Annotated in this window: 49 protein-coding genes, 4 tRNA genes and 1 pseudogene (2 of these 54 only partly in view); 33 read left to right on the top strand and 21 right to left on the bottom strand. The window is 70.5% G+C overall.

Annotation, left to right across the window (positions count from 1 at the left end; translation table 11 throughout):
• Window positions 1-395 (bottom strand): annotated as a pseudogene (locus tag ACFWBQ_RS16955) (helicase HerA-like domain-containing protein) (its annotated part extends 87 nt beyond the left edge of the window); the annotation flags it as partial.
• 107 nt (window positions 396-502) lie between these two features.
• Here ACFWBQ_RS16955 and ACFWBQ_RS16950 point away from each other — a divergent pair.
• The gene (locus ACFWBQ_RS16950) at window positions 503-799 is read left to right on the top strand and encodes a type II toxin-antitoxin system VapB family antitoxin (protein ID WP_385488945.1); all 297 of its coding nucleotides are present in this window, start codon (window positions 503-505) and stop codon (window positions 797-799) included.
• A gap of 141 nt (window positions 800-940) precedes the next feature.
• Complete coding sequence (locus tag ACFWBQ_RS16945) at window positions 941-1,537, top strand: LytR C-terminal domain-containing protein (RefSeq protein ID WP_385489173.1); 597 nt, start codon at window positions 941-943, stop codon at window positions 1,535-1,537.
• 16 nt (window positions 1,538-1,553) lie between these two features.
• On the opposite strand, the gene upp is transcribed toward ACFWBQ_RS16945, so the two are convergent.
• Window positions 1,554-2,189, bottom strand: a complete 636-nt coding sequence (upp, locus tag ACFWBQ_RS16940) for a uracil phosphoribosyltransferase (protein ID WP_385488943.1) — start codon at window positions 2,187-2,189, stop codon at window positions 1,554-1,556.
• Between the two features lie 116 nt (window positions 2,190-2,305).
• Here upp and ACFWBQ_RS16935 point away from each other — a divergent pair, with 116 nt between their 5' ends.
• From ACFWBQ_RS16935 to ACFWBQ_RS16890, 10 genes are all read left to right on the top strand, one after another.
• Window positions 2,306-2,542, top strand: coding sequence for a hypothetical protein (locus ACFWBQ_RS16935; protein ID WP_385488940.1), 237 nt, complete (start codon window positions 2,306-2,308; stop codon window positions 2,540-2,542).
• Window positions 2,543-2,760: 218 nt separating this feature from the next.
• On the top strand, window positions 2,761-3,336 hold the full coding sequence (locus ACFWBQ_RS16930) for a hypothetical protein (protein ID WP_385489171.1): 576 nt from the start codon (window positions 2,761-2,763) through the stop codon (window positions 3,334-3,336).
• Window positions 3,337-3,417: 81 nt separating this feature from the next.
• Window positions 3,418-3,846 carry a tRNA adenosine(34) deaminase TadA gene (tadA, locus tag ACFWBQ_RS16925; RefSeq protein WP_385489168.1) on the top strand — a complete coding sequence of 143 codons (429 nt, stop codon included), beginning with the start codon at window positions 3,418-3,420 and terminating at the stop codon, window positions 3,844-3,846.
• A gap of 78 nt (window positions 3,847-3,924) precedes the next feature.
• A tRNA-Ser gene (locus ACFWBQ_RS16920) sits at window positions 3,925-4,009 on the top strand.
• 432 nt (window positions 4,010-4,441) lie between these two features.
• Window positions 4,442-5,725 carry an LAETG motif-containing sortase-dependent surface protein gene (locus ACFWBQ_RS16915; RefSeq protein ID WP_385488937.1) on the top strand — a complete coding sequence of 428 codons (1,284 nt, stop codon included), beginning with the start codon at window positions 4,442-4,444 and terminating at the stop codon, window positions 5,723-5,725.
• Between the two features lie 194 nt (window positions 5,726-5,919).
• Complete coding sequence (locus tag ACFWBQ_RS16910; protein ID WP_385488934.1) at window positions 5,920-6,297, top strand: VOC family protein; 378 nt, start codon at window positions 5,920-5,922, stop codon at window positions 6,295-6,297.
• A gap of 494 nt (window positions 6,298-6,791) precedes the next feature.
• Entirely contained in the window at window positions 6,792-6,956 is a 165-nt protein-coding gene (locus tag ACFWBQ_RS16905) for a hypothetical protein (RefSeq protein ID WP_164494166.1), read from the top strand.
• A 9-nt stretch (window positions 6,957-6,965) separates the two neighbouring features.
• Window positions 6,966-7,259, top strand: coding sequence for a Dabb family protein (locus ACFWBQ_RS16900; RefSeq protein ID WP_385488930.1), 294 nt, complete (start codon window positions 6,966-6,968; stop codon window positions 7,257-7,259).
• Between the two features lie 188 nt (window positions 7,260-7,447).
• Entirely contained in the window at window positions 7,448-8,305 is an 858-nt protein-coding gene (locus ACFWBQ_RS16895) for an RNA polymerase sigma factor SigF (protein ID WP_385488927.1), read from the top strand.
• Window positions 8,306-8,539: 234 nt separating this feature from the next.
• Window positions 8,540-9,406 (top strand): RNA polymerase sigma factor SigF, encoded by an 867-nt coding sequence (locus ACFWBQ_RS16890; RefSeq protein WP_385488925.1) that lies wholly within the window; start codon window positions 8,540-8,542, stop codon window positions 9,404-9,406.
• A 361-nt stretch (window positions 9,407-9,767) separates the two neighbouring features.
• Here the strand turns inward: ACFWBQ_RS16890 and ACFWBQ_RS16885 are convergent, their stop codons facing one another.
• Complete coding sequence (locus ACFWBQ_RS16885; RefSeq protein ID WP_385488922.1) at window positions 9,768-9,983, bottom strand: hypothetical protein; 216 nt, start codon at window positions 9,981-9,983, stop codon at window positions 9,768-9,770.
• Window positions 9,984-10,329: 346 nt separating this feature from the next.
• On the opposite strand from ACFWBQ_RS16885, the gene ACFWBQ_RS16880 reads away from it, so the two are divergent.
• The 5 genes from ACFWBQ_RS16880 (at window position 10,330) to ACFWBQ_RS16860 (ending at window position 15,810) form a co-directional block, all read left to right on the top strand.
• The gene (locus ACFWBQ_RS16880; protein ID WP_385488919.1) at window positions 10,330-10,842 is read left to right on the top strand and encodes a MarR family winged helix-turn-helix transcriptional regulator; all 513 of its coding nucleotides are present in this window, start codon (window positions 10,330-10,332) and stop codon (window positions 10,840-10,842) included.
• A 23-nt stretch (window positions 10,843-10,865) separates the two neighbouring features.
• Window positions 10,866-13,352 carry an MFS transporter gene (locus ACFWBQ_RS16875; protein ID WP_385488916.1) on the top strand — a complete coding sequence of 829 codons (2,487 nt, stop codon included), beginning with the start codon at window positions 10,866-10,868 and terminating at the stop codon, window positions 13,350-13,352.
• A 190-nt stretch (window positions 13,353-13,542) separates the two neighbouring features.
• The gene (locus ACFWBQ_RS16870; RefSeq protein ID WP_385488913.1) at window positions 13,543-14,358 is read left to right on the top strand and encodes a YceI family protein; all 816 of its coding nucleotides are present in this window, start codon (window positions 13,543-13,545) and stop codon (window positions 14,356-14,358) included.
• Between the two features lie 10 nt (window positions 14,359-14,368).
• On the top strand, window positions 14,369-14,839 hold the full coding sequence (locus ACFWBQ_RS16865; protein ID WP_385488910.1) for a PPOX class F420-dependent oxidoreductase: 471 nt from the start codon (window positions 14,369-14,371) through the stop codon (window positions 14,837-14,839).
• 14 nt (window positions 14,840-14,853) lie between these two features.
• On the top strand, window positions 14,854-15,810 hold the full coding sequence (locus ACFWBQ_RS16860; RefSeq protein ID WP_385489165.1) for an NAD(P)-dependent oxidoreductase: 957 nt from the start codon (window positions 14,854-14,856) through the stop codon (window positions 15,808-15,810).
• Window positions 15,811-15,820: 10 nt separating this feature from the next.
• Here ACFWBQ_RS16860 and ACFWBQ_RS16855 read toward each other — a convergent pair whose 3' ends face one another.
• Complete coding sequence (locus ACFWBQ_RS16855) at window positions 15,821-16,591, bottom strand: TetR/AcrR family transcriptional regulator (protein WP_385488907.1); 771 nt, start codon at window positions 16,589-16,591, stop codon at window positions 15,821-15,823.
• Window positions 16,592-16,712: 121 nt separating this feature from the next.
• Window positions 16,713-18,257, bottom strand: coding sequence for an MFS transporter (locus tag ACFWBQ_RS16850; protein ID WP_385488904.1), 1,545 nt, complete (start codon window positions 18,255-18,257; stop codon window positions 16,713-16,715).
• Between the two features lie 166 nt (window positions 18,258-18,423).
• Here ACFWBQ_RS16850 and ACFWBQ_RS16845 point away from each other — a divergent pair, with 166 nt between their 5' ends.
• Window positions 18,424-19,293, top strand: coding sequence for an endonuclease/exonuclease/phosphatase family protein (locus ACFWBQ_RS16845; RefSeq protein WP_385488901.1), 870 nt, complete (start codon window positions 18,424-18,426; stop codon window positions 19,291-19,293).
• Here ACFWBQ_RS16845 and ACFWBQ_RS16840 read toward each other — a convergent pair.
• The 6 genes from ACFWBQ_RS16840 to ACFWBQ_RS16815 form a co-directional block, all read right to left on the bottom strand.
• A complete protein-coding gene (locus ACFWBQ_RS16840) occupies window positions 19,272-21,473 on the bottom strand; it encodes an ArnT family glycosyltransferase (RefSeq protein ID WP_385488898.1) in 2,202 nt (733 codons plus the stop codon). The genes ACFWBQ_RS16845 and ACFWBQ_RS16840 overlap by 22 nt on opposite strands.
• Window positions 21,470-22,774, bottom strand: coding sequence for a glycosyltransferase (locus ACFWBQ_RS16835; RefSeq protein ID WP_385488896.1), 1,305 nt, complete (start codon window positions 22,772-22,774; stop codon window positions 21,470-21,472). Before ACFWBQ_RS16835 ends, ACFWBQ_RS16840 begins: the two co-directional genes overlap by 4 nt.
• Window positions 22,775-22,800: 26 nt before the next feature.
• Window positions 22,801-24,414, bottom strand: coding sequence for an ATP-binding protein (locus ACFWBQ_RS16830; RefSeq protein WP_385488893.1), 1,614 nt, complete (start codon window positions 24,412-24,414; stop codon window positions 22,801-22,803).
• 4 nt (window positions 24,415-24,418) lie between these two features.
• A complete protein-coding gene (locus ACFWBQ_RS16825; protein ID WP_385488891.1) occupies window positions 24,419-25,159 on the bottom strand; it encodes a response regulator transcription factor in 741 nt (246 codons plus the stop codon).
• A gap of 71 nt (window positions 25,160-25,230) precedes the next feature.
• A complete protein-coding gene (locus ACFWBQ_RS16820) occupies window positions 25,231-26,112 on the bottom strand; it encodes an amidohydrolase family protein (RefSeq protein WP_385488888.1) in 882 nt (293 codons plus the stop codon).
• A gap of 36 nt (window positions 26,113-26,148) precedes the next feature.
• Window positions 26,149-27,033: a DUF2797 domain-containing protein gene (locus ACFWBQ_RS16815; RefSeq protein WP_385488885.1), complete on the bottom strand. Its 885-nt coding sequence runs from the start codon at window positions 27,031-27,033 to the stop codon at window positions 26,149-26,151.
• Between the two features lie 362 nt (window positions 27,034-27,395).
• Here ACFWBQ_RS16815 and ACFWBQ_RS16810 point away from each other — a divergent pair, with 362 nt between their 5' ends.
• The 3 genes from ACFWBQ_RS16810 to ACFWBQ_RS16800 all read left to right on the top strand — a co-directional run bounded on the left by ACFWBQ_RS16810 (window position 27,396) and on the right by ACFWBQ_RS16800 (window position 31,074).
• Window positions 27,396-28,340, top strand: a complete 945-nt coding sequence (locus ACFWBQ_RS16810) for an RNA polymerase sigma-70 factor (protein WP_385488883.1) — start codon at window positions 27,396-27,398, stop codon at window positions 28,338-28,340.
• 93 nt (window positions 28,341-28,433) lie between these two features.
• The gene (locus ACFWBQ_RS16805; RefSeq protein WP_385488880.1) at window positions 28,434-29,630 is read left to right on the top strand and encodes an NAD(P)/FAD-dependent oxidoreductase; all 1,197 of its coding nucleotides are present in this window, start codon (window positions 28,434-28,436) and stop codon (window positions 29,628-29,630) included.
• 1,021 nt (window positions 29,631-30,651) lie between these two features.
• On the top strand, window positions 30,652-31,074 hold the full coding sequence (locus ACFWBQ_RS16800) for a tyrosine-type recombinase/integrase (RefSeq protein ID WP_385488877.1): 423 nt from the start codon (window positions 30,652-30,654) through the stop codon (window positions 31,072-31,074).
• 533 nt (window positions 31,075-31,607) lie between these two features.
• Here the strand turns inward: ACFWBQ_RS16800 and ACFWBQ_RS16795 are convergent.
• Together ACFWBQ_RS16795 and ACFWBQ_RS16790 are read right to left on the bottom strand one after the other, a co-directional pair.
• Window positions 31,608-31,680, bottom strand: a tRNA-Arg gene (locus tag ACFWBQ_RS16795).
• A gap of 205 nt (window positions 31,681-31,885) precedes the next feature.
• Window positions 31,886-31,976: transfer RNA gene (locus ACFWBQ_RS16790), tRNA-Ser, on the bottom strand.
• A gap of 294 nt (window positions 31,977-32,270) precedes the next feature.
• Here ACFWBQ_RS16790 and ACFWBQ_RS16785 point away from each other — a divergent pair.
• Window positions 32,271-32,741, top strand: coding sequence for an SSI family serine proteinase inhibitor (locus tag ACFWBQ_RS16785; protein WP_385488874.1), 471 nt, complete (start codon window positions 32,271-32,273; stop codon window positions 32,739-32,741).
• Between the two features lie 321 nt (window positions 32,742-33,062).
• Complete coding sequence (locus tag ACFWBQ_RS16780) at window positions 33,063-37,163, top strand: PAS domain-containing protein (protein ID WP_385488871.1); 4,101 nt, start codon at window positions 33,063-33,065, stop codon at window positions 37,161-37,163.
• A 120-nt stretch (window positions 37,164-37,283) separates the two neighbouring features.
• On the opposite strand, the gene ACFWBQ_RS16775 is transcribed toward ACFWBQ_RS16780, so the two are convergent.
• The 3 genes from ACFWBQ_RS16775 to ACFWBQ_RS16765 form a co-directional block, all read right to left on the bottom strand.
• Entirely contained in the window at window positions 37,284-38,930 is a 1,647-nt protein-coding gene (locus ACFWBQ_RS16775; protein WP_385488868.1) for a long-chain fatty acid--CoA ligase, read from the bottom strand.
• A 183-nt stretch (window positions 38,931-39,113) separates the two neighbouring features.
• Complete coding sequence (locus ACFWBQ_RS16770; protein ID WP_385488865.1) at window positions 39,114-39,668, bottom strand: SigE family RNA polymerase sigma factor; 555 nt, start codon at window positions 39,666-39,668, stop codon at window positions 39,114-39,116.
• A 262-nt stretch (window positions 39,669-39,930) separates the two neighbouring features.
• A complete protein-coding gene (locus ACFWBQ_RS16765; RefSeq protein ID WP_385488863.1) occupies window positions 39,931-40,242 on the bottom strand; it encodes a hypothetical protein in 312 nt (103 codons plus the stop codon).
• 298 nt (window positions 40,243-40,540) lie between these two features.
• Here ACFWBQ_RS16765 and ACFWBQ_RS16760 point away from each other — a divergent pair, with 298 nt between their 5' ends.
• Complete coding sequence (locus ACFWBQ_RS16760; RefSeq protein ID WP_385488861.1) at window positions 40,541-41,425, top strand: bifunctional DNA primase/polymerase; 885 nt, start codon at window positions 40,541-40,543, stop codon at window positions 41,423-41,425.
• Between the two features lie 407 nt (window positions 41,426-41,832).
• Here the strand turns inward: ACFWBQ_RS16760 and ACFWBQ_RS16755 are convergent.
• A tRNA-Ser gene (locus ACFWBQ_RS16755) sits at window positions 41,833-41,919 on the bottom strand.
• A 277-nt stretch (window positions 41,920-42,196) separates the two neighbouring features.
• On the bottom strand, window positions 42,197-42,871 hold the full coding sequence (locus ACFWBQ_RS16750; RefSeq protein WP_385488859.1) for a DNA-binding response regulator: 675 nt from the start codon (window positions 42,869-42,871) through the stop codon (window positions 42,197-42,199).
• A 66-nt stretch (window positions 42,872-42,937) separates the two neighbouring features.
• Here ACFWBQ_RS16750 and ACFWBQ_RS16745 point away from each other — a divergent pair, with 66 nt between their 5' ends.
• Window positions 42,938-43,780: an aldo/keto reductase gene (locus ACFWBQ_RS16745; protein WP_385488857.1), complete on the top strand. Its 843-nt coding sequence runs from the start codon at window positions 42,938-42,940 to the stop codon at window positions 43,778-43,780.
• Window positions 43,781-43,940: 160 nt separating this feature from the next.
• Window positions 43,941-44,510: a dienelactone hydrolase family protein gene (locus tag ACFWBQ_RS16740; RefSeq protein ID WP_385488855.1), complete on the top strand. Its 570-nt coding sequence runs from the start codon at window positions 43,941-43,943 to the stop codon at window positions 44,508-44,510.
• A 244-nt stretch (window positions 44,511-44,754) separates the two neighbouring features.
• Here the strand turns inward: ACFWBQ_RS16740 and ACFWBQ_RS16735 are convergent, their stop codons facing one another.
• Entirely contained in the window at window positions 44,755-46,245 is a 1,491-nt protein-coding gene (locus ACFWBQ_RS16735; RefSeq protein WP_385488853.1) for a S1C family serine protease, read from the bottom strand.
• Between the two features lie 197 nt (window positions 46,246-46,442).
• Between ACFWBQ_RS16735 and ACFWBQ_RS16730 the strand changes: the two genes are divergently transcribed.
• The 3 genes from ACFWBQ_RS16730 to ACFWBQ_RS16720 all read left to right on the top strand — a co-directional run bounded on the left by ACFWBQ_RS16730 (window position 46,443) and on the right by ACFWBQ_RS16720 (window position 49,044).
• On the top strand, window positions 46,443-47,270 hold the full coding sequence (locus ACFWBQ_RS16730) for a glycerophosphodiester phosphodiesterase (RefSeq protein WP_385488851.1): 828 nt from the start codon (window positions 46,443-46,445) through the stop codon (window positions 47,268-47,270).
• 53 nt (window positions 47,271-47,323) lie between these two features.
• On the top strand, window positions 47,324-47,917 hold the full coding sequence (locus ACFWBQ_RS16725) for an ATP-binding protein (protein ID WP_385488848.1): 594 nt from the start codon (window positions 47,324-47,326) through the stop codon (window positions 47,915-47,917).
• Between the two features lie 161 nt (window positions 47,918-48,078).
• Window positions 48,079-49,044, top strand: coding sequence for a DUF5926 family protein (locus ACFWBQ_RS16720; RefSeq protein ID WP_385488846.1), 966 nt, complete (start codon window positions 48,079-48,081; stop codon window positions 49,042-49,044).
• Window positions 49,045-49,751: 707 nt separating this feature from the next.
• On the opposite strand, the gene ACFWBQ_RS16715 is transcribed toward ACFWBQ_RS16720, so the two are convergent.
• Window positions 49,752-50,435, bottom strand: coding sequence for a bifunctional DNA primase/polymerase (locus ACFWBQ_RS16715; protein WP_385488843.1), 684 nt, complete (start codon window positions 50,433-50,435; stop codon window positions 49,752-49,754).
• 521 nt (window positions 50,436-50,956) lie between these two features.
• Here ACFWBQ_RS16715 and ACFWBQ_RS16710 point away from each other — a divergent pair.
• Together ACFWBQ_RS16710 and ACFWBQ_RS16705 are read left to right on the top strand one after the other, a co-directional pair.
• Entirely contained in the window at window positions 50,957-52,444 is a 1,488-nt protein-coding gene (locus tag ACFWBQ_RS16710) for a PP2C family protein-serine/threonine phosphatase (protein WP_385488840.1), read from the top strand.
• Window positions 52,445-52,543: 99 nt separating this feature from the next.
• Entirely contained in the window at window positions 52,544-54,019 is a 1,476-nt protein-coding gene (locus tag ACFWBQ_RS16705; RefSeq protein WP_385488837.1) for an aminopeptidase P family protein, read from the top strand.
• A gap of 49 nt (window positions 54,020-54,068) precedes the next feature.
• On the opposite strand, the gene ACFWBQ_RS16700 is transcribed toward ACFWBQ_RS16705, so the two are convergent.
• Window positions 54,069-54,671 carry an ATP-binding protein gene (locus ACFWBQ_RS16700; RefSeq protein WP_385488834.1) on the bottom strand — a complete coding sequence of 201 codons (603 nt, stop codon included), beginning with the start codon at window positions 54,669-54,671 and terminating at the stop codon, window positions 54,069-54,071.
• A 258-nt stretch (window positions 54,672-54,929) separates the two neighbouring features.
• Here ACFWBQ_RS16700 and ACFWBQ_RS16695 point away from each other — a divergent pair, with 258 nt between their 5' ends.
• Window positions 54,930-55,757 carry a hypothetical protein gene (locus ACFWBQ_RS16695; RefSeq protein ID WP_385488832.1) on the top strand — a complete coding sequence of 276 codons (828 nt, stop codon included), beginning with the start codon at window positions 54,930-54,932 and terminating at the stop codon, window positions 55,755-55,757.
• Between the two features lie 102 nt (window positions 55,758-55,859).
• Window positions 55,860-56,579: the 5' portion of a YcnI family protein gene (locus ACFWBQ_RS16690; RefSeq protein WP_385488829.1), read on the top strand. The gene runs 21 nt beyond the window's last position; 720 of the gene's 741 nt are visible here — the first part of the coding sequence; its start codon is at window positions 55,860-55,862; the stop codon falls past the right edge of the window.

The following is a 56,579-nucleotide window of genomic DNA, read 5'->3' as shown; positions in this document are numbered from 1 at the left end:
CATGCTGCTCCCCACCACGTGCCGGACCAGCGGGCCCTCGACTTCTGCTCCGTGGGCGCCCCGACTCCACGGCCGCGCGGTCCGCCCCGTCCCGGTCGGCCCGGACTCCTCCTGGCCCACCGCGAGCTTCTCGTACGCGGACTCACGGGCCACGGCCCCGGCGTAACGCCCGCACAACGAGGCCCCCTTCACCGGGTCAGCAGTTCCTCCAGGTCGTACGGGGAGTCGGGGAAGGTCTTCACTGTCGCCCTCAGCGACTTCGCGTCGTCCGGGGTGGATGCGCGCAGCGCGTGCTGCACCCGGTTGCCGAGCCGGCCCAGCCCCTCTGCGGGGACATTCATCGGTGTCTGCGTGACGAAGACGATGCCCACCCCTTTCGAGCGAATCAGCCGCACGGCCTACTGCCGTTGTTCCGATTTCACCCGATTGATGGCGTTTTGCCAAGCATCGCAGTACCCTCCCATGGCTGCGCCCGGAGGCCCTTGCCCGGTAGGCTTTCCGTGTGATCTTCAAGCGCATCGGAAATGGGCGGCCATATCCCGACCACGGCCGGGAAAGCACCCGACAGTGGGCGGATGTCGCGCCGCGCCCGGTCCGCCTCGACCAGCTCGTGACCACCAAGGGACAGCTGGACCTCGAGACCCTGCTCGCCGAGGACTCCACGTTCTACGGCGACCTGTTCGCCCACGTCGTGAAGTGGCACGGCGACCTCTACCTCGAGGACGGGCTGCACCGCGCCGTGCGCGCCGCCCTGCAGCAGCGCCAGGTCCTGCACGCGCGCGTTCTCGACCTCGGCTGACCGCGCCACTCCCACCCGTGGCTCATTTCGGGCCTTTCGAGTGCTTTTATGCACATACGGGTGCCATCTGTTGATCGTTTAGTAGGCATCATCACCAGGTCGCACTACGCTGCGCCCATGAGCATGCTGACCCCTCCGGGCATGGGCGGAAAGTACCGCATCACGGGCAACACCTATCCCCGTATGCGCCGCCCCCGTCATCGCCGCAGGCTGGTCCTGTCGGCTGTCGCTGGCGTGGCGGCCCTCGGGCTGGCCGGATGGGGCACGCTGCAGCTCATCGACGTCTTCACCGGTGGCGACGGACGGGCGAACGCGGCCGAGCGCACGAAGGCCTGCCCCTCACCGACGGCTTCGGTACCCACCAGGACGCTCCCGAAGCCGGCCACCATCAAGGTCAACATCTACAACGCGACGCCGCGCGGCGGGCTGGCCAAGGCCGCCGCCGACGAACTGAAGAAGCGCGGCTTCACCATCGGCAAGGTGGGCAACGCCACGGCCGCATACGACAAGAAGGTGCCGGGCACCGCACTGCTGCTCGGCGCCCCGGCGGCGGCGAACGGCTCCTTCCCGGTGCTCGGTACGCAGCTGCCCGGGGCCGTACGGAAGACCGACGCCCGCCGGACGGCGGACGTCGATCTGATCATCGGTTCGAAGTTCACGGCGTTCAGCCCGCCTGCGGCGGCTTCCTCGGCACTCGCCGCTCTGACGAAGCCCGCCCCGGCTCCGTCCTCCTGCTGACAAGCGGGCGGCCGCGTCAGTCGACGGTGCCGTACATCCGGTCACCGGCGTCGCCGAGCCCCGGCACGATGTAGCCGCTCTCGTTGAGCCGCTCGTCGACCGAGGCGGTGACCACCGTGACCGGCGCGCCGGCCAGCTCACGCTCCATCACCTCGACGCCCTCGGGCGCCGCGAGCAGCACGACCGCGGTGACATCGTCCGCGCCGCGCTTGATCAGTTCCCTGATGGCCGCGACCAGCGTGCCGCCGGTGGCCAGCATCGGGTCCAGGACGTAGACCTGACGCCCCGAGAGGTCCTCGGGCATCCGTGTCGCATACGTCTCCGCCTGGAGCGTCTCCTCGTTGCGGATCATGCCCAGGAAGCCGACCTCGGCGGTCGGGAGCAGCCGCACCATGCCGTCCAGCATGCCGAGGCCGGCGCGCAGGATCGGCACGACCAGGGGCCGCGGGTACGACAGCTTCACGCCGGTCGTGGAGGTCACCGGGGTCTCGATGTCGACCTGCTCGGTCCGCACATCCCTGGTGGCCTCGTACGCGAGGAGAGTGACCAGTTCGTCGGCGAGCCGCCGGAAGGTCGGGGAGTCGGTGCGCTTGTCGCGCAGCGTGGTGAGTTTGTGCGCCACCAGCGGGTGGTCGACGACGTGGATCCGCATGCCGTCCACAGTAGCCGGGCCCCGGACGAGCTTCCCGCACGTCTGCACTGGCATCAAGCACCTGTTCGGGGGGAAGGTGGGGGCATACGGACCCAGGCTTTGGGGTGGTGTGTCGATTGTCCGATGGGGAGCAGCGGAAACAGCGGCAGGCCGGACGCGACGCGCGCGACCTGCCCGAGACACAGGAGAACGTGCCGGACGCGCAGGAGAGTGACGCGGCGCGCCGGAGGCGCCGGGTCCAGTTCCTCCGTGAGCTCCATGAGGCGAAGCAGCTCCGCGACCGTGTCCAGCCGCGCCGGGCCCGCGCGGCCCGTATGCGCCAACAGATGCGGATGCGCACGTTCCGCTGGTGATCGCCTGCCACCGGGGCCGCCGCGCCCTTCCCGGGACGCCGGCAAGGAGACCGCCTCCGAGCAGGAGCTTGTGGAACTGATGGCCGACGCAACGGTCGAAGACGTCTCGCTTCGCGCTCGTTTCTGCCACGATGCCGATTGGGCGGGGCCCAGAGCAGCCGGAAGACCGTCTGCCCTCCCGTCGGACCGATTCGCCTATGACCAGTGGGAGAGTCACGGTGTACTTCGCCGCACTGCTCGCGCGCACCGAAGACGGGTGGGAAGCGAGCGATACAGAGCTCGACGATGTGGAAACCCTGTCAGACCTGACAGATCTGGCCCGCGAGGCCTCGGTGGACGAGGACACGGTCCTGGTCTACATCGAGCAGGAGGACGCCTGGTTCGGCGTCGTCCGGGTGGACGGTGAGGAGGACCCCCGTATCTACATCTCGGACGCGTCCGCCGCCGCCCGCTCCTCGTACGGGGAGATCCTGCTCACCGATGAACTGCTCGGCCGCGAACCGGGGGCCGAGGACGAGATCGCCGCACTCGAGGAACTCGTGGACCTCGACGGTACGGAGGACGGCGAACCGGACAAAGCCAAGGACAGCGTTGACGGCCCGGCCGGCGCCGCTGTCGCCGAACTCGACCTGGACCCCGACCCCGACGCCGTACCGGCGGGGCCGCTCGGCGAACTCGGGATCCTTGCCGATCTCGGGCTGTCCGAGAAGGAGTTGCTGTCCCTGCGCACAGACGCGCTGGTGGAGATCGCGGACGTGCTCGGCGCGGCCGAGGTCCTGGAGGCCGTCCGTTAGGGTCCGCGGGTGAACGCACCACCACCCCAGCCCTCCTCACCGCCTCCCCCCGATCCCGTACGGGACCCGTGGCAGGCACCCATGCGCCATGCCCTTCACGAGGCCGCGCAGGCGGCGCTGGCCGGCGATGTGCCGGTCGGCGCCGTCGTCCTGGGTCCGGACGGCGCCCTGCTCGCCACCGGCCACAACGAACGCGAGGCGACGGGCGACCCGACCGCGCACGCCGAGGTGCTCGCGCTGCGCCGCGCCGCCGAGGCTCTCGGCGCCTGGCGGCTGACCGGCTGCACGCTGGTGGTCACCCTGGAGCCCTGCACCATGTGCGCGGGCGCCCTCGTGCAGTCCCGGATCGGCCGCGTGGTCTACGGGGCACGGGACGAGAAGGCCGGCGCCGCCGGTTCGCTCTGGGACGTCGTACGGGACCGTCGGCTCAACCACCGCCCCGAGGTGATCCACGGAGTGCTGGAGGACGCCTGCGCGGCCCAGCTGACGGCCTTCTTCCGGGAGCGCTGACCCTGCCGCGCACACACTCCGGCGGGGCGGCGGGAATCTGATTACGACCATGGCCCGGGATGGTCTAAGCTCTCTCTCGGTAGCGTGTCCGAGCGGCCGAAGGAGCTCGCCTCGAAAGCGAGTGTGGGGAAACTCACCGAGGGTTCAAATCCCTCCGCTACCGCAGATGGATGAAGGGGCAGACCCGTTCGGGTCTGCCCCTTCACTGCGTTCCGTCTCGGTTTCCGTCCCAGTCGGCCGGTACGAGAGCCCCGGCGGCGCCGACGTCGTCGTCGGGCCGGACGCCCTCGCGCTCCGGCGACAGGGCGGCCGCACGCCGAGGCACATGCGCTCGCCCGGTGGAGTGTCGCCGGAGGGGCACAGAACGCCGCTCCCATGATCATGTGGCGTTCCTCACAGTGAAAGCGCAGGCAGTGAAAGCAACTGCACCCTTTCGTCATTTCTGTCTGTCCCGGCGTTGTGGTGCCGGCCGGAACAGGTGAAGAAAACGTGACGGTCGACCGTTGCCCCGGCCATACGATCACCTCAAGTCGCGTCCGCGTGTCCCATTCCGCTGCGACCCCTTCTTCTCTTTTTCGGACCCCGAAGGGCTCTTGTGAAGATTCGCCGGATTCTTGCCACAGCTGTTGCCGCCGCAGTGACCACGCCTGCCCTCCTGCTGTCGGTCACCCCCGCGTTCGCCGACGACAAGCCGGCAGCGCAGACGCAGGAGAAGCCGTCCATCGCGGAGCTGGAAAAGGCCGCCGCCGCAGCGAAGGCGGCGTACGACGACGCCGTAGCGGCCGAGAGCGCCGCCTACGCGGCCCTGAGAGCGTTCGATTCCGACACCCATCCGCTGACCGCGGCGGCCAAGGCGGCCGAGACCGCTGCGGCCTTGGCCGATACCGCCAAGACCGAGGCCGACCAGGCGGTCGTCGACGCCCAGGCGGCGGTCGACGCCCTTCCGGAGACGGCCACCGAGGAGGAGAAGAGCGCCGCGGCGACGACTCTCACCGAGGCGGAGAGCGCAGCCGCAACCGCCGCCGGTGCCAAGGCCGCCGCCGACGCCGAGGTCGTGGAAGCCGATGACGCGCGTGACGACGCGCGGGTCGCCGCAGCCCGGGCCATAGGCGAGGCGCAGAAGGCCACCAAGGCAGCGCTCGCCGACAAGACCGCCGCCGACGAGGCGCTGGCCCAGGCGAAGGAGGAGGAGGCCGAGGAGGGTGAGGACGACGAGGCCTGCGTCCCCGAGACCGAGCTCACCACGGTCGTCACGGGTCTGCCGTCCACCGTCGTCGCCGGCACGAAGGTCAGCTTCAATCTCCGGGTGACCAACGGCACCGACAGGACGATGGACGAGGTGCTTCCCTTCGCCTACGTCCACGCGACCGACCGGAGCGGGCTCAACGACATCGACGACCTGGTGCACCTGCAGTGGTCGTCCACCTCGTCCTCGACGTGGGAGACCGTCGACAACGAGCACTACATGGACGCCATCAGCCCGCTGAAGGCCGGCGCCCACACCGACGTCAAGATGCGCCTCACGATCGACGCCTCGGCCCCCGCGGGCAACGGCGTCACCTTCGTCGCCGGTGACTACTTCAACGACAACGGCACCTGCGGCGGGACCCCGGACCTCGAGGGCTACGAGTTCCTGATCGCCGCCGCGGGCACCGAGCCCGGCAAGGTCGACGACGCCAAGCCCAGCACGACCGAGCCGAACACCTCGGCCCTCAAGCCGCTGAGCGGCGCGTCGGCCAGTCCCGTGAGCGGCAGTCTCGCCGCCACGGGCTCGTCCTCCGCGACGTCGCAGCTCGCCCTCGCGAGCGGCGCGGCCCTGGCGATCGGCGCGGGCGCGGTGTTCGTCGTACGCCGTCGCAAGGCCGGCTCCCACGCCTGACGCATGAGGCTGTGTGCCGGCCAATCACCCCGGCCCACGCCCTGACCGCCCAGCGGGCCCGACACCGAACGGTGTCGGGCCCGCTGCGGTGAACCTGCGTCCGGAGCCTGCTGTCGTGCGTCTCCACGCCTGATGTCGCCCTCCAGCACGCGGCCGACGGTCGGCTCCCGGGTTGTCTACGTACACTCCCGGGCATGGCATGCCGCATCAGTGAGCTGGTCATCGACTGCGCCGACCCCGACCGGCTCGCCGCATTCTGGAGCATGGTCCTCGGCTACGCCGAACTCGGCCGGGAGGACGACGGAAGCATCGAGATCGGGCCGCCCGACACCGGCAGCCTGCAGCCCACCCTCGTCCTCAGCCCCAGCAGCGAACCGCGGACCGGGAAACTCCGACTGCACATCGACGTCAGCGCCACCGACCGCGACCAGGACGCCGAGCTGGAGCGGCTGCTCGCTCTCGGCGCCAGGCCCGCCGACGTCGGCCAGACCGGCACCGGGAGCCGGCACGTCCTCACGGACCCGGAAGGCAACGAATTCTGCCTGCTGCACACCCGGCTCCAGCCGCTCTGACCACGTGCGTCCTGGCGCCGAGCCGCTCGGCCGGCCGGCTCGCTCGCACGACCCGCTCGCACCGAAGCGGCGCAGTGCGCATGACCCTTGGGGCGTTTGTCGCTCAGCACATGACTGTGGCCCCGGCTCGGAAGCCGGGGCCACAGTCGCGCATCGCGCCAGGTTCGAGGTCGGGGGAAGCGGCATCGGGGGGACAAGCCGCTTCCCCCGGTGAGAACAGGGACCAGAGGCCCTCGCCGCGGTCAGGGGGAAGTCTCGCGGTGCGGACCCCGGAGAGGTCCTGTCCCTCGGCCCGCGCGTTCCTGCTGGAAACGGCGGGCTCACCTCCCATCCTGCCTCGCGGCAGAAGCCGCAGCCGGGGGCAAAGGACCCGGATCGGAGGGTCCTTGGTCCTTAAAGACCACATCAGTGATCGGAAACAGCCATCGGATACGGCCATACGTGCGGCTAGAATCACCCGACTGCACAGGTGATCGAAAGGGAAAGGCGGGACTGTGGTGCAAGCGAAGAAGATCGCGCTCTACTTGATTGTGGTCTTCGTGCTGTACACGATCATCACGTCTCCCGCCCGGGCCGCCGATCTCGTCCAAGTAGGGTTCGAAGGCGTGTCGAGCGCCGCACAGGGCGTCGGAGACTTCATGTCCGAGCTCGTGAAGTAGGAGAACCCCATGATCCGCCACCTGGTCCTGTTCAAGCTGAACGACGGCGTGGAACGGGACGATCCGCGGGTTGTCGCCGGAGCACAGGCCTTCCGGGAGCTCGAGGGGACGATCCCCGAGCTGGAGTTCTGGGAGTGCGCCTGGAACATCACCGACCGGCCGATCGCCTACGACTTCGCCATCAACTCGGCGGTCGCGGACGAGGACTCCCTGAAGCGCTACATCGAGCACCCCGCGCATCAGGCTGCGGCCGGAAAGTGGCGCGAATTCGCCACTTGGGTGATTGCCGACTACCCGTTCTGACGCGTCGCCGCCCCTCGGCCCCTGCAGCCCCTCACCTTTCAGGAGAGGGGCTTTTCGTTGTGTTTAAACCGAATTGCCCTCAACACGACTCTATACGGTGCTTGCACACAGTGGACCTGTCTTGTGATGCTATGACCGCTTTTGACGGATGAGTTGACCGTAGTTGACCGCAAAGGGGTGGCGACACCGTGCCGGCCAGTACAGCGCCTCAAGTCCCGCCCCAGAACGTCCAGACGGACGACATCCAGACCGAGACGCCCGACCCCTCCACGCCCACCAGGACCCGGGGCGCGGACACCAGAGCGCTCACCCAGGTGCTGTTCGGCCGGCTCAAGGGGCTCGAACCGGGCACCTCGGAACACTGCAGGGTGCGCGCCGCCCTGATCGAGGCGAACCTGCCCCTCGTGCGGTACGCCGCGGCCCGCTTCCGCAGCCGCAACGAGCCGATGGAGGACGTCGTCCAGGTCGGCACCATCGGCCTCATCAACGCCATCGACCGCTTCGACCCGGAACGCGGCGTCCAGTTCCCGACGTTCGCCATGCCCACCGTGGTCGGGGAGATCAAGCGCTACTTCCGCGACAACGTACGGACCGTGCACGTCCCGCGGCGGCTGCACGAGCTCTGGGTCCAGGTCACCGGCGCCACCGAGGACCTGACGACCGCCCATGGGCGCTCACCCACGACCGGCGAGATCGCCGAGCGGCTGAAGATCTCCGAGGACGAGGTACTCGCCTGCATCGAGGCGGGCCGCTCCTACCACGCGACCTCCCTGGAAGCCGCACAGGAGGGCGACGGCCTGCCGGGGCTCCTGGACCGGCTGGGCTACGAGGATCCGGCCCTCGCCGGGGTCGAACACCGCGATCTGGTACGGCATCTGCTCGTCCAGCTTCCCGAACGCGAGCAGCGGATCCTGCTGCTGCGCTACTACAACAATCTGACCCAGTCCCAGATCAGCGCCGAACTCGGTGTCTCCCAGATGCATGTGTCAAGGCTTCTGGCCAGAAGTTTTGCCCGTCTGAGATCCGCAAACAGGATCGAGGCGTAACCAGAACGGGTAGATCGTACAGAGACCGGTTCCAGCAGCACAAAAGCCACATACCCCCTGATTTCCGGTCAGTTTTGCCGCTGACTTGTCGACATGTCACTACAGCGTGTTGCCGACATGTGACATTCTGCTGGAACCGCGTTTGCCGCAGCCCTACCGCCGGTATTCAGGTGGAGGCTGCGTTCCTCCGATGGTCGTGGCCGCCGCGACCGTCCGCGACCTCAAGGGGGTGGCATGTCCGCAGAACAGGGCAGCTCGAAGGTGCTCACGCTCACGAAGAGCGCACCAGCACCTGCCGTGCTCACCAGCTCGTCGGAAGCCATCGACACCCGCACTCTGTCCCGCTCCCTGTTCGTGCGGCTCGCCGCACTGGGTCCCGCATCGGGCCCCGATGGAACAGACAGTCCGGAGCGGACCTATGTGCGGGACACACTCATCGAGCTCAACCTCCCGCTCGTGCGGTATGCGGCGGCGCGGTTCCGGAGCCGTAACGAACCGATGGAGGACATCGTCCAGGTCGGCACGATCGGCCTGATCAAGGCGATCGACCGGTTCGACTGCGAGCGGGGCGTGGAGTTCCCCACGTTCGCGATGCCGACCGTGGTGGGCGAGATCAAGCGCTTCTTCCGCGACACCTCGTGGTCGGTGCGGGTGCCGCGCCGGCTCCAGGAACTGCGGCTCGCCCTCACCAAGACCAGTGACGAGCTCGCCCAGAAGCTCGACCGCTCGCCGACCGTGCCGGAGCTCGCCAAGGCACTCGGGGTCTCCGAGGAGGACGTGGTCGACGGCCTGGCCGTCGGCAACGCCTATACGGCCTCCTCGCTGGACTCCCCGTCACCCGAGGACGACGGCGGCGAGGGCTCGCTGGCGGACCGCCTGGGCTACGAGGACGCGGCGCTGGAGGGCGTCGAGTACCGCGAGTCCCTGAAACCGCTGCTGGCCAAGCTCGCCCCGCGGGAGCGGCAGATCATCATGCTGCGCTTCTTCGCCAACATGACCCAGTCGCAGATCGGCGAGGAGGTCGGCATCTCGCAGATGCATGTCTCACGGCTGCTGACCCGGACGCTCACCCAGCTCAGGGAGGGACTCATCGCCGACTGACCCCGCACGGGTCAGCGATTGACGGCGCATCAGCCGGTCCGGCGCGACGCCGGACACGCGCCTCCACCGGCCGCCGGGGCACCTTGATCACCGCCTCGGCGGCCGCGGCGTGCCCGGCCGGAAACGGCGCCGCAGCAAGGAAGCAGCCACTTGCCCACGGAGTCGACGCAGCCGCTCCTGCACCGGCGGTCGGGCGCGGGCGGCGGTGCTTTGCGGACCCCAGGGGCGGCGTACACCGGGTGCGGGCGCAGCAAGACGTCCCGGGCCTCCGGCAGGCATGCCGGAGGCCCAGGACGTCACGCCGTAGGAAGTGACAGGGACCTGACCTGACGACGAAGGTCCCCGTACACGGGGACCGCGGTCAGCCGAGTGCGAGCCAGGCGACCGCGCCGAGGACGACGACGACCGCGACGACAACCGCGATCACCCCGGTCTTCGGCCCGGACGACGTCGCGGCCGGCTGCTGCCTGCGCTGCGGCTCGCCCTCGTCGACAAAGGCGCGGAACATCTGCGTGCTGCCCGCCGGGTCGTGAGTGCCCTCGGGGCCCGGCTGCGGGGCGTGCGGGTTGTGTGCCATGGCCCAGGACCCTAGCGAACTCAGGGGTACCGCCCAACCCCCGGGTCCACAGCGGGCGATGCCCGTCCAAGCCGTCCACGGCCTCTTCACCCGTCCACCGAAGCAATCCGCACCTCCTCCACGCGCCCGCCGGGACATCCGTCCGGTGGAGCCCCCGGCCGCTTCCTGTGCTGCGGAACACATCCCGCGCAGCTCACCGGCCCTGCGCTGCGGGCTTGACCGGGACCCTACGGAGGCTTTTGCCTTCCTTTACTTCTGCAAGCCCGCTTTCGTTTGCCTGTAGCAACCAACAGCTTCTATCGTTGCCCTAAGCAACAAGATGACCCGTGAAAAACCTGGAGGGCCGGTGGCCGCACGGAGCCAGTACGAGGAACTGGCCCGGCAGCTCAGCGCCGTCGGAGCCGTCAAACGGGGCCTGGCTCGCATCCTGCCCGCCGAGTGCCCCGGTGGCTCGGCCACCGTCCTGACCCTGCTGTCCAAGTACGGCGAGATGCGGATTACCAGGCTCGCCGAGCTTCTCGCCGTGGACATGTCGGTGACCAGTCGGCACGTAGCTCACGCCGTGGAGAACGGCTGGATCGAACGGTTCCCGGACCCTGCGGACAAGCGGTCCCGCATCCTGCGGCCGACCCCCGCGGGCAACGAGCTGCTCGGCGAGCTGTCGCGGCGGACCACGGAAATGTTCGCCCACAACCTCACCGACTGGTCCGACGAGGACGTCGGACAACTCAACACGTTGCTGTCCCGGCTGCGTGACAGCTTCTCCTGCCGCGGCCCCGGTGGCTGCGTCCCCGGAAGGCACAGCGCTGACTGCCGCGCCGGACACTCCGAGGATTCGCACACCCGTACACCTGTGTAACAGAAGCAAAGACAAGGAACTCCATGGCTACGACCACACCGACCGGTGTGCGGGGCGGCCACGCCAAGCACGGGGCATCAGAAGCCCCCGACGGCACGCCGATGACACACCGGCAGATCATGGAAGCGCTCACCGGGCTGCTGCTCGGCATGTTCGTCGCGATCCTGTCGTCGACGGTCGTTTCCAACGCCCTGCCGGAAATCATCTCCGACCTCGGCGGCGGCCAGAGCGCCTACACCTGGGTCGTCACGGCCTCGCTGCTGGCCATGACCGCCACCACCCCCCTGTGGGGCAAGCTCTCCGACCTGTTCAGCAAGAAGCTGCTGGTCCAGATAGCTCTGATCATCTACGTGCTCGGCTCGGTCGTGGCCGGTCTGTCGACCAGCAGCGGCATGCTCATCGCCTGCCGCATCGTGCAGGGCATCGGCGTCGGCGGTCTCTCCGCCCTCGCCCAGATCGTGATGGCCGCGATGATCTCCCCGCGCGAGCGGGGGCGCTACAGCGGCTACCTCGGCGCGGTCTTCGCCGTCGCCACCGTGGGCGGCCCGCTGCTCGGCGGTGTCATCACCGACACCAGCTGGATGGGCTGGCGCTGGTGCTTCTACGTGGGTGTGCCGTTCGCGGTCATCGCCCTGATCGTGCTCCAGAAGACCCTGAAGCTCCCGGTCGTCAAGCGCGAGGTCAAGGTCGACTGGTCGGGCGCGTTCTTCATCAGCGCCGCCGTCTCGCTGCTGCTGCTCTGGGTGACCTTCGCGGGCGACAAGTACGACTGGGTCTCGTGGCAGACGTACACGATGCTCGCGGGCGCGGTCCTGCTCACGCTGGTCTTCGTGTTCATCGAGTCCCGTGCCAGTGAGCCGATCATCCCGCTGCGCCTCTTCCGCAACCGGACCATCACCCTGGCGTCGATCGCCTCGCTGTTCGTCGGCATCGCGATGTTCGCGGGCACCGTCTTCTTCAGCCAGTACTTCCAGCTGGCGCGCGACAAGTCGCCGACCATGTCCGGCGTCATGACCATTCCGATGATCGCCGGGCTCTTCCTCTCGTCGACCGTCTCGGGCCAGGTCATCACCAAGACGGGCCGCTGGAAGGCCTGGCTGGTCGCCGGTGGCTTCCTGGTCACCGCGGGCCTCGGGATGCTGGGCACCATCCGGTACGACACCGAGTACTGGCACATCGCGATCTTCATGTTCGTGATGGGCCTCGGCGTCGGCATGATGATGCAGAACCTGGTTCTCGCCACGCAGAACCAGGTCGCTCCCGCCGACCTCGGCGCGGCCAGTTCCGTCGTCACGTTCTTCCGTTCGCTCGGTGGCGCCATCGGCGTCTCCGCGCTGGGCGCCGTCATGGCCAACCGCGTCACCCACTACGTCAAGGACGGCCTGGCCGACCTCGGCCCCGAGGGCGCCGCACTGGGCCACGGTGGTACCGGCGGCGGGGGCATCCCCGACCTGGACGCGCTCCCCGGTCCGCTCCGTACGGTCATGGAGGTCGCCTACGGCCACGGTGTCGCCGACGTCTTCCTCTACGCCGCCCCGGCCGCGCTCGTCGCCTTCATCGTGACGATCTTCATCAAGGAGGTCGCGCTGAAGACGAACGCCGGCAACGACAAGGCCCCGGCCACCGCAGAGGCACCCGCCACCGAGGCCGCCGAGGCCACCACGGGCACCACCGCGCTCGTCGCCGAAGCAACGGCCGGGGTCACCTCGGTCGACGCCCCGGAGGCAACGGTGACGACCGCACAGGGGACGCCCGTACGCGGAGTCGTGCGCGGTGCCGAAGGCGCACCTGTCGCCCGGGCCGCCGTCACGCTGATCTCCCTGGGCGGCCGGCAGCTGGGGCGCTCCGTCGCCCAGGCCGACGGCGGCTACGTACTTCACGCACCGGGCTCCGGTTCGTACGTCCTGATCGCGTCCGCCGACGGCTTCCAGCCGCAGGCCTCCACCGTGGTCGTCGGCGAGGAGCCGCTCGCCTACGACATCCTGCTCGCCGGTACGAGCGGTCTCGCCGGGACCGTACGGACCGCCGAGGGCGGCACCCCGGTCGAGGGCGCGATGGTCGTCGTGACCGATGTGCGCGGCGATGTGCTGGCCACCGGCACCTCGGGCGAAGCGGGCGACTTCACCTTCGGCGAGCTGATCCCCGGCGCGGTGACCGTCGCCGTGACGGCCGCCGGCTTCCGTCCGCTGGCCCTGCCGGTGGAGATCGGCGGCCAGGGCGTCACCCGGGTCGACGCGGCGCTGCGGTCCGGTGCCCTGGTCCAGGGTGTCGTACGGGCCGGTTCCGGCCGGGCCCCGCTGCCCGACGCCCGGGTCACGCTCATCGACGCGGCGGGCAACGTGGTCGCGGGCTCGACGACCGGTGAGGACGGCGCGTACGCCTTCACCGACCTGGACGCGGGAGAGTACTCGGTCATCGCGACCGGTTACCCGCCGGTGGCCACCGCGCTGACCGTGACGAGTGGCGGAGTCGACGGCCACGACATCGAGCTTGCCCACCCGGGCGAGTAGACACGGAAGATCCACAAAGACCCCTGGCGGAACAGCGCTTCGAGCGGAGAGGCTGTGGCCGCCGGCGGAAATGGGCCCCGTGGTGGGGGACGGCAGGCAGGGGACGGCCTGCTGTCCCCGCCCGGGGCCCGACTCATTGAGTCACTGAGCAACTGAGCAACTGAGTGATGGAGCAAGGAGAGAGCACAGGATGGGACTTCGCGCACAGGTACGGACGCGGGACGGCTGGGCGGTCCAGCACGCGGTCATCACGGTGACCGACATGACGGGCGCCCAGGTGCTCAGGGCCGCCGCCGACGAGAACGGGGCCGTCCGCGCCGACGACCGCCTGCAGGCCGGCGCGTACACGGTGATCGTCACAGCGGTCGGATACGCACCCGCCGCCTCCACCGCGCTCGTCACAGCAAGCGGCCGGGTCGAGGCGGGCACCGTGGTGCTCGCCCGGCAGGGCGGTGTGGAACTGCCGCCGCCGGGCACCTGGTCACTGGACCCGGTGCACTCCTCGGTGGCCGCGGTCGCGCAGCACCTGGGGATCTCCAGCGTGCACGGCCGGTTCACCGAATTCGGCGGCCGGATCGAGATCGCGCAGGACGTCCAGCGCTCCCGGGTGGAGGCCTTCATCACCCCGGCCAGCATCGACACGGGCAACGGCATGCGGGACAAGCACCTGCGCTCGCCCGACTTCCTGGACGTCGAGCGGTTCCCGGAGATCACCTACCGCTCGCGCGCCCTGACCCCGGCCGGACCCGACCGCTGGACGGTCCACGGCGTGCTCACGATGCACGGCGTCGCCCGTGACATCGACCTGGACCTCAGCTACCTCGGCACCGGCCCCGACCCGTGGGGCGGGGTACGGGCGGCCTTCCACGCCACGGCCGAACTGCGCCGTGAGGACTTCGCCATGAACTACAACCAGGTGGTGCAGGCGGGCATCTCCGCGATCGGTACGACCCTGCGTGTGGAGCTGGACATCCAGGCCGTGCAGGGGGATTCGGTCCCGGCATAGGGTTGGCCGCATGGCACCGAACATCGCGACCAACACCGCCGTGGAGCTCGCCGGACTGCTGGACTTCGTACGGCCCAGGCACCGGGCGATCCTGCTGACCACCCGGGCCGACGGCCGCCCCCAGGGCTCCCCGCTCACCTGCGGCGTCGACGACGCGGGCCGGATCGTCGTCTCGACCTACCCCGAACGGGCCAAGACCCGCAACGCCAAGCGGGACGAGCGCGTCAGCGTGATCGTCCTGTCGGACGAGTGGAACGGCCCGTGGGTACAGATCGACGGTTCGGCCGAGGTGATCGACTCGCCGGAGTCGGTCGAGCCGCTCGTCGAGTACTTCCGGAACATCTCCGGTGAGCACCCGGACTGGGACGAGTACCGCGCGGCGATGGTGAAGCAGGGGAAGTCCATCATCCGGATCACCCCGGAGCGCTGGAGTCCCGTCGCCACCGGCGGCTTCCCCGCCCATCTGGCCACCGGCGGCTGACGGTTCCCGTGGTGCTGCCCCGCCCCGATCCGCCCCGCCCCGATCTGCTCGCGCGGGCCGAGCTCCTGGCCGCGCCCGCCGTCGACGCGTCGGTGGTCCGGGCGCTGGAGCGGATCACCGGGCGTCCGGTGGGACGCGCGCACGACACCGTGCCTGAAGGGCCGTTCCTGTATGTGGGTGACACGCTGCCCCGTGCCCTGCGCACCGGACAGCTGGCGTGGTTCCACAGCGTCAACGCGGGTACGGACGCGCTGCTCGCCGCCGGACCGTGGCCCGAAGGGGCGCTGCTGACCCGGACCGTCGGCCGGATGGGTGAGCGGATCGCCCAGTACGTGCTGGCCTGGGTGCTCGCCGAATGCCAGTCCGTCCCGGAGCACACCGCACAGCACGCCGCGTCAGGGTGGCGCCGCATCCCCTCCGAGCTCGCCGCCGGGCAGACCGTCGTCGTCCACGGCACCGGACGCATCGGCTCCGCGGTCGCGGAACTGCTGAAGGCGTGTTCGCTGCGCACGGTGGGCGTCTGCCGCACCCCCCGTGACGTACCGCCGGGCTTCGACCGGGTGGTCGCGGCCGGCGGGGACGAGGAGACCGCAGCGCTGGCCGAAGCCCGGTGGGTGGTGTCCACGCTCCCGCTGACCGGCGCCACGGAGCGGTTCTTCGGCAACGGACGGTTCACCGCGATGAGGGGCGCCTCCTTCGTCAACGTCGGCCGGGGCGCGTGCGTGGACATGGCGGCGCTGGAGGCCGCCCTGCGTTCCGGGACGGTGCGACGGGCCGTCCTCGACGTGCTGCCCGACGAACCCGCCGGTCCCGACGACGCCGCCTGGCAGCTGCCGCGCACCGTGATCACCTCGCACTCCGCGGGCATCACGGCCGACGAGGACGTCGTCACGGACTTCGCAGCCTGCTGGGAGGCGGTGGCCGAGGGGCGCCGTCCCGCGCTCGCCGTGGACACGGGGCGCGGGTACTGACGCCGCGGGGCTACTGGCGGACTGTCCGTTGGCACATCGCTTCGATGCCCGCGATCAGAAGGTCCAGCGCGAACGTGAAGTCCCGCTCGCGCATCTCCTCGACGGTGTCCCCGCCGCGCGCGTCCATGGCTGCTTCCGAGGTCTGCACGATGTGCTGGTGCTCCGGATGGGAGCGGATCGTGCTCATGGCCTGCTGGAAGTACGCGTCCTGGCTCAGCCCGGCCTGCGCCGAACGCTGCAGGAAATGCCCCTCGATGGTGCCGAATCCGTAGACGAACTGGAAGACGGCGGACGTCGCACCCGTCTGGTGCTCCAGGGGCAGTCCGGTGGCCCGGATGACGTCCTGGACCGCGTACGAGAACAGCATCGAGTGCGGCCCGATGTTCAGGAAGTTCCCGGCGAGCGCCGAGGCCCAGGGGTGCCGGACCAGCATCTGCCGGTAGCTGGTGGCCAGTTCGCGCAGCCGCTCGCGCCAGCCCGTGTCCTCCCGCGGCGGCGCGATCTCCCCGAAGACGGTGTCCAGAGCCAGTTCCAGCAGGTCGTCCTTGGTGTCGACGTACCAGTAGAGGGACATCGCCGTGACGTCGAGATCGGCGGCGAGGCGGCGCATGGAGAACTTCGCGAGGCCCTCGGCGTCCAGCAGCCGCACGCTCGCCGCGGTGATCCTGTCCCGGTCGAGGCCGGCCGGCTGATCTGTCCTGCGGCTGCGCGAAGGGTTTCGCCGGTCCAGCCACACACTGATCCGTGCCGGGTTGTTCGCACCGTCCGCCGCGGACCCCATGACGCACTCTCCTCGACTTGCCGACGGTACGGACTGCCCTGGGCATCCGTCTCAACGGGCTGGCGTACGGAGCGGATGACGCCCCTCCGTACGGCACTCCGTCCGATGCTATGCCCGCTGCTCAGGCCGCGTCCGCCCGAGCGGTGTCCGAGCGGTCGGGGGCGGGCCCCGCCGCGTCCGCGCGCTCCGCCCGGCGCAGCAGTACGGCCGCCAGCAGACCGCCCGCCAGTACCGCCGCCGCACCGACCAGCTGACTGGCCTCCAGGCCCGAGGCGAAGGCGTCGGTGATCCGCTGCTGTTCCCTCTCGCCGTCGGCGGCGCCGAGCGCCGCGGGCAGCGAGGCCGCCCCGACGGCGGCCGGTACGAGAGCGGCGAACCGCGAGTTCAGTACGGCTCCGAGCACGGCGACCCCGAGCCCGTTGCCGAATTCGGCGAGTGTGCCGTTGACCCCGGCGCCGACGCCCGCCTTCTCCCGCGGGATGGCGCTCATGATCGCGTTGGCCATGGCGGGCATGGCGAGCGCGATACCCGCGCCCATGACGACCAGCCCGAGCAGCATGCCGCCGTATCCGTGGCGGCCGAGCAGCGCGATGGCCCCGAGCCCGGTGGCCAGCAGGCTCATCCCGGTGGCGATGGTGGCGGGCGACCCCATTTTCGGGACGAGACGGGCGCCGAGCCCGGTGAGGTTGAGGGCCACCACGGTGAGCGCGAGCGGAGCGGTACGCATACCGGCCTCCAGCGGCCCGTACCCGAGCACGAACTGCAGGTGCTGGGTGAGCAGGAAGAGCGATCCGCCCATCCCGAAGGCGACCAGGATCGCGCCCGCGACCGCGCCGATGAACTTCTGGTTCCGGAAGAAGTGCATGTCCAGCATCGGGTACGGGATGTGGAGCTCCCACAGGACGAATCCGGTGAGGACGGCGACTCCGGTGAAGGCGGTCAGCATGACCTGGCCGGAGCCCCAGCCGTGTTCCGGGCCGGAGATGATCGCGTACACGACGGCGGCCATGCCGATGGTGGAGAGCAGTGCGCCGAGCAGGTCCGGGCGGTCGCCCCGGGGGTTCTTGGACTCGGGGACGAGCCGGACGACAGCGATCGCGCCGATGACCGCCACAGGAATGTTGATCAGGAAGATCGCGCCCCACCGGAAGGAGTCGAGCATGACGCCGCCGACGAGCGGACCGACGGCGAAACCGAGGGAGTTGACGGTGGACCAGATGCCGATCGCCTTGACGCGCTCGGTGTCGTCGAAGATCTGCACGACGACGGCCAGAGTGGTGGTGATCAGCAGCGCGCCGCCGATGCCCATCCCTGCGCGCGCGGCGATCAGCTGTCCGGAGGACTGCGCGAGCCCGGCCACCAGGGAGCCGATGCCGAACAGCACGAGGCCCGCGACGAGCATTTTCTTGCGGCCGTAGCGGTCGGATGCGCTCCCCGCCGTGAGCAGCAGGCCCGACTGGACGAGCGAGTAGGCGTTGATCATCCACTGCACATCGGCGGTGGAGGCGTTCAGCTCGGTGGTGAGGGAGGGGATCGCCACGTTCAGGACGGTGTTGTCGAGCAGCACGGTGAGCTGGGCGAGGCAGATGACGCCGAGGATCAGCCAGCGCTGCGGATGGCTTCCCCGGGGGGCGAGGTCGTTCTGCTCGGCGGCGGTCGCCGTCATGCGGGCTCCTGGTTCTCCGATGCACTTGTACGGTGTATAGGGCTACGCGTCGTACACCGTAAAGCACTTCCCGTACGGTGTACAACTCGTTTGCGCGCGGCATCCGGGCGGGTAGTCCTCTCGACGCTGACCTGACAAGCGCCCGAGCGGATACGAGTGGAGTGACATGTACGTGCGTCGTCGTACGGTGGGCATGTTGATCGCTGCGGGTCTGTCGGTGGCCGCACTCGCGCCGCCCGCGGGGGCTGCCGAGGCGGGACACGCCGTACCGCTCCGCGTCGCGACGTACAACATCCATGCCGGTGCGGGCATGGATCAGGTCTTCGACCTGGACCGTCAGACGTCCCAGCTACGCGCGCTGGACGCGGATGTGATCGGCCTTCAGGAAGTCGACGCGCACTGGGGTGCGCGCAGCGAGTGGCGTGATCTGGCGGGTGAGCTCGCCCGGCGACTGCACATGCGGGTGTCGTTCGCGCCGATCTACAGCCTCGATCCCTTGACGCCCGGCGAACCCCGGCGTGAGTACGGGGTGGCGGTGCTGTCCCGGTACCGGATCATCAGCGCCGAGAACCACGACATCACAAGGCTCTCGACCCAGGATCCGAACCCGGTCCCGGCGCCCGCGCCGGGCTTCGCCGAGGTGGTGCTGCGGGTGCAGGGGCTGCCCGTGCATGTGTACGTGACGCATCTGGACTACCGGCCCGATCCGTCCGTGCGCATCGCGCAGATCGCCGACACCCGGCGCATCATGGCCGAGGACCGGGGCGGCCGGCAGATCCTCCTGGGCGATTTCAACGCGGAGCCGGACGCGCCGGAACTCGCTCCGCTCTGGCAGGAGCTGACGGACGCCGATCCGGGCGCGCCGACCTTCCCGGCGCAGGATCCGGTGAAACGAATCGATTTCGTGGCGGTGTCGAAGTCCGGCGCCGGGGCCGTGCGGGTACGCGACGGGGCGGTGGCCGAGACGCTCGCCTCGGACCACCGCCCTGTTGTCGCCGATCTTGAACTGCGGCGTCAGCTGCCGCTCTTCGGCTGAGTGAGGTCGTAGAAGGTCGCGCTGCCCGCCGTGACCTCCTTGAAGTTGTCCTCCACCCACGTCGAGATCTGGGACGAGGCGCCGCTGCCACCCATGCCGCCACCGCCGCCCGTGCCGCCCGAGACGAAGTAGTGGATCTTCCCGTCCTCGACGTACTTCTTGAACTGCGCGAGCGTCGGGGACGGGTCGCTGCCGTTGAAGCCGCCGATCGCCATCACCGGGTCACCGGTGGCGAGCTGGTAGCTCGCGGCGTTCTGCGAACCGATGGCCGCTGCGGACCAGGTGTAGTCGTCGGCGTTCTTCCCGAGGAGCTTCTCGGCCTCCGCGCCGACGGACGAACCGCCGAGCAGACCGCCCATGCCGCCACCGCCGCCCATGCCGCCCTCGCCCGTGGTGCCGCCGGGCATACCACCCTGCCGGCTGCCGGGGGCCTGGCCCTGCTGCCCCTGGCCCGGCTGTCCCTGACCCGGCCCACCGCCCGGGAAGCCGCCGCCCTGGGCGTTGCCCGGAGCCTGGCCGCCCTGCTGCGTGCCCTGCCCGGGAGGCGTCCCGCCCCCGGGACCGCCACCGGCACCACCGGGGCCGCCGCCCCGGCCGCCACCGCCACCGGGGCCGCCCGTGCTCGCGCCCGCCGGTCCGGCGGTGACGATCGAGCCCTGGTGCCCGGTGTTCAGCGTGCTGATCGTGTACGCCGTCGGCCCGGCCAGCGACGCGGCCAGACCCAGCCCCACCGCTGCGAGGGCGAGTACCCGCCCCAGCCGTGCGGCGAGCAGCAGACCCACCGCCCCCACGAGACCGCCGACCAGGACGGCCCAGCGCAGCCACGGGACGTAGTCCGGGGTGCGCCCCAGCAGGACGTACGACCACACGGCCGTCACCGCGACGGTCCCGCCGAGCGCGGCACCCGCCCACCACTTGGTCCGCTCCTCCCACAGAACGGTGGCGCCCATGCCGACCAACGCCGCGCCGTAGGGCGCCAGCGCAACGGTGTAGTACTGGTGGAAGATCCCGGCCATGAAGCTGAAGACGAGGGCCGTCATCAGCAGCGAACCGCCCCAGGCGAGGAACGCCGCACGGGCCGTGTCGGTCCTCTTCGCCCGCCAGGTCAGCCAGATGCCCGCGACCAGCAGGATCAGCGCGGCGGGCAGCAGCCAGGCGATCTGGCTGCCGATCTCGGAGTTGAACATCCGGCCGACGCCGGTCTCGCCCCAGCCGCCGCCCTGTCCGCCGCCCCCGCCACCGCCGACGCTTCCGGTCTCCTCACCGTTGATCCGGCCGAGTCCGTTGTAGCCGAAGGTGAGCTCGAGGAAGGAGTTGTTCTGCGAGCCGCCGATGTAGGGGCGCGAGGAGGCGGGCCACAGCTCGACGATCGCCACCCACCAGCCGCCCGCGACGACCATCGCGAGGGCGGACAGGCCCAGCTGGCCGAACCGCTTGCGTACGGACACGGGCGCGAACACCGCGTACAGCACCGCCAGCGGCGGCAGGATCAAGAACGCCTGCAGGGTCTTCGACAGGAAGGCGAGACCGACCGCGACCCCCGCCCACACCAGCCACTTCGTCCGGCCGCCCTCCAGGGCGCGCAGGACGCAGTACACGGTGACGGTCATCAGCAGCGCGAGCAGCGCGTCCGGGTTGTTGAAGCGGAACATCAGTGCGGCGACCGGCGTCAGTGCGAAGACCGCCATCGTGATCAGCCCGGCGGCAGCGCTGAAGCGGCGGCGCACGGCCGCGTACAGGACACCGGCCGTGGCAACGCCCATCAGCACCTGCGGGGCGAGGATCGCCCAGGAGTTGAGGCCGAAGATCCGTACCGACAGGGCCATCGGCCAGAGCGTGGCCGGGGGCTTGTCGACGGTGATGGCGTTCGCGGAGTCCAGTGAGCCGAAGAAGAACGCCTTCCAGCTCTGGCTGCCGGCCTGCACGGCGGCGGAGTAGAAGGAGTTGGCGTATCCGGAGGCGCTGAGATTCCACAGGTACGCGAGTGTGATCACCAGCAGCATGCCGAGGAAGGCGGGCCGCGCCCAGCGCGGATCCTCGGGCCGCCCCTGCCGGGTACGCCGCAGCAACGGCTCCTTCGGGCGGCTGTGGCCCTGCCGTGCGGCTGACGCTGCCGGTGACGCGAACGGCCCGGGGGTGTCCGGCGGGGCCGGGAGGTGGTCGGGGTGCGTGGCGGTCATCGGACGTTCCTCAGTTCGTGTGCGGGACCCTTGCGGGCGTCCTGGTGGTCCGTGCGCCGGTCCGGGAAGACCCAGGCGCGGAAGAGCAGAAACCGCAGCACCGTCGCCGCGAGGTTGGCCGCGATCAGCACGGCGAGCTCCGTGCCGTGCGAGGGCGCTCCGGACGCCGCGCCCAGTGCGGCGAGCGAGCCGCTGGTGAGCGCGAGCCCGATGGCGAAGACGACGAGCCCCTGCGCCTGGTGCCGTACGGCGCCGCCCCGGCCGCGTACGCCGAAGGTGAGCCTCCGGTTCGCTGCCGTATTGGCGACGGCGGACACCAGAAGTGCCGCTCCGTTGGCGAACTGCGGCCCGACGCCCTGCCGGAAGAGGGAGTACAGGACGAGATAGAACAGCGTGGAGAGCGCGCCCACGACGCAGAAACCGACCAGCTGCCGTGCCAGCCCGCCCGGCACCCCGGGAAGGGCCCGGTCGCGCGGGTCGTCCCCGAACGGCCGTGCCAGCCGGTCCAGCGGCAGCGCTCCGACGGCCAGCGCCCGCCCCACCCGCCATACGCCCTTGAGGTCCTCGGTCGCCGTCTTCACGATGTGCACGGTGGAGTCCGGGTCGTCGACCCAGTCGACCGGTACCTCATGGATGCGCAGCCCGGCCCGCTCGGCGAGCACCAGCATCTCGGTGTCGAAGAACCACCCGGTGTCCTCGACCATCGGCAGCAGCCGCTGCGCGACCTCACGCCGGATCGCCTTGAACCCGCACTGCGCGTCACTGAACCGGGCGGCCAGCGAGGAGCGCAGGATGAGGTTGTAGGCCCGCGAGATGAACTCCCGCTTCGAGCCGCGCACCACGCGCGAGCTGCGCGCGAGACGCGAGCCGATGGCCAGGTCGGAGTGCCCGGAGATCAGCGGGGCGACCAGCGGCAGGAGGGCGTTGAGGTCCGTCGAGAGGTCGACGTCCATATAGGCGAGGACCGGGGAGTCCGAGTGGGACCAGACGGTACGCAGTGCCCGCCCCCGGCCCTTCTCCTCCAGCCGGTACGACCGCACCTCCGGGATCAGGGCCGCGAGCTGCGCCGCCACCTGGGGCGTGCGGTCGGTGCTCGCGTTGTCCGCGACGGTGATCCGGAAGCGGTACGGGAACGTGCGCGCCAGATGGTCGTGCAGGCGCAGCACACAGGTTTCGAGGTCCTTCTCCTCGTTGTAGACGGGGACCACCACGTCGAGTACGGGAGCACCGGCCGCGTCGACCGCTGCGGCCAGGAGATGCTCCCGGGCCGGCAAGGTGCTCCAAGGGGTGTCGGTTCGCATGACACCGACATTCGCCAACCGCGCTGTCACACCCGTGTGGTGAGCCTGTGGTCCGGCTGTGAGTACCCTGCCGGGCCGCCCTCGTACACCGCGTCCGCCGGCAGGTGCACGGCGAAGACCGTGTTCCCCGGCACCGAGCGCACCTCGGCCTGCCCGCCGTGGGCGGCGACGACGGCCTGCACGATGGCGAGCCCCAGTCCCGTCGAGCCGGCGTTCCGGGAGCGCGAGGCATCGCCGCGCGCGAACCTTTCGAAGACGTGCGGCTGCAGTGCGGCCGGGATGCCGGGCCCGTTGTCCTGGACCTCCAGCGTCACCCAGGGCATGTCCCTGCGCGCTTCCCGCACACGGACGGTCACCGTGGTTCCCGGCGGGGTGTGCGTACGGGCGTTCGCCAGAAGGTTGACCAGCACCTGCTGGATCCTGGTCGGATCGGCGCGTACGGTCGCGGGCACCTCGGGCAGTTCAAGACGCCAGTGGTGCGTGGGCCCCGCCATGCCCCCGGAGGCCCGGCCCGCGTCCCCGTCCCCGGAAGTCCGGCCCGCGACGCCCGCGTCGCTCACCGCGTCGATGACGAGCGGCGACAGATCGGTGCTCTCGTACGAGAGCGGCCGGCCGGCGTCGAGCCGGGCCAGCAGCAGCAGGTCCTCCACCATGCCCGTCATCCGTTCCGCCTCGGACTCGATGCGTCCCAGGGCGTGCCGGGTGTCGGGACCGGCGTTCTCCCGGCCCCGCCGGGTGAGTTCGGCGTACCCGCGGATCGAGGCGAGCGGGGTCCGCAGCTCGTGGCTGGCGTCCGCGACGAACTGCCGTACCCGCATCTCGCTCTTCTGCCGCGCGTCCAGGGCCGAACCGACGTGTCCCAGCATCCGGTTGAGGGCCGAACCGACCTGGCCGACCTCGGTACGTGGATCGGCCTCGGCGTCCGGAACTCGTTCGAAAAGGGCGACCTCCCCACTGTGGAGGGGAAGTTCGGAGACCCGGGTCGCGGTGGCCGCCACCCGGCGCAGCGGGCGCAGGGCGACGCCGACCATCGCGGCGCCCGCGATTCCGGCGGCGATGAGCCCGGCCCCGGTGACGCAGACCTCGACGAGGATCAGGGTGCTGAGGGCTTTGCTCACCTCGGCGGTGGGAATGCCGACGAGGACGGTCGTACCGCCGCTCGTGACAGCCTCCACGCGATAGCCGCCGAGCCCGGGCAGCTCGACGTCGTGCGCCTTGCCGTCCGCGGGAACCCCGGCCGCCTCCAGGGCGTCGACCTGCGCATCGGTCAGCGGCTGAGCGCTCTCCTGCGTGTCGAACCCGCCAGGCTTCTTCGCGATCTGCGAATCGGTGACGGAACCGTCCACGGAGACGGCGCCGAACGTATAGAAGGGCTGGCCGCCCATGCCGACGAAGTCGAGCGGCTCCTTGCTCTTGAGTCCACCGGGAACGAGCCCGCCGCTGGAGGGCGGACGATCCTCGACCCGCATGACGATGTCGTGCAGCTGGCCGTTCAGCTTTCCGTACATGTAGCTGTGGAAGGCGATGGTGGTGACCGAGCCGATCACGGCGGCGACGACCGCGATGAGTGTCACCGCGTACACGACGAGCCGGGTGCGCAGGGTCCACGGCCGCCGCGCGCCCTTGCGGGTCCTGCTCACGGGGCTACTCACCGGGCTTGATCAGGTATCCCGCCCCGCGCCGGGTGTGGATCATCGGGGTACGCCCCGCGTCGATCTTCTTGCGCAGATACGAGATGTACAGCTCGACGACGTTCGCCTGGCCGCCGAAGTCGTAGTTCCACACCCGGTCCAGGATCTGCGCCTTGCTCAGCACCCGGCGCGGATTACGCATCAGGAAGCGCAGCAGCTCGAACTCGGTGGCCGTGAGATGGATCGAGTCCTCGCCCCGGCTCACCTCGTGGCTGTCCTCGTCCAGCACCAGATCCCCGACGACGAGCGTCGACTCGCTGCGGGCCGCGGTGGCCGTGCCCGAGCGGCGGATCAGCCCGCGCAGCCGGGCCACGACCTCCTCCAGGCTGAACGGCTTGGTGACGTAGTCGTCGCCGCCCGCCGTGAGCCCGGCGATCCGGTCCTCCACCGAGTCCCGCGCGGTCAGGAACAGCACCGGTACGTCGGAGTGGTCCCGCCGCAGCCGGCTGAGCACGGCGAGCCCGTCCATGTCGGGCAGCATCACATCGAGAACCACGGCGTCGGGGCGGAAGTCACGGGCCGTACGGACAGCGCCCGCGCCGTCCCCGGCGCTGCGCACGTCCCACCCCTCGTACCGCAGGGCCATGGAGAGCAGCTCGGCGAGCGGAGCCTCGTCGTCCACGACCAGTACCCGGACGGGATTGCGGTCCGGCCTGAGCAGTTCGGTACGCCCCTGGGGCGAGGTCGTCGTCATGGCTCAAGCCTGTGAGACGGCCGTGAGAGGGGCCTTTCCGCTACCTGTGAATTCCCTGAGAATGCCTCTTCTCAGGCGAACAAGGCGCTCGCGTTCCCGTGGCAGACGGCCCGCAGCCACGCATCGCCGAGCCCCAGCCGCTCCAGTGCGTGCAGTTGATGGACGTACGGATACGGAATGTTCGGGAAGTCCGTGCCCAGCAGGATCCGGTCCCCCAGATCCGCGAGCCGTCCGAGGTCCGCGCCGGGGAACGGCGTGAGTTCCTCGGTGAAGTCCGTGAACGCCATCGTCGTATCGAGCCGCACCTCGGGGTACGCCGCCGCCAGCGCCAGGAACTCCGCGTACTCCGGCATCCCCATGTGCGCCACCACCAGCCGCAGCCGCGGATGGCGGGACAGCAGCCGTCCGACCGGCTCGGGCCCCGTGTACGCACCGGGTGCCGGTCCGGACCCGCAGTGCATCACCACGGGGATCCCGGCCTCCGCCAACAGCCCCCAGACGGGCTCCAGCAGCGGATCGTTCGGGTCGTACGCGCCGACCTGGATGTGCGACTTGAAGACCCGGGCCCCCGACTCGACCGCCTTGCGCACATAGCCCTCCACGCCCTCCTCCGGGAAGAAGGTCGCCGTGTGCAGACAGTCCGGCGCCCTCCCCGCGAAGCCGGCCGCCCAGTCGTTCAGCCAGGCCGCCATCCCGGCCTTGTGCGGGTAGAGCATCGAGGTGAACCGCAGCACCCCGAACGAGCGCAGCAGCGCGAGCCGCTCCTCCTCGTCGTGCCGGTAGGTGATCGGCCACGCGAGACCGGTCAGCGGGCCGGCCGAGTCGAAATAGGCCCACACCTTGCGGAGCACCTGCTCCGGCATGAAGTGCGTATGGACGTCGATGATCCCGGGCAGTCCGAGCCGCTCCCAGAACCCCACGACATCATCACGGTCACTGTCACCGCTGCTCATCCGCCCCACCTTCCTCGTCCGTAGCTCGCGACGATCTCAGAACAGCCCGTCCTGCACCCCACCGACCCCCGCGGCGACGACCGGCACGCTCACCCCCGCCCGCGCGTCGGCGCCCACCAGTACCCAGCCGGTGATCAGCCGGGTGTCCAGCACGACCACGCCGTCCGCCGCGGTCGCCAGATGCAGATCGGGCCCGGCCGCCGCCACCAGCCGCCCGGCCACCACGCCGCCGTCCACCAGCCCGGTCACCACCCGGGCCGCCGCCCCCACCCCGTCGAGCCCGAACACCCCGGCGTGGTCGACGGCCTCGAACGGCAGCCGCTCCAGCGCCTCGGGCCACCCGCTCCCCCCCAGCGCGGCGGCACGCCCGTACAGCCCCTCGACCTCGGCGACCCGCTCCGCCACCGTCGGCAGTTCGCCCCGCACGGCACGCTTGCGTGCGTACGGGATCCGGTCGGGCACCCCGAGCACCGAGCGCAGCAGCTCCTCGGTCCGCCGCGCGGCCATCAGCGGCCCTCGCCCCAGCCAGCTGAACACCACGGCCCCCTGCTCCCGCAGGCGCGCCGCACCCCGGGCCTCCGCGGTGATCCCGACCTTGACCATCCCCGGCCCGAACCAGGCGAGATACACGCGATACGTCCGCGGGTCGTCGGCGATCGTGTCGGCCGCCACCGAGTGCGCCCGGTCCAGCCGCGCACACTCCGGACACCGCGCCCCCGTACTCCGCGCGGGCACCACGGCCACGAGGGGACACGGGTTGCCGCGCGCCCCGGCACAGTGCCGCTCGCCCTCGGCCCGGAAGCCGAGCTCCTTCCCGTACGCCAGAACACTCGCCCGGCCCCGGCCGGTCCCGTCACTGCGGCGCCACCCGAGCACAGGCCCGTCGTCGGGCCAGCTCAGCCCGGTGCACTGCCAGCCCATGCCGTCCACTCCCCGCTCATCGTCAGCTCAACGGCCCGGCGGGTCGGGTCGCACACCGAAGGCGGTCGCCTCCGCGGCGTACGCCAGGAAGGCCGCCGGACTCATTGTCGTCGACGGCCCGGGGCGGGCAGCCGGCTCATCGGACCGGGGGCGGTGGGACAGGTACGTCGGCCGCGGCGTCGGCATGGCGGCGGGCAGGTCCTGGATCATCTCGGAAACCCACCTCCTCCCGGTCGGTCGCCGACGGGGTCGAACATCAGCCTTGTGTACCGCAGTTGCCGCTACTCGGCAGTCGCCGCCACCCGCGAATGGGCCCCGCGGCCCAAGGGCCGTCGCGCGCCGCGAGAGCTAGGATCCGGGCCATGGCTCTGACCATGAACGACATGGACCGGTTCGAGGCCTCCATGCCCCGCCTGGAGGCCATCGCCTACCGTCTCCTCGGCTCCGCGAGCGATGCCGAGGACGCCGTGCAGGACACGTTCCTGCGCTGGCAGGCCGCCGACATCGACCGCATCGAGGTCCCCGAGGCCTGGCTGACGAAGGTCCTCACCAACCTGTGCCTCAACCAGCTCACCTCGGCCCGCGCCCGGCGCGAGACCTATGTGGGCCAATGGCTGCCCGAGCCGCTGCTCGCCGGGGACCCGATGCTCGGCCCCGCCGACACCGCCGAGCAGCGCGAATCGGTCTCGTACGCGGTCCTCGCCCTCATGGAGCGCCTCTCCCCCAACGAGCGGGCGGTGTACGTGTTGCGGGAGGCCTTCGGCTACCCGCACCGGGAGATCGCCGAGATCCTCGACCTCACCGAGGCTGCCTGCCAGCAGATCTTCCACCGCGCCAAGAAGCACGTCACGGAAGGCAAGGCCCGCACCGAGATCGACGAGGCCACCGCCCGGCGGATCGTCGAGGAGTTTCTCGCGGCCGCCACCAGCGGCCGGACCGAGCCGCTCGTGCGGCTGCTCACCGAGGACTCCGTCTCGATCGGCGACGGCGGCGGGAAGGTCCCGGCCCGCGCCAAGGCGTTCGAGGGCGCCCTCGCGGTCGCCAAGTTCATGCGGGGCCTGTTCAAACCCGGCAAGGCAAAGCGCGCCATCGTCGGCGGGTCACCCGGGATGTACGCCACGACCGCCAACGGCGCCCCCGCCATCGTGGCGGTCTTCGACGGCCGGGTCATCGGCGTCATGTGCCTGGAGGTCACCGCCGAGGGCATCGCCGCGTTCCGCAATCAGGTCAACCCCGACAAGCTCGAACGTGCGACCCAGCGGTGGGCGGCCACCGACCACGGGGAACCCCTGCTCAACGCCTTCTGACCGTGCTGTGACGTGCTTCACCTCGTGGTCCTGTCAGGAAACGGCGGGCTGCCCGGTTCAAGGGGCGAACCCGCGCGAGACAGGAGCCAGGAAATGCAGCACCGCATCATCGTCATCGGAGCCGGATATACCGGAGCCATCGCCGCCGGGCGCCTCGCCAAGCGGCTGCATCGCGAGGACGTCGCCATCACCCTCGTCAACGCCGAGTCCGACTTCGTCGAGCGCGTCCGGATGCACCAGCTGGCGGTCGGCCAGGACCTCGAGCCCCGGCCCTTCAGCGAGATGTTCGCGGGCACCGGCGTCGAACTGAAGCTCGCGAAGGTGACCGGCGTCGACGTCGACCGCGGGACCGTCGCCGTCATCGATGCGGACGGCGCCGAGGAGCTGACGTACGACAGCCTCGTGTACGCCCTCGGCAGCGGCTGGACCACCCAAGGCGTCCCCGGCACCGCCGAGCACGCCCACGAGATCGCCGGCCGTCCCGGAGCCCTCCGGTTGCGCGAGCGACTGGCCGGCCTGGACGCCGGACAGCCCGTGGTCGTCGTCGGCGGCGGCCTCACCGGCCTGGAGGCCGCGACCGAGATCGCCGAGGCCCGTCCGGACCTCGACGTCGCCCTCGCCGCCCGCGGCCGGCTCGGTGACTGGCTCTCGCCCAGAGGCCGCCGGCACCTGCGGAAGGTCTTCGACAGGCTCGGCATCACGGTGCACGAGCACACCGCCGTCGCCGGCGTGGAGGCCGACCGCATCGCCACCGCCGACGGCACGTCCGTCCCGGCCGCGGTCACCGTGTGGACCACCGGTTTCGTGGTCCACCCGATCGCGAAGGCCACCGCTCTGGAGGTCACCGGCACAGGCCAGATCGTGGTCGACGGGACCATGCGCTCGGTCTCGCACCCGGACGTGTACGCCATCGGCGACGCGGCCATGGTGATGGGCCCCGGCGACAAGCCGCTGCGGATGTCGTGCGCCTCGGGCACCCCCACCGCATGGCAGGCCGCCGACGCCATCGCGGCACGCCTGACGGGCGGGAAGCTCCCGAACGCGCCGCTCCGCTACTTCAACCAGTGCATCTCGCTCGGCCGCAAGGAAGGCTTGATCCAGTACGTCACCGCCGACGACCGCGCCGTCCGGGCGGCCCTGACCGGACGACTTGCCGCCGTCTACAAGGAGCTGGTCTGCAAAGGCGCGGCCTGGGGCGTCGCCAACCCGACGCTCGGGATGCCGACCCGGCGCCGCCGCGTCGTGCAGGAGCGAACCGGGGCGGGTTCGGCCGTCAGGACGTCTGCCTGACCCGGTCGGGCTCCGGCGTGCCGTGGACGGCAACTCGGGGTCCGGCCCGAACAGGCGGGTGAAGTCGCATCGGCCGGCCGCTCCGGCCACGGGACCCCAGGCACTCGCGAAGGGGCACCGCGGATTCCGGCTCGCCGCGTCGAACCGGGCACTCACCCTGGCCGCCTGGTCTCCACTCGCTTTGTTCCCCGGCCCGTCACACACCGCCGTCAACGCACAAGCCAGAGGCCCGTGGAGTACTCCACGGGCCTCTGGTCTGCTGTGCACGCGGTCAGCGACGGCGCTACCGGCCGCTTCACGGTCCCTGAGGGACATCGCTGGACGAGGACGGTTGACGTGGTTGCGGTACTTCACTGCTGTACCGCGCGCTCGTGCTGTCCCGGCGCTTCCTCAGCTGTCGGTATACGTCGAAGCTCGCGATCAACAACATGGCTCCGGCGCCCAGCGCCCACAACACGGAGCTTCCCGAGCTGTACAGCCGCAGTCCCTGAACCAAGAGATAGACCGAGGTGATCACACCTACGTAGGGCATTGCCTTGTCCAGCAAGCCGCCGTCTCTCAGCGGATTATTCATGATCGCCCCTAACGAGACCGGCGCTGTACGGCGCGAGTGGTGTGGACTCCCAGTGATCCCCGAGGTCCCGACGCGACGACGAGTCACTGTACTGACCTGCACCTCGGTGGTCGACTGCCTTCTGTTCCCCCGGCTTCCCGGTGCTTCCCGTCCTGCCGGGCACGCACCGGGCACGGGGTCACGGCCTGGCGTCGGCCCGTGCGGGGAAGGCAGCCGGGTCACAGTGGGGCCTGTCGCGCAGGAGGTTCGACGGTACCTCTGGGCCTGGACTGTCGATGAGCTGACGGAACGCGCCCGTGCGACCCCATTGGCAACCTGTCTGACGCTTCGGCCGTGCGCCGACCGTCACACATATGACGTCACCTCTGGAAGGCTCGTGCGCGGAATGTGAACGCTTACACCCCGTCAAAGACGTGTACTGCCTGGGCGACGGCACCTATCGGTGCGATGAGTGCTACGAGCGGCTGGAACTGGACCACCTCATCGGTGAGCGGCAACCACGCGACGGGCGGCGTGACCAGTAGCAGCTCGCCGTCCGGAAGGGCGGCGGTACGGGTGCACGACCTGCGCCACACCGGTGCATCTCTGCTACTGGCGCGCGGAGTCGACGCGCGCACGATCACGGAGACACTCGGCCACGGCACCCTCACGACGACGCCGGACACCTGCGCGCACGTGAGGGGTGCGACGCTGCGGGCCACTGCGGACGGCACGGACGACGCGCTGGGATCCGACGACTCCGAGACCGGATCGGCGGAGCAGAGCCCGTCCGGTCGATCATGTGCCCCGGCTGCATCCACCGCGCCCTGGACCGTCTGGAGCAGCCACTCCCAGGTGCCGTCAGCCGGTCACAGCCGGTGCCGCTCCTGAACCGCCTCGCAGGCTCCCAACCGCCGGTCCGTCAAACAGCCGGCCAAGAGTCGACGTCGCAATATTTTTGTCAGTGAGGGGGACATCGGCGACACCCAGGTTGTTGGCGAGGACCGGTCCCGGGGTGTCGGCCACAGCTCGGGGGGCTCCGGACAGAGCGAGAGCCGCCCCGGCGAGAGCGACAGCGGCGAGTACGCGATTGGTCTTGTTCATGCCCTGATCAACGATCACGGGCGTTGTCCGTCACGACTGCCCTGGGCATTCGCCCGAGTGGCCGACCCCATGCCGGCAAAGCCCTTCGCTGTCCCCGGCCGTCCCGAGTCGGCCAACGGCGGGCGTTGCCGGCGAACCGGAGGAGAAGGCCTCGGATGACCAGCGATGGACAGCCGGTCCAGTCTCCCGAAACATGATCGCCCGGACAGGGCCTGGGCGGGACCGGGCTCCGACGCCTGAGTACCGTTTCCGGACGCGGTGATGTCACCCGCTGACGTCAAAGGCCCCCTGGATGATGTCCAGGGGGCCTTTGAGCTGTGTGCACTCGGCAGGATTCGAACCTGCAACCTTCTGATCCGTAGTCAGATGCTCTATCCGTTAAGCTACGAGTGCTTGGCGTCCCGGGCTTTTCTGCCTGGTCGGCGTTGCGGGAACAACATTACATGACCTGCGCCGTCACGCGAAATCCATTAGCCATACCGCTTCTGACCTGCGAAAACACCGTCCTGGAGCAGGTCTGCGGCACACCCGCCGGACACCCCCGGGGCCGACAGACGACCGAAGCCCCGCACCAGGGGTGCGGGGCTTCGGGATCTTGCGGAGGCGGAGGGATTTGAACCCTCGATGGGCTTTAAGACCCAAACCGCATTAGCAGTGCGGCGCCATAGACCGGACTAGGCGACGCCTCCAGCACACTTCGCGCAAGCGCAAACGGTGCGTGCAGATGATGACACAGACGAGCGCGCTGTCACCAACCGCCGCCCACCGTACTAGGCAGGCGGGCGGCGAGGCAAAGCGCCCTGCAGCGTGGTGTCCCGATCGGCCCCCCACGAGTTGCGCAACGTACGGACTCACGGAGCGTTAGAGAAGGCGAGGGCTCCGCCCTCTGTCCGCCACCGCCCCCTGCCCGGCACGCACCCACCCGGCGCGCACCGGAGCAGCCCGGCGCGCCCCCGGGTGCGCCAGAACAACAGGAGCCCCGCATGCTGCGCCGCCTCACGCTCACCGCCATCGCATCCTTCGCCGCACTGTCCGCCGCCGCTCCCGCCGCGACGGCCGTCACCCCTCTCCTTCCGCTGCCTCCGCTTCCCGTGCTCCAGGGGGGCTGGGCGGGCGTGCCGGACACGGAGACCCGGCTCACGGTGACGGTCTCGGGGTCGGGCAATCCGACGGCCGACGGAACGTTCGAGCTGGAGTGCGATCCGGCGGGCGGTACCCACCCCACCGCTCAGCGAGCCTGTGACCTGCTCGCAGAGGCTGCGAGGTCGGGCGACGACCCCTTCGTGCCGACGGACCGGAACGCCATGTGTACGCAGCAGTCAGGCGGGCCCGCCGCCGCCCAGGTCCGGGGGACCTGGCAGGGGAAGCCCGTCGACGCGCAGTTCAGCCAGGCCAACGGCTGCGAGATCTCGCGCTGGAACAACCTCATGCCGGTGCTCCCGTCCGCCAGGTAGCCGCGGAACTGCCTCGGGCCCGCTTCCCGGGTGTCTGTCCCGGCCCGGCAGAAGCCGGGCCCGGACAGGCTCTGCGGGGCGTGTGCGGGGCCTCCTGCCGGGGGTGGCGCGTGCGTCGTCGCACGTCACAGGGGGCGCCCGCAGCCACGTCATGGACCACCGGCGTACACCGTGTACACAGAACCTTGGTGAGAGCTCCCCCTCATCCGCCGCCCCATGTGCCCTCGGTGCCTTTAGACTCCTTTCGTGACAGCCTGAGGCCCGAGGGGCAGGATGGGGCCCGCTGTCGGCAAGGTGCGGTATTCAGGGAGGAAGCGTCTCGTGAGCAGCAGGCCATCCCGAGGCGCTGCTCGCCTCGCAGCCATACTCGACGCCCTCCCGGACGGGCTCCTGCTCGTCAACTGCAACGGCACGGTCGTCAACGCCAACACCATCGCCCTCGAAATGTTCGAGACCCCGGGCACCGCGCTCGTGGGGCGCGGACTGCTCGATCTGCTTCCGGAGTTCGACTCCAGGCTGATCCCGGGGTCGATGCGCAGGCCGGAGTCTGCGGACGAGCAGGGCAGGACCAAGCCGACGCGGATGACCGCGCGCCGGACCGACGGCACCGAGTACCCGGCCGAGGTCACCAGCGCGAGCCTCGACAGCGGCCAGGCCGGATACAACGACATCCACTCCAACTTCACCGGCGACGAGCTGCTCATGCTCGTCGTACGGGATCTTTCGGGCACCGTCGACACCGAGGCCGAGCTGGCCCGTTCGCAGCGCCAGACCGAGATGATCCTGCGGGCCGCCTCCGAGGGCGTCGTCGGTACGGACACGGACGGCCGGGTCGTCCTCGTCAACCCCGCCGCCGCCCAGATCCTCGGCTTCCGCGCCAGCGACCTCGGTGGCAAGGAACTCCACCCGCTGATCCTGCACTCGCGCGCGGAGGGCGACCCCTTCCCGTACGAGGACTCACCGCTCGCCGACACGCTCAAGTCCGGTCGCAAGCACCGCGTGCGCGGCCAGGTCCTCTGGTCCAAGAGCGGCGCACAGGTGCCGGTCGACCTCACGACCGCACCCGTACGCGACGGGGACCAGCTGGTCGGTGCGGTGATGACCTTCACCGACCGCAGGCCCTACGAGGAGCTGACGGAACAGCACACGGACGAGGTCACCGGGCTGACCGAACGGCACGCCGCCGAGGTCGCCGAGCTCACCGAGAGCAACCGCGCCCAGGTCGCCGGCCTGACCGAGCGCCACGCGGCCGAGCTGGCCGACCGGACCGAGCGCTACGCCTCCGAGCTGGAGGAGCAGGCCGATCAGCTCGCCGAGCTGGGCGAGCGGCACACCCAGCTGACCGCGGTGCTCGGCGAATCCCTGCGTGGTCCGCTGGAGGAGCTGCGCGGCGAACTGTCGATGCTCGCCGCGGACCCGGCGGGCCAGCTCTGGCCCGAGGCCAACCAGATCCTGCACCACCTCGCCGCGGGCTACGCCCGGATGACGACGCTCGTCGACAACGTACTGAGCTACCAGCGACTGGACGGCGGCGCGGAAGCGCTCGTCAAGCAGACGGTGCTGCTCGACTCGGTGGTGACGGCCGGTATCGACGGTGCGGTCGAGCTGATCGGCCCCGGCCGCGCGCAGTTCGCGGTGCACGCGCCGCCGATCGAGGCCGAGGTCGACCCGGGCCGGCTGATCACGGCGCTCGCCCACCTCGTCGCGGACGTGGCGGGTGTCGACTCGACCGGAAAGGCCCGGCTGGTTCCGGGTGGCGGCTACGTCGACTCGACGGTGGTCGTGGCCGCCGCGCAGCGCGGTGACGTCGTACGGATCGAGGTGCGCGGGCCGTTCGCCGGAGGAGACCCGGTGCACGTGCCGATCGTGCGCGGGATCGTACGGGCCCACGGCGGTGTGCTCCAGACGCACGAGATGCCCGGAATGAGCGGTAGTGCATACGTCCTGGAGGTGCCGCTCGGCGCGGGCTCCGGGACGCTTCCGCCCCCGCCGGTGCCGGTGCCCGAGGAGACCCTGCCTGCTGCCCCCCAGCCTGCGGCCGACGGTACAGGGAGCAGCAGGCGCAGGGCGAGGAGGGCTTCGACGGACGCCTTCCTGGAAAGCCCCGTGGACGGGACGGCCGAGGCCGGGGACACCGTGGCGGGCGAGCCGACGGGGCGGCGCAGGGCACGTCGTGAACCGGCTTCGCCGCAGGAGCAGCAGGAGCAGCAGGAAAAGGAAACGATCGCACCTCAGCAGAGCGGGGGCTCCGGGCGCAGGCGCGGACGGCCCAGCCCGGCGGAGGCGGCAGCGGCAGCTCAGGCGGACCGGCCCCGGGCGGCGCTGGCTCTCCCGGCATCCTCCCCTGCCTCGGGTGCTTCCTCGGCTCCCTCCGAGGGTTCCGTGGTGACGGCGGCCGAGGGTGCGCAGGGCGGGGGCGGTCGGCCGCAGCGCGGACAGACCGTGCCCCCGCAGGGTGTGCCGCAGGAGGCCCAGGGCCGGACGCCGCGTCCGGGCGGCGGGAACCAGCGCGCTCTTCCGGCCCTCGCGTCGTCCGACGCCGGACCTCAGCAGGCACAGCAGGCACAGCAGGCGCAGCAGACACAGCAGACACCGCAGGGGCAGCAGGGGCAGCAGGGGCAGCAGACCGGTGGGCGACGGGCCCGACGGGCCCTTTCGGCGGCGCCGGAGCACTCCGCTCCGGCCGAGGCCGCGCAGCCGCGTACCGCGTTCGCGCTGCCTCCCGCCGACGCGGACCGGGTCCCGCCCGTCGTGCCGGGCGGGGCAGCCGAACCGTCCGCCACCTCCGGCCCGTTGCCGGAGCGCCACGACGCCGTACGGACGACGCCGGACGCGGACCACACGCCGCCGCAGGCGCATCCCGCGCCGTCGGGTCGCCGCAGGGCGCGCTCCGCCGACGTAGCGGAGCAGCCGGGCCGGGCGGACCGGTCCGTCCCCGGGCAGCCTCTGCCCGCCGTCCCCCCGCAGCCCGACTGGGCGCAGTCCGGCACCTCGGGGCAGGGCCGTACCGCGCTGAATGTGCACGACGACGCCGCTGGCATCCCTGCTCAGGCCTCCGACGAGTCCTGGGTGGGTCCCGGCAGCACCACACACACCACGGGCACCATCGCTGCTCCGCCCGGGGCCGGGATTCCGCCCGGGCCCGGGGTTGCAGCCCCGTCCGTACCGGCGCCGCGTCCGGCAGTCGCAGACGCGGATGCCCCCGCACCGGACACGCACGGCCCCGCAGACGCGCATGTCCCCGTACCGGACGCACGACGCCAGCCGCTGCCCGCCGAGGCGCCGACGCCTGCGTCCGCATCATCGGACTCGACGCAGGGCCGCGCGTTCAGCGTGCGGACGCTGGGCCAGGGTGTGCCGTTCGCGCAGCACCTCGCGCACCAGCAGAACCAGACGCTCGGCGGTGCCGGGCGCCGTCGTAAACTCACCGCCCCTCCTGAGGCCGAGCGCCCGGTTCAACCCGCACCGCCGCAGCCCGTCCCGTCACCTGTCGCCCCCGCTCGGCCCGGCAGCGCGGCACAGGGCACCACTCAGGGCTCCGGCTCGGGTCAGCTGCTGTCCGCTCCGGCGGCCGAGGGGCGCGCGTACGCCATAGGTGCTCCCGACGAGGGCGCCGAAGGACCGGAGCCGCTGGACGGACCCGGCGGGGCAGTCGAGGTGGCCAACCGGCCGCAGCCGCTCCACGTCGACAACGAGCTGCCCCCGGAGCCGCTGGACAACCCGCGGCGGCTGCTCGTCTGGCCCGCCCCGGACATCTCCACCCAGCAGGCTCTCAGCGACCGCGGCTACCGTCCGGTGATCGTGCACTCCCGCGAGGAGGTGGACGCCCAGATCGCGGCGTTCCCGGCCGCGCTGTTCGTCGACCCGCTGACCGGTCCGATCACACGTACCGCTCTGCAGTCGCTGCGCCAGGCGGCCGTGGCCGCAGAGGTTCCGGTGCTGGTGACGGCCGGTCTGGGGCAGGCGACCAGGGAGGCCGCGTACGGTGCCGACCCCGCCGTACTCCTCAAGGCTCTCGCCCCGCGCGACAGTGACCAGCATCCGCCGCGGGTGCTGGTGATCGAGGAGCACGAGGAGATCGCACTGGCGCTCACGGAGACGCTGGAGCGCCGGGGCATGCAGGTCGCACGGGCGTCGGGTGACAGCGAGGCGGTCGAGCTCGCCACGCGGATGCGGCCGAACCTGGTGGTGATGGACCTGATGCAGGTACGCCGCCGGCGCGCCGGGATCATCGACTGGCTGCGCGCGAACGGCCAGCTGAACCGCACGCCGCTGGTCGTCTACACCTCGGCCGGCATGGACGAGGCGGACCTGCCACGGCTCGGTTCGGGCGAGACGGTTCTCTTCCTGGCCGAACGCTCCACGAGCGATGAGGTGCAGTCCCGCATCGTGGATCTGCTGGCGAAGATAGGGACCAACTGACGGTCGGCCACACCGGAGGCCGACGCCGGGCTCCGGACGCATACGACGAGGGCGGTACGGGAAGACCCGTACCGCCCTCGCGTCGGACGGCCCGGCTCGGAGCCGGGCCCGGACCTCGGCTCAGAGCTGGGTGACGTCCAGCTCGCCGTCCGCGTACTGCTTGCGGATCACCTTCTTGTCGAACTTGCCCACGCTCGTCTTCGGCACTGCCGGAATGATCGACCAGCGCTCCGGCAGCTGCCACTTGGCGACCGACTGGGCGAGGAAGGTCCTGAGCGCCGCGTAGTCGGCCGTGGCACCCTCCTTCAGGACGACGGTCGCAAGTGGGCGCTCACCCCACTTCTCGTCGGGGACGGCGACGACCGCGGCCTCGGCCACATCGGGGTGCGCCATGATCGCGTTCTCCAGGTCGACGCTGGAGATCCACTCCCCGCCGGACTTGATGACGTCCTTGGCCCGGTCGGTGAGCGTGAGGAAGCCGTCGTCGCTGATCACACCGACGTCGCCGGTCTTCAGCCAGCCGTCCTCGCTGAACTTGTCCTCGGGGCGCAGGTCGTCACCGTCCGCACCGCCGTAGTACGCGCCGGCGATCCAGGGGCCCCGGACTTCCAGCTCACCCGCGGACTCTCCGTCCCAGGGCAGGTGCTCGCCGCCCGGTCCGACCAGGCGCCCCTCGACTCCGGCCGGGAAACGGCCCTGGGTGACGCGGTACGGCCACTCCTCCTCGGCGGTCAGCCCGGCGGGCGGGTTGGCCATGGTGCCGAGCGGCGAGGTCTCCGTCATTCCCCAGGCGTGGCAGAGGCGGACACCCAGCTTGTCGTAGGCCTCCATCAGGGAGGGCGGACAGGCGGCGCCGCCGATGGTGACGCGGGCCATGGACGTGAGGTCGCGCGGTTTGGCGGTGACCTCGGCGAGCAGGCCCTGCCAGATGGTGGGAACGGCAGCCGCGTGCGTCGGCCTCTCCTGCTCGATCATGTCGGCGAGTGGGGCCGGCTGGAGGAAGCGGTCGGGCATGAGCATGTTGACGCCGGTCATGAACGTCGCGTGCGGCAGCCCCCAGGCGTTCACATGGAACTGCGGGACGACCACCAGGGTCGTGTCCTTGTCCGTCAGGCCCATCGACTCGGACATGTTGACCTGCATGGAGTGCAGGTAGACGGACCGGTGGGAGTAGACGACGCCCTTGGGGTCCCCGGTGGTCCCGGAGGTGTAGCACATGGCGGCGGCCTGGCGTTCGTCCAGCTCGGGCCAGTCGTAGACGGTGGGGCGGCCGGCGATCAGGTCCTCGTACTCGTGGACCCGTGGCGCGACGCCCTCGAGTCCGGAGCGGTCGCCCGGCCCTGCGACGACCACGTGCTCGATGGACGGCAGACGGGGGAGCAGCGGTACGAGAAGCGGCAGCAGCGAACCGTTGACGAGAACGACCTTGTCGTCCGCGTGGTTGACGATCCACACCAGTTGCTCGGCCGGCAACCTGAGGTTGAGCGTGTGCAGCACGGCGCCCATGGAGGGAATCGCCAGGTATGCCTCTACGTGCTCCGAGTTGTTCCACATAAGGGTGGCGACCCGCTGATCGCCGTCGATGCCGAGCTCGTCGTGCAGGGCGTGGGCCAGTTGCGTGGCGCGCCTGCCGATCTCGGCGAAACTGCGCCGCTGCGGCTCTGGTTCGCCGGTCCAGGTCGTGACCTGTGACTTCCCATGGATGGTCATCCCATGCTTCAGGATGCGGGTCACAGTCAGCGGTACGTCCTGCATGGTGCTCAGCACGGCGTCCTCCCGGTGGGCGCTACGCGGCAGTAAGGTTGCGCTGATTCTGCTCACATACCGCTTGGTATGTCACTACTTCCGGGAGTACGAATCGGTGTCGGTCGGCAAAATCGGGCCGTCGCGGGCAACCGCCCGGCCTCATCGGACCCGGCCTCATCGGACCCGGCCTCATCGGACCGGACCTCATCGGACCGGGTTGAGCTCCGGATCCTCGCGGAGCTTCCCGAGCGCCCGTGACACGGCGCTCTTGACCGTACCGATGGACACCCCGAGGACATCGGCCGTCTGGACTTCGCTGAGATCCTCGTAGTACCGGAGGACGACCATGGCCCGCTGGCGGTCCGGGAGCTTCATCACGGCATGCCACATCGCGTCGTGCAGCGCCTGCCGCTCGGCGGGGTCGGGCGCGGGAGCGGCTTCCTTCTCGGGCAGCTCTTCGCAGGCGAACTCGTCGACCTTGCGCTTGCGCCATTGCGAGGTGCGGGTGTTCACCAGGGCCCGGCGGACGTATCCGTCGAGTGCCCGGTGGTCCTCGATCCGCTCCCAGGCGACATACGTCTTGGTGAGAGCGGTCTGCAGCAGGTCCTCGGCATCGCTCGGGTTCGCGGTGAGGGAGCGGGCGGTACGCAGCAGCACGGGGCCCCGTGCCCGTACGTACGACGAGAACGACGTGTAGCGAGGGTGTCCGGCAGAAGCAGCGACTGCCCTGGAGGCGCTGGTGCAGACTGACGTGGTCATAGCTCCACGCTAGGAGCGGGCACCGTCGAGGGGATCGGCCCCAGGTCCCGAAGCGACGTCCGCCTCAGGTTGTAGGGGTGGGGCGGACTCCACCTCCTGAAGGTGGAGGGACCATGGGCCGTCCTCAGGGTCCTCACCCCGGGGAAGGGGCGCATCGGCGTACCGCCCGAACGGTTCGAGCAGCGGTCGACGGGGCCACACCGGAGTGCCGCCCCGCCGACCGCCGCTCAGCCGGCCGGGCTTCCGGCCCCCGGCCGGGCGCTCACCAGAGCGGCGCGAAGTAGACCGCGACGATGTCCGTGGACTGGTCGATCGCCGTGAAGGCCGATCCGCTCACCTGGGCCGAATTGCTGTGGTTCGATGCGCCGGAGCCAACGGCCTGCTGCTGCGAAGTGGACGAATTGCCGGAGTTGTTCCCTCCGACGCCGGCGGACCCGATCGTCGCCACCGCCGCGTTCGACCCGTCGTTCGCGAACGAGCCGTTGTCGGCGACCGCGACACCGCCGAACAGTGCGGCAGCGAGAGGCAGGGCGGCAACGGCGGCGAGGGTACGAGCGGTGCGGGTGCTTGCCATGTCAATTCCTCCAATGAACCGAAAGTACTGCTCGGTAGGGCTGGTTCCGAAGCAGTTGGCCGACCGCCTCGGTGCTGGTCACGACGTCGCGAGACGAAAGTTGCCCACCGAATCCCTGGTGAACCACGCATGATTCCCGATTCCCCCGCAAGCATGAGGAACACCGGGTAAACCTCTCGCACACCCCCAAGCCGGCACACATCCTCACCCCGTGCCCCACACGGGAAGAAGCGTTCCGCCCCCTCGCCACCCCTCTACCCCCCTTTCTTTCTTCGAACATCTGTACGAACATGGTCCTATGGCCATCACCGACCGGCAGACCGCCACCCTGGCCCTGGCGCACGCGCTCTCCGCCGCCGAACGCGGGCTCCCCGTCTTCCCCCTGTCCGCCACCAAGCTCCCCGCACTGCGCTCCCCGCATCGCGACGAGGACCCTCCCGTCCACTGCCGGGGTGCCTGCGGACTGCCCGGTCACGGCGTCCACGACGCCACCACCGACCCGGCCGCCGTGCGGGCACTCTTCGCCGCCGCACCGCGGGCCACCGGATACGGGATCGCCTGCGGACGGCCTCCCCACCGCCTCATCGGCATCGACCTCGACATCGACGGCGCGCACGGCAACGACTCCGTGGCCGCGCTCCAGCAGATCGCCCTCCAGCACCTGTTCACCATCCCGGCCACTGTCACGGTGCTGACCCCCAGCGGTGGCCGCCATCTCTGGCTGACGGGGCCGTCCGGCATCTCCGTACCCAACTCCGCGAGCCGCCTCGCCCCCGGCATCGACGTCCGCGGAAGCGGCGGCTATCTGGTCGGCCCCGGATCGGTCACCACTCACGGCAGGTACCGGCTCGCCCCCGGCACGGCGCACCTCGCACCCGCCCCGTGCCCGCGCGCCCTCCTGCGCCTGCTCACGCCTCCGGCACGCCCCCACCACCCCACCGGCCGCCCTTCCCGCACCCGCCAGGGCCAGGGCCTCGTCCAGTTCGTGCTCGCCGCCCACGAGGGCCAGCGCAACACGCGCCTCTTCTGGGCAGCGTGCCGTGCTTACGAACACGGCTTCGGCGACGCACTCGCGGAGGCCCTGACCGACGCCGCAGTCCGCACCGGCCTCTCCGAGAAGGAGGCCCGCGCGGCGATCGCCTCAGCGGCCCGGCTGACCACGGAACGCCCCGAACACCCCTGACTCCACGCCCCGACCACGCCACCGCAGGGCGAGGGCCCGGAGCGCGCGCCCCAGTAGCCCCCGCACGGAGCGCATGCCCGCGGCCGGCCACACCTACCCAACAACTCGAGGACCTAGGGGCGTTGAGCCCGGCATACGGCGACGCCCGGGAAACCCGACGCCGGCGGGACACGACGGCACATCAGCAGGACGCAGACCCGACTCCGCCGTAGGTCCTCCAAAGCCCTTCACCCGTAAGCACGGGAGTGGGCGGGGCCCGGGGTGCGATGCGGGACGCCGGCCTCATCAGCTCGACCGTCCCCTGCCGTGCCCGATGCACAGGGAACTGATGGGGAACCACTGGCTGGCGGACAACGCCAAGAAGAGCGGCCCCCGACCGATTCACCCGGTCAGGGGCCGTTCATCTGCGGTGGGTGTGGGATTTGAACCCACGGTCACATCGCTGCGACGACGGTTTTCAAGACCGTTCCCTTAGGCCGCTCGGGCAACCCACCCTCGCCCCGCCTACCTGCAGCGGAGCGCCTACAGCGTACCGGGTCGTCGATCCTCCCGGGCCATCCTGGCCAGAGCTCGGCCACAGGCCTCTCCCGAAGACCGCGACTGCCGCTCGGAAGCCACCCACCGGACCGGTCCGCGCCCCAGGAGCAGGTCTCACGTTCGGCCCCCGGCACAGGGGCTGTTCACCGCCGTCCGGGGGGACTTCGGAGGGTGACGTGGTGGTCGGCCACCGGCCCATGGCGCCCAGGCGCGACGACCGCTGAAGGTGTGCGCTCACTGCGGTGGGAGGGGCAGCCCCAGCTCGCCCGCGCGCAGCCCGGCCTGGAAGCGGGAGTCGGCCTCGATCTTGACCATCAGCTCGGCCACCCGCCGTCGGTAGGTGCGTAGCGAGACGCCGAGCCGTTTGGCCGCAGATGCGTCGGTGAGTCCCGAGCCGAGGGCCTGGAGGATCACACGGCCGTCGGCATCGAGGTGGGGGATGTCGCTGCGCAGATAGGTGCCGAGATCGACGGAGGCGTCCCAGATCGCCCGAAACAGCGAATGGACGCCGTCGACCAGGATCTGCGACGTCGTCACGGTGTACTCACGGCCGGCGGGGGTCTCCCGGCCGGCGAGGATCATCACCCGCCGGTCGATGAGGATGGTCTCGTGCGGCAGCGGCGAGCTGCTGATCCGAACGAGAGCCCCCTTGCTCTGCACCAGCCGCAGGTGCGCGCGGCTCTCCTCCTCGGCGAGCGCTACCGGGCTGAGCAGCTTGCGAGAGGTGAAGCCCGGGGAATCCGTCGCACGCATCCGGTTCTGGATCGCTGCCCTGGCCTCCGGTTGCGACCAGGTCCTGAGGTCCCGGGCGGCGCACAGGAACTCGGTGCAGGCGGACTCGAAGAGATGGCCCGCACGCGCGATCAGCTCCACGTCCCCTCGGACTGAGAACACCTGTTCATTCCGCACCCCGCCAGTCTGGCAGCAAGCTGCCACGAGCTCGCCGGGCATCGTGACGGCGGACACCATGAATTCATGACCATCAAAACGTTCTCCCTCGGCGGGGACCTGACCATCAACCGGCTCGGATTCGGCGCAATGCGCCTGGCGATGGGCACCTTCGACGGCCCGTCGCGTGCCCCGGAGAGCGGCATCGCGGTGCTCCTGCGAGCCGTGGAACTGGGCGTGAACCACATCGACACGGCCGGCTTCTACGGCAGGGGAGCCGTGCGGGCCAACGAGCTGATCCGTACGGCGTTGACCCCCTACCGTGACGACCTGGTGATCGCGACCAAGGTCGGGCCACTGCCCGGACCGAACGGCGTGCCGAGCGGGCAGGCGGTGCCCGCTCAGCTGCGCGGCCTGGTCGAAGCGGATGTGCGCTCCCTCGGGCTGGACCGGCTCGACCTGGTCTATCTGCGCGTGGGCGGCATCACCGGGCCGGGCGGCGAGTCGATCGCCGAGCGGTTCGCCGTGCTGGCCGAGCTCCGCGCGGAGGGGCTGATCCGGCACCTGGGCGTCAGCAATGTCGACGCCGCCCAGTTCGCCGAGGCCCGGGCGATCGCGCCCGTCACGGCGGTGCAGAACCAGCACACCGATGACATGGGGCTGCTCGTGGAATGCGAGGAAGCGGGTATCGCGTACGTGCCGTACTTCCCGCTCGGCGGTGGCGGCAGCCCACTCGACACCGAACGGCTCGGCAAGGTCGCAGCACGCCTGGGCGCGACCACTGCGCAGGTGCAGATCGCCTCGCTGCTGGCGACCTCGCCGTCGGTGCTGGCGATTCCGGGCACCGGTTCTCTCGATCACCTGGAGGAGAACCTCGCGGCGAATGACCTCGATCTCAGTGATGTGGACCTGTCCGACCTGCGAGGCTGAGCGGTCGGCTCCGGAAGCCGGCTTGGCTGCCGTGCCCGGGGCGGCCGTGCGTGCACCATGGTGGCGCGGCCATGACGTCGGAGCGGGATGTCAGAGCTCAATCCTGGAGCGTGTGCTGAAAGCGGGTCACCGTTACGGCCCGGTACAGCACGATGCCCCCATGGCCCACATCGCGTTGTTCCACTCCGTTCTCGGCCTGCGCCCCGCCGAACTCCTCGCTGCCGAGCGACTGCGTGGCGCCGGGCATGAGGTCGTCACGCCTGACCTCTTCTGCGGCGAGACCGCCCCCACTCTCGACGAGGGGTTCCGGCTGGCCGACCGGATCGGCTGGGCGACGGTGGTCGAGCACGCTCGGCAAGCCCTCAGGGGTATGCCGGATGAGACCGTGCTCGCTGGTGTGTCCATGGGGGCCGGCGTCGTCGCCGATCTCTGGCCCGAGCGTCCCGCCACGGGGGGCGTTCTCCTCCTGCACGCCGCTGCCGACCTGCCCGTATCCGCTCGCCCCGGCCTCAAGGTGCAGTTGCACGCCGCGGATCCGGACGACTTCGCGCCACCCGAGCACGTTGCCGCCCTCCACCGGGCGGCACAAGAGTCCGGTGTCGACCTGCAGATCTTCCGCTACCCGGGCGCCGGCCACTTCTACACCGACCGTGACCTGCCCGACCACGACCCGGCCGCGGCCGAACTGACCTGGCGCCGGGTGCTGGACTTCCTCGGCCGCGCGAGCTGAGCTGCCATGGCAGTGACTGCCCTATCGAGGCGGTCTCCGAGTGACGGGACGAGCCGCGCGACGCCGCGGTCCTGGACACAGGTTGGCCACACAGACCGATCGAGCGTGAGATCCGGTGAGATCCAGCGGGGACGACCAGATACGCGGGAGGGGCTGCCGATGATCTCGGCAGCCCCTCCCGTCTGCAGCACCCTGTCGGTGGGCCGGACGCCCTCGGGCCGACGCGGAAGGCAGCCTCAGCCGGTCAGCTGTCGCCCTTGCGCTCGCCCAGGATCAGTTCGGCCGTTGCCGTCTTTCCGTCGCGCTTGTAGGTGAGCGTCACCTTGTCGCCCGGCTTGTGGGTCCAGATCTCGCCGATCAGGGTCGGTCCGCTCTCGACCACCGTGTCGTTGAACTTCGTGATCACGTCGCCGGCCTTCAACCCGGCCTTGGCCGCAGGCCCGTTCGGCGTGACTGCGGGGGTGCCTGCCGCGCCCTGGTCCGAGATGGTGGCGCCGCCGGTCTTCTCCTCCATCGTGACCGTCGCGCCGATCACCGGGTAGACCGGCTCACCGGTCTTGATCAGCTGCTCGGCGACGTTCTTCGCCTGGTTGACCGGGATGGCGAAGCCGAGGCCGATGGAGCCCGCCTGGGACTGGCCGGTGCCGCCCCCGGTGGTCGACTGAATGGCGGAGTTGATGCCGATGACCGCGCCGCCCGCGTCCAGGAGCGGACCGCCGGAGTTGCCCGGGTTGATCGAGGCATCGGTCTGCAGGGCGCTCATGTACGAGTTGTTGTTGCTGGAACCGTCGCCGGATGCGACCGGGCGGTCCTTGGCGCTGATGATGCCGGTGGTGACCGTGTTGGACAGACCGAACGGCGCGCCGATCGCGATGGTCGAATCGCCCACCGCGACCTTCTCCGAGTCACCGAGGGGCAGCGGAGTCAGTCCGTCCGGAGCGTTCTTCAGCTTCAGGACGGCTACGTCGTAGCCCTGCGCCCGGCCGACCACTTCGGCGTCGTACTTCTTGCCGTCCGAGAACGTCGCGGTCAGCTGGCCGTTGTCCGCCGCGGAGGCCACCACGTGGTTGTTCGTGAGGATGTGGCCCTCCTTGTCGTACACGAAGCCGGTACCCGTGCCGCCCTCGCCGTCGCCGGACTGCGCGTCGATGGTGACCACGCTGGGCAGGGCATCGGCCGCAACGCCCGCGACCGTGCCCGCGGCGCGCTTGAAGTCCTTCGGGCTGTTGGAGGCCGCCACCGTGGTCGACCCCGAGGAGGATCCCGTGTCGCTACGGTCGGCCGCCCAGTAGCCGAGGGCTCCGCCGACGCCGCCGGCGACGAGCGCAGCCACCGCGACGGCCGCGACCAGACCGCTCGCCGCGCGCCGCTTGCGGGGAGCTTCGTGCTCCGCCGTGGCCGGGGCGCCCCATACCGGGGTCCCGCCACCGTCCGCGTACGACGGCACGGCGGGAGGGGGCGGCGGCCAGGCTGCCGGGCCGGCAGGAGGCTGCTGCGACGGCGGCGGGTAGGGCTGTTCGGGCTGCGGCAGGGACGGCTCGGGGCCGGACCGGTGCGCGGCAGCCGGAATCTGCGCCGTCGGCGCGTCCGTGGGAGCAGCCGGGGTGGCCCCGGACGCAGGCGGGCCTCCCGGCGGGGTGCCTTCAGGAGCGGCAGCCGGCACGGGAGGTGCGGACGGAACAGACGGTACGGACGGAACCGTGTAGCCCTCGTCGCCCTCGTTCTCGGTGCTCACAGCTCTTTACTCCTCGGTTCCACTCGGCATTCGGCAAGAGATCCGCTGTGCACGTGTCTGCGGTCAGCTTTTCCCACAGCACGTCAGGCCACTGTAAGCAGGACCTGTGCATCCGCACACCAATCTTTACATCAGGCAAAACGGTCCCTCGTGACAAGGAGCCCGCACCCGCCGCGTCACGGTGACACCATGACGCGGTGACCCACGCACGGCAGCACAGCATGCCCCCTCCCATCCAGGTCATCGCCCACCGCGGAGCCTCGGACGATGCCCCCGAGCACACCCTGGCCGCCTACCGGAAGGCGATCGAGGACGGCGCCGACGCCCTGGAGTGCGACGTCCGCCTCACCGCCGACGGGCAGCTCGTCTGTGTGCACGACCGCAGGGTGAACCGCACCTCCAACGGACGCGGTGCGGTCTCCGCCCTGGAACTCGCCGACCTCGCCGCACTCGACTTCGGCTCGTGGAAGGACCACGAGGAGTCCCCGGACTGGGATCCGGTGCCGGGTGAGCTCACTTCCGTACTCACGCTGGAACGGCTCCTCGAGCTGGTCAGCGAGGTGCGGGGCACCGGGCGGCCGCTCCAGCTGGCCATCGAGACCAAGCACCCCACCCGCTGGGCCGGGCAGGTGGAGGAACGCCTGCTCCTGCTGCTCAAGCAGTTCGGTCTGGACAGTCCGCCGGCGGGCGGGCCCTCCCCCGTACGCATCATGAGCTTCTCCGCGCGGTCCCTCTATCGCATCCGGGCGGCGGCACCCACCCTGCCCACCGTCTTCCTGATGCAGTTCGTCTCGCCGCGGCTGCGCGACGGACGGCTTCCCGCCGGCGCCCGGATCGCCGGTCCCGGAATGCGGATCGTGCGCAGCCACCCCGGGTACATCGAGCGCCTGCACCGGGCCGGCCACCGCGTGCACGTCTGGACGGTGAACGAACCGGAGGACGTCGAGCTCTGCGCACGCCTCGGAGTGGAAGCAATCATTACAAATCGCCCCAAGCAGGTTCTTTCGCAACTGGGTCGCTTTTAACATCAGTTACAGGGGGTACACCGGCGCATTCGCTCCGCATTCGATCGTTACGAGTGCATCACCGGCAGGGCTTTGGCCGGTTTCCGGTGAAGCCCAGGGGGGCATCCAATCCGTGGCGTGGGGCAAAGGAGGTCTCGGGGGTGGCGTTGGTGGTGGCACAAGAGGTGCCCACGTCGTCGAGCATGGCCGTACCTCATGGCCCTGCAGGCGTGGGGCAGGCACGGCACTGCATGCGCGAGCAGCTGCGCAGCAACGGGGTGTCGGACACGGTTGTCGACGATGCTGTATTGATCCTTTCCGAACTTCTCAGCAACGCCTGCCGTCACGGCAGGCCGCTGGGTCAGCACGCAGAGGTCGGTGACGGCGATATTCGCGCCGCATGGCGTGTCGACAGAACGGGCGGACTGACGGTCGAGGTCACGGACGGGGGCGGCCCGACCAGGCCGATTCCGGCCACCCCGTCGGTCACCGCGCGCGGCGGACGGGGGCTCAACATCATCAGCGCCCTCGCCCAGGAATGGGGCGTGCGGGACGACACCTCGGGTGAAGTCACCGTGTGGGCCCTGGTCTCGGCGGATCACGGGCTCGGCCCGCTGGGTGGAATGGACTTCGCCGACGCTTTCGACGCCTTCGACGACGCAGGCTGAAGCGGCTCGGCAGGAGCGGCGCGGGTGGCCATGGGCCGGGATCCGGGCGGATCCACGGACACGGGGCTGCGGCGGCCCGGCGGCGGGTGTGACCCCGCAGCGGCTGGGGCGGCTAGGCTCGCGCCGGAGACCGCACCGTCACAATCGGGAGAACGCCCACCATGGCCAAGAAGCGCCCTCAGTCCAAGGCCGGGAAGCAGCAGCTCAAGGATGGTGACATCCCGGTTGTCGGGGCCCGCGAGCCCTGCCCGTGCGGTTCGGGCCGCCGGTACAAGGCGTGTCACGGACGCGCCGCCGCCCAGGCCGTGACCGAGCTGGTCCAGCGCCCGTTCGAGGGACTTTCCGGGGAGTGCGACTGGATCGCCCTGCGCGAACTGGTGCCCGCCGCCACGGTCGAGCTGACGCTGAAGGGCGGCCTGCCCGAGGGCGTACCGTCCGTGACGCTCGCGACCGTACTGCCGATGGCATGGCCGGCTCTGCGCCGCGACGACGGTTCCATCCTGCTCGCCCTGCAGAACGACACCTCCTCCGGCGACCTCAGCCGCGACCTCGCCGACACCCTGCAGCGGGCGCTGGAGGCGGAGCCCGGTTCACCGGTCGCCGCCCGCCGGGTCCCCGCCGACGGCCCGCGACTGCAGGACGTCCTCGACCTCGGGGCCGCGTTCGAGCCGGTTGTGCACCCGGGCTTCGAGTTCTGGATCCCGGACGCGGAGAACGCCACGCCCGAGGTGTCCGCATCTCTGGAACGCGCCAATGCCGCGGCGATCCCGACCACGCTGCTTTCCGGTGTGGACGCCGCGTACTGGTGCGAGACGCCGGAGAAGAACCACCTGCGCTGGGTCATGCCCCACCCGGAGGAGCAGCTCCTGGACGCGCTCGCACGCCTGCACGCGGCGGGCGCCTCCTCGCTCGGCGAGGGGACGCGGCTGGTCGGTTCCTTCCGGGCGCACGGGCTGATGGTCCCGGTCTGGGACCTGCCGGTCGCGATGGGTGCCGAGGACTGCGAGAAGCCGGCGGCGCAGTTCGCGGAGCGGCTCGCCGAGGCTCTCGTGTCGGACGCCCCGCTCACCGGCGAGGAGCGGCGGGCACGCGGTGGGCTCACCAACCGCCAAGTGACGCTCAGCTGACAGTGACGACGCCGCGGACCGTTCGGTGACCCCGGTCACAACTCGCCGTACTCGCGAGTAAATCGCTGTCCGAATAGGCGAGATCGAATTTGCTCACAGCAGATCTCTTGTTACCGTTCTGGAAGCCCGGTCGCTGGTGCATCCCCCGTCGCCAGCGGCCGGGCGTCCGCATTTCCGGTACGGCTTGACGGGGCGCACGCCGGAGCACCGGCGGATCACCTCCGCCACGGCGCCCTGGCCGCACCCGGCCCCGGCGCCCCCTCCGCGCACTCGCTCTGCCACCGGTACACGCCTCGGCCTCTGCGCGCAGGGCAGGTTCCCCTGCGCACCCGAAGGTCCGGGAACCCCGGCGCGCGCCGTCTTTCCTCAGGGCTACGGGCGGTGACGGGGCGTTCGCTTTCGGACAGATGTCCGGGACTCAAAGAGGCACCCCTACGAATGGGGCGAGGGCCCCGCAAGAACATTCACATCGACTTCCGCTCCCACACCGTTTCCGTAATTTTCTACGGAAAGGTCATCAGAAAGCCTGCCATCAGCGGCTTTTACGCCTGGCACAGGGATTCATGGATTCGGGCCGGGGAAGAAATGCGCTCGCCCCGCTCGTGCCCGCCCGGCTGATGACGCAGAACACGGGCGGACTCACACCCTTACGAGTGAGCCGCCCGTCGTTCCTGCGTCAGCCGTTTCCCGCATCCATCACCGGTCTGTCAGTACGCAAGCCGGCTGCCACCGCCCGGAGCGCTGTTGCTCGCCTCGACGAGTGCGTCGAGAACCGACTCCACATCCGGGAGCCACGGCGCGGCAGGGCCTGCCATCGGTGCCCGTTCCCAGCGCACCTGCCCCGTACCCACCTCGGACGGAGGCAGGATGAGATAGCCGCCCTCGCCGTGGAACCTCAGCGAGCTGGGCACCCGGTCCTTGGCGTGCAGCAGCTCTCCGAGCCGTTCCAGCGTGTACGGAGCGACCAGCAGCGACCAGCGGGTCGGCGTGGCCACCACCGGACCGAGTCTCAGCCCCATCGCGTCGAGCGCGGTCAGCGCCCGGGCGCCCGCCACGGCCGGCAGGCTCAGCGCACAGGGCGCCTGGCCACCGGTGGCCAGCACGACGGGAGCGGTGGGCCGGTTGGTCCACCACCAGCGCACCATGCGCGCGTCGGTGGTCGCCGCAAGGAGACCGGGGTCGAAGGGATGTGCGCCGGGCACGGCGCACTCGGGATCGGGGCAGGCACAGCCGCGGCCGCGCTCGCCGCGCACACCCGCCGTCGCCAGCCCCGCTCCGGGGAGCACGGGCCACTTCCAAGCGGTGGCACAGGTCAGCGCCGCGTCGAGCTGGGCGGGACTTCCCTTGCGCCGGGGCCGGTGCCTGCGTCGCCTTCCGAGGATCTCGCGCATGAGCGCTCGTTCCTTTCCGTTGAACGCCGAGGTCCACATCACAGCACGTGTTCGTTACACCACGTGTGCGTCTCTTTGCTGTACGTGCATGCTCACCGGGCTGCAGTACGGACAGGCAGTCCGCGCCGAGCGTGAGCCGAGCCGAGCAGAGTGGAACCGAACAGAATGGAGCTGAGCCGAGTCGAACCGTGTGGAACCGAGCCGAGTCCAGTCAATACATCGCGCGGGCGGCGTGCGCATCGCACTCGCCGTCCCTTGTGCAAACCCCGCCACTCGGGGGTGGGGGTGCGGCCGTCACAGGTGAGGACGTCCGGGCGCGCTGTCGGGTTCCGGGGCGATCGCAACTGCCCCTGGCCATCAACGGTTACGTACCCAGCATGCCCGGAATGACGCTCCCTCCGGCACTTCACCCCGAGGGCTCCCCCTGTCGAGCACACCCAGTCGACCGCAAATAGCTGCACGGGGGTGCATTTTTTGGCCAACTTAACAGACCCTTGGACACCACAAATATCGCAAGGACAATGCTGGACATCGCCTTACTTGTACGTGTACATGTGGATGTACTGATAGCGGCGCAGAATGACATGGGGGTTTGCGATGCTATTCGACGAAACACACCGGTCGGAAAGTCGACTGCCATGAGCGCCCCACACCTGCCGAAAGTGGCTGGAATCGATCCCATGGTTCCCGTTTCAACGCACACTGCAGCACCTCTCAAGGCCGTGCCCGCCGCTCCGGGAGCGTTCATCCAGGACCGCCTGGCGGGCTGGGTGTCCGACCTCACCACGCTGCACGAACTCACCGAGCGACTGGCCGGAACCAGCACCCTCGACAGCGCCCTGCACGAACTGCTCGGCGCCGGAGCGGCTCTGGTCGGAGCCCGCCGCGGACTCCTGGTCCTCGAACCGGCCGACGGCGGCGGTCCATCCCTCACCATCGGTCTCGGCCTGGCCCACGCCGAACTCGGGCACATCGAGACCGTGCCTCGCAGCGCCACCTCCTACGGCCGCTTCCTCGACGGCCTCCCGGACACCGACACCCCACTGGCCAGCCCCGACATCCTCGGCGACGACAGCATCGACCCCCGCTGCCGCGAAGTCGCCGCCACCCTCGGATACGCCGCCAGCTACACCCTGCCGCTCGCCACCGGAACCGCCGGCCGGCTCGGCGCGGCCATCTGGCTGTACGACGAGCCCGCCGAACCACTGGAACGCCAGTGCCACCTCGTCGGCCTGTACGCCCGCTACGCCGCAGAGCACCTCGCCCGCCTCCTGGAACTGGAACGCGCCAGGGCGGATGCCGCGATCATCGCCGAGGAACTGCTCCCCAGCCGGCTGCCCCGAGTACCCGGCGTACGGCTGGCCGCCCGCCACCGGACCGCCCCGAAGGGCGGCGGCGACTGGTACGACGCACTCCCTCTCCCGGACAACGCGCTCGGCCTGGCCGTCGGCTCGGTGGGCGGTTCCGGTCCAGGCGCCCTGGCCGCGATGGGCCGGCTCCGCGCAGGCCTGCGGGCGTACGCCGTCATGGAGGGCGAGGACCCCGTCGCCGTACTCTCCGATCTCGAACTTCTGCTGCGGCTGACCGAACCGGCCTGCGCCGCCACCGCGCTCTACGCCTACTGCGAACCCGAGCGCCGCACGATCCTGCTGGCCGGGGCCGGACACACCCCGCCGCTCGTCATCGGTGACCGGCGCACCGAGTTCGTGGAGACGACACTCTCCGCGCCCCTGGGGATGCTGGCCTGCTGGGAGGCACCGAGTGTGGAGTTCACGCCCGCCCCCGGCGAGACCGTGCTGTTCTACACCGACGGGCTGCTGCGCCGCACCGGTGATTCCATGGACCGGGCGTTCGCACGACTTCACGCTGCGGCCGCAGGCGTCCCGAAGGCTCTGCGCCACGACCCCGGAGCCATCGCCGACCATGTCCTGCGGACCGTCCTGCCCGACGGCCTGGACCGGAGCGACAACACCGAGGACGTGGTCATGCTGGCCGCGTACTTCGACTGACGGCCTCACCGGACCTGTAAGAGGTCTTCCGACCCTGGGCCCCCTTCCGTACGCCCGTACGATGGATGGGGTCCAGTGTCGTATAAGGAGAGACAAATCGTGTCTGAGGAGCTCACCCCGGAGACCCCGGAAGCCACCGAAGCAGAGCCGATCAAGCAGCGGAAGAACGGCCTGTACCCGGGCATTTCCGATGAGCTCGCCGAGAGCATGAAGTCCGGTTGGGCCGACACCGAGCTCCACGGCCTCGAGCCGATCGCCCAGGCGCAGTACACCGCCGCCCGCCGCGCCGCGCTCTCCGCGCGCTTCCCCGGCGAGCGGCTCGTCATCCCCGCGGGCAACCTGAAGACCCGCTCCAACGACACCGAGTACGCGTTCCGTGCTTCCACGGAGTACGCCTACCTCACCGGCGACCGGAACCAGGACGGCGTCCTGGTGCTCGAGCCGACCGGCTCCGGCGACGCGGCCGCGCACGACGCGACGGTCTACCTGCTGCCCCGCTCCGACCGCGAGAACGGGGAGTTCTGGCTCGACGGCCAGGGCGAGCTCTGGGTCGGCCGCCGCCATTCCCTCGTCGAGGCCGAGCAGCTGCTGGGCATCCCGGCGAAGGACGTCCGTGAGCTCCCGGCCGCGCTGACCGAGGCCACCGGTCCGGTACGCAACGTCCGTGGCCACGACGCGGGCATCGAGACCGCCCTGACCGACAAGGTCACCGCCGAGCGCGACGAAGAACTGCGCGTCTTCCTCTCCGAGGCCCGCCTGGTCAAGGACGCCTTCGAGGTCTCCGAGCTGCAGAAGGCCTGTGACGCCACGGCACGCGGCTTCGAGGACGTCGTGAAGGTCCTCGACAAGGCCGAGGCGACGAGTGAGCGCTACATCGAGGGCACGTTCTTCCTGCGCGCCCGGGTCGAGGGCAACGACATCGGCTACGGCTCGATCTGCGCGGCCGGCCCGCACGCCACCACGCTGCACTGGGTCCGCAACGACGGCGCCGTCCGCTCCGGTGAGCTGCTGCTCCTCGACGCGGGTGTGGAGACCGACGAGCTCTACACCGCAGACGTGACGCGTACGCTGCCGATCAACGGCACGTTCACCCCGCTGCAGCGGAAGATCTACGACGCCGTGTACGAGGCCCAGGAGGCGGGCATCGCGGCCGTCAAGCCCGGCGCCGCCTTCCGTGACTTCCACGACGCCGCGCAGCGCGTCCTCGCCGAGAAGCTCGTCGAGTGGGGCCTGCTGGGCGACCTGTCCGTGGAGAAGGTCCTGGAGCTGGGCCTGCAGCGCCGCTGGACCCTGCACGGCACCGGCCACATGCTCGGCATGGACGTCCACGACTGCGCCGCCGCACGCACCGAGTCGTACGTCAACGGCATTCTGGAGCCCGGCGTGTGCCTCACGGTCGAGCCCGGACTGTACTTCCAGGCCGACGACCTGACCGTGCCCGAGGAGTACCGGGGCATCGGCGTCCGGATCGAGGACGACATCCTCGTGACCGAGGACGGCAACCGGAATCTGTCCGACAAGCTGCCGCGCCGGGCCGACGAGGTCGAGGCATGGATGGACCGGCTCAAGGGCTGACACGGACGGTGCGCAGGGCCGTGCCCCGTGCGCCGGGAGGGCGCGCTGCTCAGGACACCATGAGCAGCGCGCCCTCCCGCCATTTCAGGACCTTGTCGAAGCTCACCACCGCGCCACGCCCCGGGCGGTTGCCGAAGTGGACGTGATCGGCGAGCTGTTCGATCAGCCCGAGTCCCCGGCCGCTCTCCGCCATGGCCGGCGGCGCTCCCGCCGGGTGTCCGCCTGCCGTGCGCGCGGGCGACGGACAACCGGCCGGGGGGTGCCCTGCGGACGGCTGCGGTTCCGCCGGGGGGTGCCCTGCGGACGGCTGTGCGGCGGTGCGAAGCGTGCGCCGGGTGGGGAACCCGGGCCCCGAGTCGGCGACTTCGATACGGCATTTCTCGCCGTCCAGATAGGCGGTGACCCGGTACTGGCCGGAGCCACCTCCGGGCTGCTCGTCGCCGGTACGACCGGGGCCGACGAGGTCACCGGCGTCTCCCAGGTCGCCGCCGTGTTCCACGGCGTTCGCACAGGCTTCGCTGAGCGCGACCGACAGGTCGTAGGAGATGTCCGGATCCACCCCCGCGGTCTCCATGGTGCCGAGCAGAAAACGACGGGCGAGCGGAACGCTCGCAGCTTCGCGCCGCAAATGGAGTGACCACCACATGCTCATGCTCCAGCCTCCTGGCTGCGGCTCGACATACCGTTACGTATTGCCGCGCAGAGCACTTCGTAAGCACGGATCGGCTGTGACAGCGCTCATTCGGCGGATGCGAATGCTCCGTATACGGGTGTATGCCCCACCCCGCGGCCGCCACGTAGCGCTCCTGAACAGCCGCAACATTCCCCGATCACCCTCGATGCGGACGGATGCCGACCTTCCGGACCTGCCGTACGGGAGCAGGGGGCGCAGTGCGATGATGTCCCGGCCATGTCTATGCCTGTCGCACGCGCCGGAGCCGGTCTGCGGCTTCTGAGGACCGCGGTGTTCACCGCGGTCTGCGTCGTGCTGGCCGCGGCAGGACACACGCTCGCCGCCGGCACGGCCGTGCCCGGGTGGACACTCCTGGCCGGATTCCTCGCAGTCTTCGCCGCTGCGGCAGTGCTCGCCGGGCGCGAGCGGTCGCTCCCCTCGATCACCGCCGCCCTCGCGACCGGACAGATCGCCCTGCACATCCTCTTCGGACCGGGCCGCCACGCGCCGGGCTCCGCGATGACGTCCGGGGACGACTCGTTGATCCGGTTCGCCGCCGGGCTGGTATGCGGTGCCGGGCCGGCGCAGCTGAGCGCCGGTGAGGCCCATCGCATCGTCACCACCGCAGGCATCGACCCGACGACCGTGACGCACGCACACACCCACCTCGCATCCGGCGGGGCGGCCGCCACGGACGCCGCTTCCGCGGCCGATACGGGCGCCCTGATGTCGGGTCTGCTGCCGAGCCTGCCCATGTTCCTCGGGCATCTGCTTGCCGCACTCGCGACCGGCTGGCTCCTGCGGCGCGGCGAGATCGCACTCTTCCGGCTGGCCAGGCTCTCGGCGTACGGCGGCCGGCAGCTTGCGGCCGGAGCCAGGCTGCGGGCACTGCGGGCAGCCATGGCCCTCGTACGCACACTGCGTGCGGGACTTCCGGGGCGCCCCACGACCGGGCCGCTCCTTCCCCGTACCGCCATGGACGCTCCGGCGCCCGCCACCGGGGATCCTCTGCAGCACATGGTGATCAGGCGCGGACCTCCGCCCGTATACGTACGCGCAGCCTGACGCGACTCCTCCCCCGGATCCCGGAGAAGAGCTGTCGCGATGCCGTCGCGCACCCGCGCGACGGGCCACCCTTTTCCTTGTGCCTGTGGAGTGATCCCTGCCATGAACGTTTCACGCATCGCCATCGCGGGCGGCGTCGCCGCATCCACCGTCCTGCTGCTCGCCGGTCCGGCCTCCGCACACGTCAGCGTGCAGCCGCAGGGCGTAGCCGCCAAGGGCAGCTACGCCACCATCAACTTCAAGGTCCCCAACGAGCGCGACGACGCCTCCACCACCAAGCTCGAGGTGAATTTCCCGACCGACCACCCGCTGTCCTCCGTCAGCCCGCAGGCAGTGCCCGGCTGGAAGATCGAGATCACCAAGAGCAAGCTGGCCAAGCCGCTCGACGTGCACGGCAAGAAGATCAACGAGGCCGTTTCCAAGGTCACCTGGACCGCCGACGGCACCGGAATCGCGCCCGGCTACTTCCAGCAGTTCCCGCTCTCGGTCGGACAGCTCCCCGAGGACGCCGACCAGCTGGTCTTCAAGGCCCTGCAGACGTACAGCAACAAGGAAGTCGTCCGCTGGATCGAGGAGCCCACCGCGGGTGGCGACGAGCCCGACAGCCCGGCGCCCGTCCTCAAGCTGACCGCTGCTGCGGCCGACGCCCACGGTGCCGCCGCGGACGACAAGAGCGGCGAGGCGGCCGCGGAGCATGCCAAGGACACCACCGCGTCCTCGAAGACCGCGTCCTCGTCCTCCGACAGCGACAGCACCGCACGTGTTCTGGGCATTGTCGGCATCGTCATCGGTATCGCAGGCGTGGCGTTCGGCGTGCTCGCA

The sequence above is a fragment of the Streptomyces sp. NPDC060035 genome (assembly GCF_042736635.1).
Lineage (GTDB): Bacteria > Actinomycetota > Actinomycetes > Streptomycetales > Streptomycetaceae > Streptomyces.
This window is presented reverse-complemented; position numbering and strand designations above follow the sequence as displayed.

What these genes read in the sequence shown, in the direction of transcription:
- ACFWBQ_RS16875 (WP_385488916.1), top strand. Translation starts at nt 10,866, where the DNA reads ATGGCTACGACCACACCGACCGGTGTGCGGGGCGGCCACGCCAAGCAC.
- ACFWBQ_RS16865 (WP_385488910.1), top strand. Translation starts at nt 14,369, where the DNA reads ATGGCACCGAACATCGCGACCAACACCGCCGTGGAGCTCGCCGGACTG.
- ACFWBQ_RS16945 (WP_385489173.1), top strand. Translation starts at nt 941, where the DNA reads ATGGGCGGAAAGTACCGCATCACGGGCAACACCTATCCCCGTATGCGC.
- ACFWBQ_RS16715 (WP_385488843.1), bottom strand. Translation starts at nt 50,435, where the DNA reads ATGCGCGAGATCCTCGGAAGGCGACGCAGGCACCGGCCCCGGCGCAAG.
- ACFWBQ_RS16845 (WP_385488901.1), top strand. Translation starts at nt 18,424, where the DNA reads ATGTACGTGCGTCGTCGTACGGTGGGCATGTTGATCGCTGCGGGTCTG.
- ACFWBQ_RS16825 (WP_385488891.1), bottom strand. Translation starts at nt 25,159, where the DNA reads ATGACGACGACCTCGCCCCAGGGGCGTACCGAACTGCTCAGGCCGGAC.
- ACFWBQ_RS16890 (WP_385488925.1), top strand. Translation starts at nt 8,540, where the DNA reads ATGTCCGCAGAACAGGGCAGCTCGAAGGTGCTCACGCTCACGAAGAGC.
- ACFWBQ_RS16900 (WP_385488930.1), top strand. Translation starts at nt 6,966, where the DNA reads ATGATCCGCCACCTGGTCCTGTTCAAGCTGAACGACGGCGTGGAACGG.
- upp (WP_385488943.1), bottom strand. Translation starts at nt 2,189, where the DNA reads ATGCGGATCCACGTCGTCGACCACCCGCTGGTGGCGCACAAACTCACC.
- ACFWBQ_RS16870 (WP_385488913.1), top strand. Translation starts at nt 13,543, where the DNA reads ATGGGACTTCGCGCACAGGTACGGACGCGGGACGGCTGGGCGGTCCAG.
- ACFWBQ_RS16800 (WP_385488877.1), top strand. Translation starts at nt 30,652, where the DNA reads ATGAGTGCTACGAGCGGCTGGAACTGGACCACCTCATCGGTGAGCGGC.
- ACFWBQ_RS16695 (WP_385488832.1), top strand. Translation starts at nt 54,930, where the DNA reads ATGTCTATGCCTGTCGCACGCGCCGGAGCCGGTCTGCGGCTTCTGAGG.
- ACFWBQ_RS16820 (WP_385488888.1), bottom strand. Translation starts at nt 26,112, where the DNA reads ATGAGCAGCGGTGACAGTGACCGTGATGATGTCGTGGGGTTCTGGGAG.
- ACFWBQ_RS16910 (WP_385488934.1), top strand. Translation starts at nt 5,920, where the DNA reads ATGGCATGCCGCATCAGTGAGCTGGTCATCGACTGCGCCGACCCCGAC.
- tadA (WP_385489168.1), top strand. Translation starts at nt 3,418, where the DNA reads ATGCGCCATGCCCTTCACGAGGCCGCGCAGGCGGCGCTGGCCGGCGAT.
- ACFWBQ_RS16815 (WP_385488885.1), bottom strand. Translation starts at nt 27,033, where the DNA reads ATGGGCTGGCAGTGCACCGGGCTGAGCTGGCCCGACGACGGGCCTGTG.
- ACFWBQ_RS16840 (WP_385488898.1), bottom strand. Translation starts at nt 21,473, where the DNA reads ATGACCGCCACGCACCCCGACCACCTCCCGGCCCCGCCGGACACCCCC.
- ACFWBQ_RS16850 (WP_385488904.1), bottom strand. Translation starts at nt 18,257, where the DNA reads ATGACGGCGACCGCCGCCGAGCAGAACGACCTCGCCCCCCGGGGAAGC.
- ACFWBQ_RS16700 (WP_385488834.1), bottom strand. Translation starts at nt 54,671, where the DNA reads ATGAGCATGTGGTGGTCACTCCATTTGCGGCGCGAAGCTGCGAGCGTT.
- ACFWBQ_RS16810 (WP_385488883.1), top strand. Translation starts at nt 27,396, where the DNA reads ATGGCTCTGACCATGAACGACATGGACCGGTTCGAGGCCTCCATGCCC.
- ACFWBQ_RS16835 (WP_385488896.1), bottom strand. Translation starts at nt 22,774, where the DNA reads ATGCGAACCGACACCCCTTGGAGCACCTTGCCGGCCCGGGAGCATCTC.
- ACFWBQ_RS16760 (WP_385488861.1), top strand. Translation starts at nt 40,541, where the DNA reads ATGGCCATCACCGACCGGCAGACCGCCACCCTGGCCCTGGCGCACGCG.
- ACFWBQ_RS16770 (WP_385488865.1), bottom strand. Translation starts at nt 39,668, where the DNA reads ATGACCACGTCAGTCTGCACCAGCGCCTCCAGGGCAGTCGCTGCTTCT.
- ACFWBQ_RS16885 (WP_385488922.1), bottom strand. Translation starts at nt 9,983, where the DNA reads ATGGCACACAACCCGCACGCCCCGCAGCCGGGCCCCGAGGGCACTCAC.
- ACFWBQ_RS16765 (WP_385488863.1), bottom strand. Translation starts at nt 40,242, where the DNA reads ATGGCAAGCACCCGCACCGCTCGTACCCTCGCCGCCGTTGCCGCCCTG.
- ACFWBQ_RS16740 (WP_385488855.1), top strand. Translation starts at nt 43,941, where the DNA reads ATGGCCCACATCGCGTTGTTCCACTCCGTTCTCGGCCTGCGCCCCGCC.
- ACFWBQ_RS16720 (WP_385488846.1), top strand. Translation starts at nt 48,079, where the DNA reads ATGGCCAAGAAGCGCCCTCAGTCCAAGGCCGGGAAGCAGCAGCTCAAG.
- ACFWBQ_RS16710 (WP_385488840.1), top strand. Translation starts at nt 50,957, where the DNA reads ATGCTGGACATCGCCTTACTTGTACGTGTACATGTGGATGTACTGATA.
- ACFWBQ_RS16745 (WP_385488857.1), top strand. Translation starts at nt 42,938, where the DNA reads ATGACCATCAAAACGTTCTCCCTCGGCGGGGACCTGACCATCAACCGG.
- ACFWBQ_RS16785 (WP_385488874.1), top strand. Translation starts at nt 32,271, where the DNA reads ATGCTGCGCCGCCTCACGCTCACCGCCATCGCATCCTTCGCCGCACTG.
- ACFWBQ_RS16805 (WP_385488880.1), top strand. Translation starts at nt 28,434, where the DNA reads ATGCAGCACCGCATCATCGTCATCGGAGCCGGATATACCGGAGCCATC.
- ACFWBQ_RS16855 (WP_385488907.1), bottom strand. Translation starts at nt 16,591, where the DNA reads ATGGGGTCCGCGGCGGACGGTGCGAACAACCCGGCACGGATCAGTGTG.